Below are 57,671 nucleotides of genomic sequence, written 5' to 3'. Positions count from 1 at the left end.
GTACGGGACGTGCTCGACGGCTGGGCGGGCCTCTCCGGGCCCGTCGGGGATCTCGTCGGCGACCGGCTCGTCGAGGACGCCGTGGTCGTCGTCAGCGAACTCGTCACCAACGCGGTCGTGCACGCGGGCACGGACGTCGGCCTCGCCTGCCGCATGGAGCCCGTCGAAGCCGACGCGGGCGACACGGACCGGGACGACGGCGCCCTCGTCGTCGAGGTCTCGGACCAGCACCCGGGGCGTGGCCTGGACGGCGGTGCGCCGGCACCACCGCAGGGCACGGGCGAGTACGGGAGGGGCCTGCAGCTCGTCTCCGCGCTCGCCACCGCCTGGGGCGTCACCTACCGCGCCGGCACCAAGACCGTGTGGGCCCGCCTCCCGGCACGGGGCGCACGCCCCGAGCGCGAGCCGGGGGCGTACGGCGGCAGGGGCGAGCGCGTGGCGTACCCGGGGGCGGACGGCGGTGCGCCGGAGCGCGGGACCGCGCCGTCGGCCGACGGCGGGGCCGAGCCGTACGCCGGGGAGCGCCCCCCGGCCCGGACCCTGCGGGTCGCCGCCCCGGCATCCCGTCCCGCCCACGACCAGGACGCCGACGGCGACCTCGGCTGGGTCAGCCGCGGCGCCCTCTCCTTCCTCGCCGAGGCCTCCGACCTGCTCGCCGGACAGCTCGACGAGGACCTGGTCGCCGCCCTCACCGGCCAGCTCCTCGTGCCGCGGCTCGCGGACTGGTGCGCGGTGTGGCTGGGCGACGAGGCCGACCGCGCGGTGGCCGAGGCCGACGGGACCGGCGACCCCGGCGCCGGGGTCTCACCGGCCCGGGTGTGGCACCGCAACGAGCAGCTCATCGAGGAGCTGCGGCGCGCCCTGGAGAAGGAGCCGCCCCGGCTGCCCGACGTGCCGCGCACCGGCCCCGTGCCCGTCCCCTGGCCCGCCGCGGCCCTCAGCACGGACGGCACGGCCCTTGCATTCCGGCTGGTCGCGGGCGGCCGCCCGCTGGGCACCCTCGTCATCGGCCGCGCCGGCCTGACCCGGTTCCCCGACGAGGTCACCGGGCTGGTGGAGGACTTCAGCCGCCGGGTCGCGCTCGCCATCGGCGCGGCCCGCCAGTACGCACGCCAGGCCACCATCAGCCGGGTGCTCCAGCGCGGGCTCCTGCCGAGCGCGGTCGCCGAGATCCCCGGAGTGCAGCGCGCCCTGGTCTACGAGCCGCGCGAGAAGGGCGGGCCGGGCGGCGACTTCTACGACGTGTTCCCGGCGGCCGACGGACGCTGGTGCTTCGCGCTCGGCGACGTGCAGGGCAAGGGCCCCGAGGCGGCCGTCGTCATCGGGCTCGCCCGGCCCTGGCTGCGGCTGCTCGCCCGCGAGGGCTACGAGGTCGCCGAGGTCCTCGACCGGCTCAACCAGATGCTGCTCGACGACGCGACCGAGGCGGCGGACGCGGCGGCACGCGCGATCGCCGCCGTCGGAAGTCCCGAGCTCCCGCCCGAGGGCTCCCTGCCCCGCTTCCTTTCGCTGCTCTACGGAGAGCTGGTGCCCACCGAGGACGGCGTGCGCTGCACCCTGGCGTCCGCCGGGCACCCGCTGCCGCTGCTGCTGCGGCCCGACGGGGACGTGCTCACCGCCGCCGTGCCCCAGGTGCTGCTCGGGGTCGTCGAGGACGCGACGTACCGCAGCGAGACCTTTCACCTGCACGAGGGCGACACGCTGCTGTGCGTCACCGACGGGGTGACCGAGCGGCGCTGCGGACAGCGGCAGTTCGACGACGGCGACGGGCTCGCCGCGGCGCTCGCGGGCTGCACCGGGATGAGCGCGTCCCTGGTCGCGGAGCGGATCCGCCGGCTGGTGCACGAGTTCGCCCCGGGACCGCCGGAGGACGATCTTGCCCTCCTGGTGCTCCAGGCCCAGCACCGGGCACGCACGGAGCAGCCGGCCCCGTAGCCGCGCCGCTCCGCCTGCCCCTGTACGGGACGGGAACCCCCCGGACAGGCCCCGCCCGTGTTCCCCCGGACACCGCCCGCGCACCCCGGGCGAGCTCCGGGGAGCGGCCCCGCCGGCACGGGGACGGGGAAACCCCGCCGGTACGGGACAATGGAACGCATGCCTTCCGCACTTCCCGACGGCGAGCCCGTGCCCCAGGACGGGGCACTGCCCGCGCACGCCCTCGCCGGGGCGGCCGACCGGCCGCTCGGGTTCTATCTGCACGTCCCGTACTGCGCCACGCGCTGCGGCTACTGCGACTTCAACACCTACACGGCGACCGAGCTGCGCGGCACCGGCGGCGTCCTGGCCTCCCGCGACAACTACGCCGAGACGCTGACCGACGAGATCCGGCTCGCCCGGAAGACGCTGGGCGACGACCCGCGGACCGTGCGCACGGTGTTCGTGGGCGGCGGTACGCCCACGCTGCTGGCCGCCGACGACCTCGTACGGATGCTGGGGGCGATCCGCGACGAGTTCGGTCTCGCGGAGGACGCCGAGGTGACGACGGAGGCGAACCCGGAGTCTGTCGGCCCCGCCTATCTGGAGACCTTGCGCGCCGGCGGCTTCAACCGGATCTCCTTCGGTATGCAGAGCGCCCGCCGGCACGTGCTGAAGGTCCTCGACCGCACGCACACCCCCGGGCGGCCCGAGGCGTGCGTCGCGGAGGCCCGGGCGGCCGGCTTCGACCATGTGAACCTGGACCTGATCTACGGCACGCCCGGTGAGTCCGACGACGACTGGCGGGCCTCGCTCGACGCGGCCATCGGCGCCGGGCCCGACCATGTGTCGGCGTATGCGCTGATCGTCGAGGAGGGCACTCAGCTCGCCCGCCGCATCCGCCGCGGCGAGGTCCCCATGACCGACGACGACGTGCACGCGGACCGGTACCTCATCGCCGACGAGGTGCTGGGCGCCGCCGGCTTCGACTGGTACGAGGTCTCCAACTGGGCCACCACCGACGCCGGCCGCTGCCTGCACAACGAGCTCTACTGGCGCGGCGCCGACTGGTGGGGCGCCGGCCCCGGCGCCCACAGCCACGTCGGCGGCGTCCGCTGGTGGAACGTCAAGCACCCCGGTGCCTACGCGGCAGCCCTGGCCGAGGGCCGCTCCCCGGGCGCGGGCCGCGAGGTGCTGGCCGACGAGGACCGGCGCGTGGAGCGCATCCTGCTGGAGCTCCGGCTCCGCGAAGGCTGCCCGCTGTCCCTGCTCAAGCCGGACGGGCTGGCCGCGGCGGAGCGGGCCCGGGACGAGGGGCTCCTGGAAGCCGGCCCGTACGCCGACGGACGGGCCGTCCTCACCCTGCGCGGGCGGCTGCTGGCGGACGCGGTGGTCAGGGACCTGGTGGACTGATCACCCGGTGGGGTGAACCGGTGCGAAGGCGGTGTGGGCTGCCTACGCTGTCCGTAGCCTGCGGCCATGACACGGCGGCAGAAGTGGAGGGCAGGGAGATGACCGCTGTGGACGATCACCGCATGACCCGGCTCTTCGAGAACCTGGAGGTTCCTGAGGGAGTCAAGGTCGAGCTCCTCAGGGGGGAAATCGTGATGATGGCGGGGCCCGATCTCGTGCACAACGAGATCGTGGAAGCGGTCCAGGATCAGATCCCCCGCAAACGCTGGCAGCGCCTGCAGACGCAGGACATCGGGATCCCCCGCGAGATCAGCGAGCCCCAGCCCGACCTCGTGGTGCTGGAACGCGGCACCGGCCCCGATTCCGGGCGGCTGCTGCCGTCCGAGCTGGTCACGCTGGTGGTGGAAGTCGTCTCCAGGACCAGCATCGACCGTGACTACGGGGTCAAGCGGTCGATCTACGCGGCCGGCGGGGTTCCCGCCTACTTGATCATTGATCCCGTCGTGGCCCACTGCGTCCTGCTCACCGAGCCCGTGGGAACAGGCGAGGAAGCCGACTACCAGGCGCAGCGAATCAGCAAGTTCGGTGACTCCGTGCCGCTCGAGCTGCTCGACGTGGAACTGGACACCAGGGAATTCGGCATCCTTCCCGGTGTCAGGCGGCACAATCGGCCGTGACGAAGTCGATCAGCTCCTCGACCCGACCGAGGAGTTCCGGCTCCAGGTCCTTGTAGCTGTGCACCGAGCCGAGGATGCGCTGCCAGGCTGCGCCGGTGTTCTCCGGCCAGCGCAGTGCCCGGCACACGCCGGTCTTCCAGTCCTGCCCGCGGGGCACGGCCGGCCATCCGGCGATCCCCACCGACGACGGCTTCACCGCCTCCCAGACGTCGATGTACGGGTGGCCCACCACCAGTGCGTGCTCGCCGGTCACCGACTCGGCGATGCGCCACTCCTTCGTACCGGGCACGAGGTGGTCGACGAGCACGCCCAGCCGGGCGTCCGGGCCCGGGGCGAACGACGACACGATCGCGGGCAGGTCGTCGATGCCCTCCAGGTACTCCACGACCACGCCCTCGATCCGCAGGTCGTCGCCCCACACCTTCTCGACGAGTTCCGCGTCGTGGCGGCCCTCGACGTAGATGCGGCCGGCCCGGGCGACCCGGGCGCGGGCGCCGGGCACGGCGATCGAACCGGAGGCCGTACGGGAGGGCCGCACCGGTGCGGCCGCCGCGGGGCGCACCAGTGTGACCGTCCGCCCCTCCAGCAGGAAGCCGCGTGGTTCCAGCGGGAACACCCGGTGCTTGCCGAAGCGGTCCTCCAGGGTGACCGTCGGTCCCTGGGCCGTCTTCTCGCAGCGCACCACCGCACCGCAGAACCCCGTCGCCACCTCCTCGACCACGAGGCCCGGCTCCGCCGCCACCTCGGGCGCGGGCCGCTGCTTCTTCCAGGGCGGCGTCAGATCGGGCGAGTACAGCCGGCGCTGCGGGTCCGAGGGGCGCTCGTCGGAGGGACGGTGGCGGGAGGCGGGAGGGAGCATTCGCACGACGATAGGAGAAGCGGGGCCGCGTGAACTACGACACGCCGAACCGGGCCGCCAGCTCGGCGCGTTGCGCGCGGACGAACTCCGCATTCACGGCGCAACCGTGTCCCGGCACGTACACGGCGTCGTCCCCGCCCAGGGACAGCAGGCGGTCCAGGGCGGCCGGCCAGCGGGCCGGCATCGCGTCGGGGCCCGCCTGCGGCTCGCCGGACTCCTCGACCAGGTCCCCGCAGAACACGATCTCGGGGGATGTGGGCGTGGCGCGGACCAGGACCGCCAGATCGTGCCCCGTGTGCCCCGGGCCCGCGTTCGCCAGCAGCACCTGGACACCGCCCAGGTCGAGCGTCCACTCGCCACTGACCAGGTGGCGGGGGAGGACCAGCAGGTCGGCGGCCTCGGCAGCGGCCTGCGCATCGAGCCCGTGCCGCACCGCGTCCGCCCTCAGCTCGTCGTGGCCGCGCTCGAGGACCCCGTCGACGCCGACCGCCCCGAACACCTCGACGCCCGAGAACGCCGCGGCGCCCAGCACATGGTCGAAGTGCGGGTGGGTGAGCGCCAGGTGCGTGACCCGGCGGCCCGGGCCGAGCAGCCGCTCCGCCTCCGCCCGCAGCCCGACCCCCTCGCGCAGGTTCGACCCGGCGTCGACCATGAGCGCCCCGTCGTCCCCGACGATCAGCCCCACGGTGCAGTCCCACACCGGCAGCCGCCGTCGCCCGACCCGCCCCGTCAGCCGCTCCCAGCCCCCCTCGTCCCACGCCGGACCGTTCACCGGAGCGTTCACCCGCCCGCTCTCCCTTCCCAAGTCAGCCTCATACCGCGACGCTAGTCGCACCCACGGTCACCGGCACCACGTCGCAGGACCGGCCTTGCCCACGGCGCACCCACCGGCCGTACACTGGGCCGGGGAATGCTGGCACTCAACACCGGGGAGTGCCAGGACGAGAGCCGCAGGACGGACAAGCGGGACAGGCCAACTGGAGGTGTGCGCGTGCTCAGTGAACGCAGGCTCGAAGTATTGCGCGCCATCGTCCAGGACTACGTCGGCACCGAGGAGCCCGTCGGTTCCAAGGCGCTCACGGAGCGGCACCGCCTCGGCGTCTCGCCGGCCACCGTGCGCAACGACATGGCGGTCCTGGAGGAAGAGGGCTACATCGCCCAGCCGCACACCAGTGCCGGGCGCATCCCCACCGACAAGGGCTACCGGCTCTTCGTCGACAAGCTCGCGGGCGTCAAGCCGATGACCGCGCCGGAGCGGCGTGCGATCCAGAACTTCCTGGACGGCGCCGTCGACCTCGACGACGTGGTGGCCCGCACCGTCCGGCTGCTCGCCCAGCTGACCCGCCAGGTCGCGGTCGTGCAGTACCCCTCGCTCACCCGCTCGACGGTTCGCCATGTCGAGTTGCTTTCGATGGCTCCGGCCCGTCTGATGCTCGTCCTGATCACGGACACCGGGCGCGTCGAGCAGCGCATGGTGGACTGCCCGGCGCCGTTCGGCGAGACCTCGCTGGCGGATCTGCGGGCGCGGCTCAACAGCCGGGTGGCCGGGCGCCGGTTCACGGACGTGCCGCAGCTGGTGCAGGACCTGCCGGACTCGTTCGAGAGCGAGGACCGCGGTACGGTCTCGACGGTGCTCTCCACATTGCTGGAGACTCTTGTCGAGGAGACCGAGGAGCGGCTGATGATCGGCGGCACCGCCAATCTCACCCGCTTCGGACATGACTTTCCCCTCACCATCCGGCCGGTGCTGGAGGCGCTGGAGGAGCAGGTCGTGCTCCTCAAGCTGCTGGGTGAGGCCAAGGACTCGGGCATGACCGTACGGATCGGTCATGAGATCGCCCACGAAGGACTCAACTCCACGTCCGTGGTGTCGGTCGGCTACGGTTCGGGCGGCGAGGCTGTCGCCAAGCTCGGCGTGGTCGGCCCGACCCGCATGGACTATCCGGGAACGATGGGAGCAGTACGCGCAGTGGCACGTTACGTCGGACAGATCCTGGCGGAGTCGTAAGTGGCCACGGACTACTACGCCGTACTCGGCGTGCGCCGCGATGCGTCCCAGGACGAGATCAAGAAGGCGTTCCGGAGGCTCGCCCGCGAGCTGCACCCGGACGTCAACCCCGATCCGAAGACGCAGGAGCGCTTCAAGGAGATCAACGCCGCGTACGAGGTGTTGTCGGACCCGCAGAAGAAGCAGGTCTACGACCTCGGCGGCGACCCCCTGTCGCAGGCGGGCGGTGGCGGGGCCGGCGGCTTCGGTGCCGGTGGCTTCGGCAACTTCTCGGACATCATGGACGCCTTCTTCGGTACGGCGTCCCAGCGGGGCCCGCGCTCGCGCACGCGGCGCGGCCAGGACGCCATGATCCGGCTCGAGATCGAGCTCGACGAGGCGGCCTTCGGCACCACCAAGGACATCCAGGTGGACACCGCCGTGGTGTGCACCACCTGCAACGGCGAGGGCGCCGCACCGGGCACGTCCGCCCAGACGTGTGACATGTGCCGCGGCCGTGGTGAGGTCTCGCAGGTCACCCGGTCCTTCCTGGGCCAGGTCATGACCTCGCGGCCGTGCCCGCAGTGCCAGGGGTTCGGGACCGTGGTGCCCACGCCGTGCCCGGAGTGCGCCGGTGACGGGCGGGTGCGGTCGCGTCGGACGCTGACCGTGAAGATCCCGGCCGGTGTGGACAACGGCACGCGGATCCAGCTCGCCGGCGAGGGCGAGGTCGGGCCCGGCGGCGGTCCCGCCGGTGACCTGTACGTCGAGATCCACGAGCTGCCGCACGCCGTCTTCCAGCGGCGCGGCGACGATCTGCACTGCACGGTCACCATTCCGATGACGGCGGCCGCGCTCGGCACGAAGGTGCCGCTGGAGACGCTGGACGGGCTCGAAGAGGTCGACATCCGGCCCGGTACGCAGTCCGGGCAGTCGATCCCGCTGCACGGGCGCGGAGTGACCCATCTGCGCGGCGGCGGGCGCGGCGACCTCGTCGTGCACGTCGAGGTGCAGACGCCGGGCAAGCTCGATCCCGAACAGGAGCGGCTGCTGCGGGAGCTGGCGAAGCTGCGGGGCGAGGAGCGCCCGACGGGGCAGTTCCAGCCAGGTCAGCAGGGGCTGTTCTCGCGGCTCAAGGATGCGTTCAACGGGCGGTGACGCCTTGCGCGATCCCCGGTGCGGGGCGCCCTCACGGGTGCCGGCACCGGGGATCGCGCGTTCCGGGGTGCCCGCCACCGGGGCCGGCCCGCGCGCCACGGCTGCCCGGCACCGGGGCTGTGCCCACCCCCGGGCTCTCGACCGCGCAGAGGGCACTCCCGTCGCCCTGCGGGTACGGCTGCCCGCGGCAGGCTGGTGCGGTCGTCAGGTGAAGCGATCAGAACGCGTCATTGGACTATGCCACCTGGTCGGCCGGATTCGGTCTTGTGGGCGGGACGTGGCACCATGCGGGCATGTCCTCCGCGCTGACCGATCTTTTTCCGGTTCCGATCGTGCAGGCCCCGATGGCGGGTGGTGTTGCCACACCGGAGCTCGCCGCCGCCGTGTCCGAGGCCGGCGGGCTCGGGTTCCTGGCCGCGGGGTACAAGACCGCCGACGGCATGTACGCGGAGATCAAGCAGCTGCGCGGGCTGACGAACCGGCCGTTCGGCGTCAATCTCTTCCTGCCGCAGCCGGAGTACGCGGATCCGGCTGTCGTCGGCGTCTACGCCCATCAGCTGGCCGGCGAGGCCACCTGGTACGAGACCGAGTTGGGCGACCCGGACAGCGGCCGCGACGACGGGTACGAGGCCAAGCTGGCCATTCTCCGCGACGACCCGGTGCCGGTCGTCTCCTTCCACTTCGGATGCCCCACCCGTGAGGTCGTCGACGCGCTCGCCCGCCGCGGCACGCGCACCCTGGTCACGGCGACCACGCCCGAGGAGGCGCAGGCCGTCCAGTGGGCGGGCGCCGACGGCGTGATCGTGCAGGGCGTCGAGGCCGGCGGCCACCAGGGCACCCATCGCGACACCCCGGAGATCGACGGCGCGGGCATGGGCCTGCTGTCGCTGATCGCGCAGATCCGCGAGGCCGTGCAGATCCCCGTCGTCGCCGCGGGCGGCCTGATGCGCGGCGCGCAGATCGCCGGAGCGCTCGCCGCCGGCGCGTCGGCGGCGCAGCTCGGCACCGCGTTCGTGGTGACGCCCGAGTCGGGCGCCCACCCGCTGCACAAGCAGGCCATGACCGACCCGCTGTTCGTGCGGACCGAGCTGACACGGGCGTTCTCGGGACGGCCCGCGCGCGGGCTGGTGAACCGTTTCATGCGGGAGCACGGCCCGTACGCCCCCGCCGCCTACCCCGAGATCCACCACCTCACCTCCGGCCTGCGCAAGGCGGCGGCGAAGGCGGGCGACCCGCAGGGCATGGCGCTGTGGGCGGGCCAGGGCCACCGGCTCGCGCGGGAGCTGCCCGCCGGGCGGCTCGTCGAGGTGCTGTCCGCCGAAATCGACGCGGCGAAGTCGGCGTTGGGACTGCGGGGCGCCGCATGACCGCGCCGGTCTTCGTCGTCGACCACTTCCGGGCGGGGCCGGACGGGCGGTACGTCCTGGAGGGTCCCGAGGGGCGGCACGCCGTCTCCGTGAAGCGGCTGCGGCCCGGCGAGGAGGTCGTCCTCACCGACGGCGCGGGCCGCTGGGCCGACTGCTCGGTGGTGGCCACCGAGGGCAAGGACCGGCTGGTCGTCCACATGGCGTCGGTGTCGGAGGAGCCCGAGGAGGCGCCGCGCATCACCGTGGTCCAGGCCCTGCCCAAGGGCGACCGGGGCGAACTCGCCGTCGAGACGATGACGGAGACCGGCGTCGACGCGATCGTGCCGTGGTCGGCGTCCCGCTGCATCACCCAGTGGAGGGGCGATCGCGGGCTGAAGGCCCTCGGCAAGTGGCGGGCCACCGCCCGCGAGGCCGGCAAGCAGGCCCGGCGGGTGCGCTTCCCCGAGGTCACGGACGCCATGACGACCAAGCAGGTCGCCGCGCTGCTCGCGAAGGCCGACCTGGCGGCCGTCCTGCACGAGGACCGGGACTACGGCAGTGCGCCGCTGGCCACCGCCGAACTGCCCGCGTCCGGCGAGATCGTGCTGGTCGTGGGCCCCGAGGGCGGGGTCTCGCCCGACGAACTGGATCTTTTCGCCGAAGCGGGCGCCCGCGCCTACCGGCTGGGGCGTAGCGTGCTGCGTACGTCGACCGCGGGGACGGCGGCTGCCGCACTGCTCCTCGGGCGCACCGGCCGCTGGTCCTGACCCTCGCGGTCCAAGGACCCTCCCGAAGGAGACCAGCGGTGGAACTCGCCCAAGTGCGACTGCTCGTCACGGACTTCCGTGCCTGCTACCACTTCTACGCGGACGTACTCGGACTGAAGCCGCAGTCCGGCGCCGTCGACGGGCCGTACGAGAAGTTCAGCCCCACGACGGGTTCCGCGGGCATCGCGCTCCAGGACCGGGCGATGATGGCCGAGATCCTCGGCGAGCTCAAGGACACCGTCAACGGCCACCGTTCCCTGGTCGTCCTGCGCGTGGACGACCTCGACGCCTACTGCGCGGAGATCACCTCCCGGGGCGCCGTTCTGATCCACGGCCCCGCCGCCATGACGGACCGCATGCGCGTCGCCCACCTCAGGGACCCCGAGGGCAACCTCGTGGAGATCCAGGAGTGGCTGCTCCTGCGCGGCTGACGCGCGGCCCCGTCCGGGGCGGGCACCTCGTCCGCCCCGGCCCCGGCTCCGTGACCGGCACCCGGACGGTGGCCCGGATGTCACCGCCCGTTCAGGGGAAGTGATCGAAACCCCTGACCGGGACGGGTCGCGCTGCCTAGGGTGATCGTGTGACGCAGCCTGGGTATCTTCGGTTTCCGCATGTCCACGGTGAGTTGGTCGCCTTCACGGCGGAGGACGACGTCTGGGTCGCTCCGCTGACCGGAGGCCGGGCCTGGCGGGTGAGCGCCGACAACGTCCCGGTCGGCCATCCACGGATATCCCACGACGGCACGACCGTGGCATGGACGTCCACGCGTGACGGCGCACCCGAGGTGCACATCGCGCCCGTCGACGGCGGGCGGTCCACCCGGCTGACGTACTGGGGCAGTTGGCAGACCGGTGTCCGCGGCTGGCTGCCCGACGGGCGGGTCCTCGCCCTCAGCACCCAGGGGCAGGCATCCCTGCGGCGCTCCTGGGCCCACGCGGTGCCGCTGGACGCGGGCCCGGCCGAGGTCCTGCCGTACGGCCCCGTCGGGAACGTCGCCCACGGCCCGGAGTCCCGGGTGGTCCTGCTGTCCGCGCCGATGGGCCGCGAGGCGGCCTGGTGGAAGCGCTACCGGGGCGGCACCGCCGGCAAGCTGTGGATCGGCCGTGCCGCCGACGGGGACACGGACGGCGACGGCGGGTTCGTCCGGCTCCACGACGACCTGGACGGCAATATCGAGTACCCCGCGTGGGCGGGAGAGCGGATCGCCTTCCTCAGCGACCACGAAGGCGTGGGCGCGGTCTACTCGTCGCTCGCCGACGGCTCCGACCTGCGCCGCCACACCGCGGTCGACGGGGGAAGCTTCTACGCCCGGCACCTGGCCACCGACGGCACCCGCCTCGTGTACTCCAGCGCCGGAGCCCTCTGGATCCTCGACGACCTCGACGGAGCCGAACCGCGGCCCCTGGAGATCCGGCTCGGCGGGCAGCGCACCGACCTGCAGCCGCACCCCGTGAGCGCCGCCCGCTGGTTCGGCAACGGCGCGCCCGACCACACCGGACGCGGCAGCGCCCTGTCCGTGCGCGGCGCCGTCCACTGGATCACGCACCGCGAGGGCCCCGCCCGCTCGCTCTTCGCCGAACCCGGCGTACGCGCCCGACTGCCCCGCACCTTCCGCGCCGAGGGCGAGGAGCACGTGGTGTGGGTGACGGACGCGGAGGGCGACGACGCGCTGGAGTTCGCGCCCGCCACCGGACTCGCCCCGGGCGCGACGCCCCGCCGGATCGCCGCCGGCCGGCTCGGCCGGGTGCTCGGTCTTGCGATGGCGCCCGACGGCAGCCGCGCCGCCGTGGCCGCGCACGACGGGCGGGTGCTGCTCGTGGAGCGGGAGAGCGGGGAGGTGCGGGAGGTCGACCGGAGCGAGGACGGGGAGGCCACCGGGCTCGTCTTCTCACCCGACTCGGCGTGGCTCGCCTGGTCGCACGCGGGCCCTTCACCCCTGCGGCAGCTCAAACTCGCCAACACCGCGGACCTCTCCGTCAGCGAGGCGACACCGCTGCGCTTCCGCGACTACGCACCCGCGTTCACCCTCGACGGCAAGCACCTGGCCTTCCTGTCCGCCCGTGCCTTCGACCCCGTCTACGACGAGCACGTCTTCGACCTCGCCTTCGTCGGCGGCTCACGCCCGCACCTGATCACGCTGGCCGCGACCACACCGTCCCCCTTCGGGCCGCAGCGGCACGGCCGCCCCTTCGAGGCTCCCGACAAGGACGAGACACCCGAGAGCGAGGGCGCGCCCGTGACGCGCATCGACCTCGACGGGCTCGCGGACCGGATCGTGCCGTTCCCCGTCGAGGCGGCCCGCTACTCGACGCTGCGGGCGGCCAAGGACGGGCTGCTGTGGCTGCGGCACCCCGTGACCGGCGTGCTCGGCGCGTCCCGGGCCACACCGGACGACCCGGAGCCCAAGTCGGACCTGGAGCGGTACGACCTGGCGCAGCAGCGCGTGGAGCATCTCGCGTCGGACGCCGACCACTTCGCGGTCACCGGCGACGGCAAGCGGGTGCTGCTGTGGACCGGCGGCAAGCTGAAGGTCGTGCCCAGTGACCGGCGGGCCTCCGGCGACGAGGACAGCGACACCAACATCACCGTCGACCTGTCCCGGGTCCGGCAGACCGTCGACCCGGCCGCCGAGTGGCGCCAGATGTTCGACGAGGCGGGCCGCATCATGCGGGACAACTTCTGGCGGCCGGACATGGGCGGCGTCGACTGGGACGCCGTGCTCGACCGCTACCGGCCCGTGCTCGACCGTGTCGCCACCCATGACGACCTCGTCGACCTGCTGTGGGAGGTGCAGGGCGAACTCGGCACCTCGCACGCCTATGTGAGCTCGTCGGGCGGCTGGGGCGGGGCGGAGACCCGGCAGGGGCTGCTCGGCGCCGACCTGTCCCGGCACCCCGACGGGCTGTGGCGGGTCGACCGGGTGCTGCCGTCCGAGACGTCCGACCCGCGGGCGCACGCACCGCTCGCCGCACCGGGCGTCGCGGTGCGCGCGGGGGACGCGATCGTCGCGGTCGCGGGACGGCCCGTCGACCCGGTGACGGGACCCGGCCCGCTGCTGGTGGGCACGGCCGGGAAGCCCGTCGAACTCACCGTCTCGCCCGCGGGCGGAGGGGACCCCCGGCACGCCGTGGTCGTCCCCATCGACGACGAGGAGCCGCTGCGCTACCACGACTGGGTGGCGGGGCGGCGGGCGTATGTGCACGAGAAGTCCGGCGGACGCCTGGGCTATCTGCACGTCCCCGACATGCAGGCGCCGGGCTGGGCGCAGATCCACCGCGACCTGCGGTTCGAGGTCACCCGCGAGGGCCTGGTCGTGGACGTCCGTGAGAACCGCGGCGGCCACACCTCCCAACTGGTCGTCGAGAAGCTCGCCCGCCGTATCGTCGGCTGGGACCTGCCGCGCGGCATGCGGGCCTCCAGCTATCCGCAGGACGCGCCGCGCGGGCCCGTCGTCGCCATCGCTAACGAGTTCTCCGGCTCCGACGGCGACATCGTCAACGCCGCGATCAAGGCCCTCGGTATCGGCCCGGTGGTCGGCACTCGCACCTGGGGCGGCGTCGTCGGCATCGACAGCAGGTACCGGCTGGTCGACGGCACGCTCGTCACCCAGCCCAAGTACGCCTTCTGGCTGGAGGGCTACGGGTGGGGCGTCGAGAACCACGGCGTCGACCCGGACGTCGAGGTCGTCCAGACCCCCCAGGACCATGCGGCCGGCCGTGACGTACAGCTCGACGAGGCCATCCGCATCGCGCTGGCGGCGCTGTCCGAGAATCCGGCGAAGACGGCACCGGAGCTGCCGGAACTGCCCTGACAGGGCCGCGCCGGCCGCCCCCGTCGGACCGGGGCGGCAGGCGCGGTGCCGGCCGGCGCCGTCGGCATGCGTGCCGCCGAGGCGGTACGGCCGGACGTGCGGCGGCCTCGTGCCGATAGCATGCGGGTGCGTGATCACTGTGAGCGTCGCGGCGGCCCGGGGCCGCCGCCGTGGAGTCGAGGAGGCGTGACCGTGGCCGGAGAGCCGCAGGACGACTGCCTGTTCTGCAAGATCGTCGCGGGTGAGGTCCCGGCGACCGTCGTACGGGAGTCGGACACCACCGTCGCCTTCCGCGACATCAACCCGCAGGCACCGACGCATGTGCTGATCATCCCCCGGGTGCACTACCCGGACGCCGCGTCGCTCGCCGCCGCCGAGCCGCAGATCGTCGCGGACATAATGCGGGAGGCCCGCGAGGTCGCCATCGAGGACAAGATCGAGGACCGGGGCTACCGGGTCGTCTTCAACACCGGCTCCGGCGCCGGCCAGACCGTGTTCCACGCGCATCTGCACGTGCTCGGCGGCCGCGGCCTGCAGTGGCCCCCGGGATAGCCGGGGAGCGGTAACCGACCTTGTCCGTACGCGAATTGGTGGTGCTCGGCACCGCCAGCCAGGTCCCGACCCGGCACCGCAACCACAACGGCTACGTCCTGCGCTGGGACGGTGAGGGCATCCTCTTCGACCCCGGCGAGGGCACCCAGCGCCAGATGCTGCGGGCCGGGGTCGCCGCGCACGACCTGAACCGGATCTGCGTCACGCACTTCCACGGCGACCACTCGCTGGGCCTGGCCGGGGTGATCCAGCGGATCAACCTCGACCGGGTCCCGCACCCGGTCACGGCCCACTACCCGCGCTCCGGGCAGCGGTTCTTCGACCGGCTGCGGTACGCGACCGCGTACCGCGAGACCGTCGCGCTGACCGAGGCGCCGGTCTCGGCAGACGGCGCCCTCGGGACCGGCCCGTCGTACACCCTGGAGGCCCGCAAGCTGTCGCACCCCGTCGAGTCCTACGGCTACCGGCTCGTGGAACCCGACGGGCGGCGCATGGTGCCCGGGCTGCTCGCCGCACACGGCATCGGCGGCCCCGACGTGGGGCGGCTGCAACGCGACGGTGAACTCGACGGCGTGACGCTCGACCAGGTCAGCGAGGTGCGCCGAGGGCAGCGGTTCGCCTTCGTCATGGACACCCGGCTCTGCGACGGCGTGTACGCGCTCGCCGAGGGCTGCGACATGCTCGTCATCGAGTCGACGTTCCTCGACGCGGACGAGGAACTGGCCACCGAGCACGGCCACTTGACTGCGGCCCAGGCGGCCGGTGTCGCGCGGGACGCCGGGGTGCGGCATCTGGTGCTCACCCACTTCAGCCAGCGCTACACCGACCCGGAGGAGTTCGAGCGGCAGGCGCGTAGCGCGGGGTTCGCCGGAGAGCTGACCGTCGCGAAGGACCTCATGCGGGTGCCGGTGCCGAAACGCGCATGAAGCGGACGTACCATGCCGTAATGCCTCTGCCGAAAGCCGAACTGCACCTGCACATCGAGGGCACCCTCGAACCCGAGCTGGCCTTTGCGCTCGCCGCACGCAACGGTGTTGCCCTGCCGTACGCCGACACCGAGGAGCTGCGCAGGGCGTACCTGTTCCGCGACCTCCAGTCGTTCCTGGATCTGTACTACGAACTGATGGCCGTGCTCCGCACGGAAGCGGACTTCGAGGAGCTCGCCGACGCCTATCTCGCGCGCGCCGCGGCCCAGGGCGTCCGGCACGCCGAGATCTTCTTCGACCCCCAGGCGCACATGGCGCGCGGCGTCGGGATGGGCACCGTCGTCGAGGGCCTGTGCCGAGCGCTCGACCGGAGCGAGCAGCGGCACGGCGTGTCCACCCGCCTCATCATGTGCTTCCTGCGGGACCAGTCCGCCGAATCCGCGCGGGAGACGCTGGAGGCGGCGAAACCCCATCTGGACCGGATCACCGGCGTCGGCCTCGACTCGGCCGAGGTCGGCAACCCGCCGGCCAAGTTCCGCGAGGTGTACGAGGCCGCGGCCGCGCTGGGTCTGCGGCGCGTCGCCCACGCGGGTGAGGAGGGCCCGCCCTCCTACATCACCGAGGCCCTCGACGTGCTCGGCGTCGAGCGCATCGACCACGGGCTGCGCTGCCTGGAGGACGAGGATCTGGTGGCCCGGCTGGTACGCGACCGCATCCCCCTGACCGTGTGCCCCCTGTCGAACGTCCGGCTGCGCGCCGTGGAGATCCTGGAGCACCATCCCCTGCGGCGGATGCTCGACGCCGGGCTGATGTGCACGGTCAACTCCGACGACCCCGCGTACTTCGGGGGGTACGCCGGTGACAACTTCGGAGCGGTGCGCACGGCGCTGGAGCTCACGGACGAGCAGCTGCGGGTGCTGGCCCGGAACTCGTTCGAGGCGTCGTTCCTGGAGGACGACGAGGAGCGGCGGGCGCGGTACGTGGCGGAGGTCGAGGCGTACGACTTCGCCGCGGGCAGCGGAACATAGGGCGCCGTGGGGCGGGGTGCTGCCGCGGACTTCCCCGAACCCGCCCCCTCCCGGAACCGGGCGTTGCCCCGGTCCCGACGAGCGCGTGCGGTGAGGGCTCGCGGCGCGGCGGCCCCCGGCGGGGGCCGCCGCCCATGACCAGGAGAAGGGGCGGGGCAGGAGGTCAGACGGCCCGGGTGAGCGGAAGGGCCGCAGCCCCGTCCGCGGAGACGTGCCCCTGGACCACCGGGATCTCGACGACCGTCTGCTCCGGTGCCCCCACCCGGGGCACCGCCCCCGTGGAGCTGCCCGCCGTCGCGGCGACCACCGCCGCGGGCGCGCCGCCGCGCCGCCGCACGGCGCCGGGCACCAGCGGCCGCCCGGCCGCACGCAGTGCGACCCCGGTGAGCGGGGCCGCCAGGAGCAGCAGCCCGCAGCCCAGGACGAGCCCCATCACGGGGTATCCGGCAGCCGCCGAGAGCAGGCTTCCGGCCAGCGGCCCGCACGCGGTGCCGAGGGACGAGGCCGACCCTGCCAGCACCGCCCAGCGGCCGCGTGCGTCCAGCGAGGCGGCGAGGCCGATCAGGTAGGAGAGGACCACCGGGTAGGCGATGTTCCACGCGATCTCCCCGGTCGCGAACGACGTCAGGTCGTCGGCGGACGCACTGACCACGATGCAGCCCGCGATCACCGCGGTCCCCATCCCGATCGGCACCGCCCGGCCGAGCCGTGCGCCCAGCGCACCCGCCCCGATGACACCCAGCAGCCCCGCACCGAGCGCCGTCGCGAACACCGCGCCGACGGTGGCCTCGCCGAGCCCGGCCTGGTCGGTGCCGATCCGGCTGCTCACGCCCCACAGCGAGTTCTGGGCCAGCGACCAGCAGAGCATCGCGGCCGCGAGGATCCGCCCCGAGCGCCGGTACGGCAGCGGGCCGCGCGGGGTCCCGGCGTGGCCCGGCAGCGCGGCGCCGGTCAGGCTTCCGGTGGCCGGCCAGGCCAGCAGCGCGGTGAGGGCGAGAGCGGCGAAGGGCAGCCCGTGCCCCGAGCCCACGAAGGGGAGCGCCGGGATGTGAGGAATGGTCAGGTACACCGCCCCGGCCAGCGCCGAGACGCTCAGCAGACCGAGCGTCGAGGTGCGGTGCGGGTCGCGCTGCGCGGCGATGCCCGACGCGGCGACCGTCGTCGCGGTGCCCGATCCGAAGCCGCCCGCCATCGCGCCGGCCACCACGACCGGCACGGTGTCCGACAGCGCGGCGCAGCCGTACCCGACGGCCGCGATCAACAGTCCGGCGCGGGCCAGCCGGCGCGGCCCGAACCGCTCCACGCGTGCGGCGAGCGTGAACCCGGCCATGGCCGAACAGAGCAGCAGCGCACTGCCGACGAGCCCCGCCTGTGCGGGCCCGAGCCCCAGCCGGTCGCCCAGCCGTCCGACGACGGTGGGCAGGAGGTACGGGGCGAGATAACCGGCGGTGAAGAGGGCGACGAGAGGGAGGGCGGAGGTGCGGCGGGCGGACACGGGCGTTCCCAGGACAGGCGTGACGACAGGGGCGGGCGAAGCGGAGAAGGCAGGGGGAGCCCCGGAGGAGGCAGGGCGGAGCCCGGCAGGGGGCAGGGGGGAGCGAGGCAGGGCGGAGCGGGGGAGAGGGTGATGCGGGGGGAGGGGGAGCGGCTGTCGGCGGCGCACGCGCGACAGGAGCGCGGGGCAATTTGTATCAAGCGGGGGGAGCTGCACAGAAGTCGGGACGGTGTGATCTACGGCACTTGATGTTTGGGCCCGGAGGTCCCGGGTAGTGATGCGCGTCCTGTGAGGGCGCCGGCGGGGCGTCGGCGTGACTCCGGGCAGGCCGTCGCGGGGACTTCCGTGCGGCCCCGGGCCGGCCGCCGCGGGGTCTCCGGAGCCGTCCCTCGGTGGTCGCCATGAGGGCTCCGGTGCTGTCCCGGGCCGGCTGCGGCCGGGGCTTCGGCGCGATGCCGGGCCGGTCGCCATGGGGGCTGCGGCGCGGTCCCGGCGCGGCCGTCACGAGGGGCTCCGGTGTGGCGTCGGACCGGCCGTGGCGAGGGCCTGCGCCACCGGCCGCGCCTCGCCCCGGACGGCCTGCGGCTCGCGGCGGCGGTCACCGGCCTCGGCCTGGTCCCGGAGTCGACCCCGCGGTGCCCTCCGCCGTGTTCCCGAGTGCGTGTCGCCCCGCCGCGCCATTGACGCTCGATGTTCGCGTACCTAGTCTCCATTCCCGTGTATGGACAGCGGTTGCATGGGGAGACGGGCACGGGGTCCGGGGAGCTCGCGATCGCCGAGGTACGGCTGACGCCGGTCCTCGTCGCCGATCCGCCGCTGCTGAACACGCAGGGTGTCCACCAGCCTTACACCCCGCGCCTGATCGTCGAAGTGATCACCGCGGGCGGGGTCACCGGTGTCGGTGAGACCTACGGCGACACCAAGTACCTGGAGCTGGCCCGGCCCTTCGCCGCACGGCTCGCCGGGCGATCGGTCGCCGATCTGAACGGGTTGTTCACACTCATGGACAGCGTTGCCGTCGATGCCGACCGGGTCGAGAACGCCGTCGACGTCGGCGGACTGCGCGGCGTCCAGACCGCCGACAAGCTCCGGCTGTCCGTGGTCTCGGGCTTCGAGGTGGCCTGCCTCGACGCGCTCGGCCGGTCCCTCGGACTGCCCGTGCACGCACTGCTCGGCGGCAAGGTCCGGGACGCGGTCGAGTACAGCGCCTATCTCTTCTACAAGTGGGCGGCCCACCCCGGCGCCGAACCCGACGACTGGGGGGAGGCCCTCGATCCGGCCGGAGTCGTCGCGCAGGCACGGAAGTTGACCGAGCGGTACGGCTTCGGCTCCTTCAAGCTCAAGGGGGGCGTCTTCCCGCCCGCACAGGAGATCGCCGCGGTCCGCGCCCTCGCCGAGGCGTTCCCCGGCCGTCCGCTGCGGCTCGATCCCAACGGTGCCTGGTCCGTGGAGACGTCACTGAAGGTCGCCGCCGCGCTGGGCGACCTGCTCGAATACCTCGAGGACCCGGCGCTGGGCATCCCGGCGATGGCGGAGGTCGCCTCCCGTACGACCGTGCCGCTCGCCACCAACATGTGCGTGACGACGTTCGACGAGATCGAGGAGGCGTTCACGGCCGGAGCCGTGCAGGTGGTCCTGTCCGACCACCACTACTGGGGCGGACTGCGCAACACCCGTGAACTCGCCGCCGTCTGCCGTGCCTTCGGCGTCGGCCTGTCCATGCACTCCAACACGCACCTCGGCATCAGCCTCGCCGCGATGACGCAGGTCGCCGCCACCGTGCCGGACCTGCACCACGCGTGCGACGCGCACTATCCGTGGCAGACCGAGGACGTCCTCACCGAGCGCATCCCCTTCGACGGCGGCAGGGTCGCCGTGTCCGATGCGCCGGGCCTCGGTGTCACCCTCGACCGCGACCGCCTCGCGGCCCTGCACGAGCGCTGGCTCGACGACCGCTTCCGCACGCTGCGCGACCGGGACGACGCCGCCGCGATGCGGGCCGCCGACGCGGCCTGGACGACCCCGGCGGTGCCGCGCTGGTAGCGCCCCGGCCCGAGGGGACGCAGGGGCCGGGTCTCAGGCGCCGCCGGCCCCGGCGGCCCGCTCCAGGATGCGGGCCGCCACCGCCGGGGAGTCCACCAGGGGGTGCAGGGCGAGGGCCCGCAGGGCGGCGTCGCGGTCCTTGAACAGGGCCGCTTCGATCGCTGCCCGCTCCACCGCCTTGAGCTGGAGCATCAGCCCCAACTGGGCCTCGCCCAGCGGCGCGCACGGCAGCGGGTGGGCGCCGTCCGCGTCCACCTCGCAGACCGTCTCGATCACCGAGTCGGCGGGGAGCGCGGGGACGGTCGTGCCGTTGCGGACGTTCAGGATGAGCCGGGGCCGCCCGCCGCGGGGCCCGGGCCGGGCGATCGCCCGCATCAGCTCCAGCGCCACCCGGTCGTAGCCGCCGCCCTCCAGATCGCAGGTGTCGCGCTGCCAGCCGCCGCTCGCCGCGCGGCTGTCGGCCATGTAGGTCTCCTCGCGGCGCAGCCGTGTCGCCTCCCACAGCTCGTACGCCCGGACCGGCTCCTGCGCGGCCCGGGCGAAGAACGCGCCCTGCTGCCGGTCGAGGAACGCGCCGCGGGTCTCCTCGGCCTCCCGCACCGCGGCGAGCGTCTCCCGGCGGAAGTAGTAGTAGTGCAGGTACTCGTTGGGCAGCGCGCCCAGTGCCCGCAGCCACTCGGCGCCGAACAGCCGGCCCTCCTCGAAGCGGCCCAGTGCCCCGGTGTCCGCGAGGAGTCCGGGCAGCAGGTCCCGTCCCTCGCCGTCACGCAGGGCGCGCAGCCAGCCGAGATGGTTGAGTCCGACGTAGTCGTACGTCACCGACGCCGGGTCGGCGCCCGCGGCACGCGCCGCACGGCGCACCAGCCCGACCGGGGAGTCGCAGATCCCGATGACGCGCCCGCCGAGCACCGACGCCATCGCCTCGGTGACCATGCCTGCCGGGTTGGTGAAGTTGATGACCCAGGCGCCCGGGGCGAGCGCGGCGACGCGTTCGGCGATGTGCAGCGCCACCGGGATCGTGCGCAGGCCGTACAGGACGCCGCCGGCGCCGACGGTCTCCTGACCGAGCACGCCCTCCGCGAGCGGCACGTGCTCGTCGTGGACCCGGCCCGCCGTGCCGCCCACACGGATCGCCGAGAAGACGAAGTCGGCGTCGCGCAGCGCGTCGTCGAGGTCCCGCGCGATCCGGACCCGGGGGCCGCCGCCCTGCTGCTCGAGCACCGAGCGGATCACACCCAGCCGCAGCGGGTCGGTGTCGTGCAGGGTCAGCTCCGAGATCCCGCTGCCCCGGCCGCCCTCGGCATCGGCGGCGGCGAGGGCGCGGTGGACCAGCGGAACCCGGAATCCGCCGCCCCCCAGAATCGTCAGCCTCATGCGGCGGAACGTACCCCATGCAGGGCCTGAACAGGCAGACTGTCCTGATCCGCACCATTCAGGGAGCGCACCGTGACCACGTACGACTCGGGGCCGACGGTCGGCCCGAACCAGGTCGATCCGCTCGCCGGGGTGCGCCGCCCCGACGACCCCCCGTGCGATGTGCACCTGACCGGGACGGTGTTCCTCGACATCATCTTCACCGGGCTCGACAGCGCGCCCGTGCGGGGCACCGAGTCCTGGGCACGGGGCATGGGCTCCAGCCCCGGCGGGGTCGCCAACATGGCGACGGCGCTGGCCCGGCTCGGGCTGCGGACCTCGCTCGCGGCGGCGTTCGGGGACGACCACTACGGCGAGTACTGCTGGGACGCGCTCGAACAGGGCGAGGGCATCGACCTGTCCTCGTCACGGGTCGTACGTGGGTGGCACTCGCCGGTGACGGTGTCCATGGCCTACGAGGGCGAGCGGACCATGGTGTCGCACGGTCACGAGCCGCCGCCGGAGGAGCCGGAGCCGGTGTGCCCGCCGCGGGCGCGGGCAGCGGTGGCCTCGCTGTCGCCGGGGGCGGAGCCGGCGCCGTGGATCGCGGAGGCCGCGCGGCACGGTACGCGGATCTTCGCGGACGTCGGATGGGACGAGAGCGGGCGGTGGGAGCTGGACGGGCTCGCCGACCTGGAGCACTGCGAGGCCTTCCTGCCGAACGCGGGGGAGGCCATGCGGTACACGGGCACCGACTGCCCGCGGGCGGCGGCGCGCGCCCTCACCTCGCGGGTGCCGGTGGCGGTGGTGACCCTCGGTTCCGAGGGGGCGTACGCCGTGGACGCCCGTACCGGCGAGACGGCCGAGGTGCCCGCGATCGAGGTGGAGGCGCTGGACCCGACCGGCGCCGGGGACGTCTTCGTGGCCGGGTTCGTCACCGGCACGCTGGCCGGATGGCCGCTGGCGGACCGGGTGGCCTTCGCCGGCCTGACGGCCGCCCTGTCGGTCCAGGAGTTCGGCGGTTCGCTCTCGGCACCCGGCTGGGCGGAGATCGCCGCCTGGTGGCGGCGCGTCCAGCAGTACGACGACCAGGACCCGGCGGCGCTGCGGCGCTACGGCTTCCTCTCGCCCCTGCTCCCCGCCGCCACCCGCCCCTGGCCCCTGCGCCGCGCGGTCCCCACCATCGGCTTCCGCCCCACCCTCTGACGGCGGGACCTGCGCGGACCTCCGCCGGCCCCCTCTCGTCCGCGCCCGTCCTCCGGCGACCCGTCCCCGACACCCGCCCCCTGGGGCCGCCCCGGCCCCTGAGCCTTGAAAAAGCGGTCGGGGTTGTGGCGGGGGGCGTCGTAGGCTGGGAAGCGCAGAAACGGCGGCTGACGCCACGGACAGAGGAGGATGAGCAGGCCTTCAGAGCCGGCCCATGACTCAGACACCCACCAGCCCCAACCCCGCGCAGGGCGAGGCACGAGCGCACTTCACCGTCCCGGCGAAGCACCCGATGGTGACCGTGCTCGGTTCCGGCGACGCCCTGCTGCGCGTGATCGAGAGGGCCTTCCCGGGGGCCGACATCCACGTCCGGGGCAATGAGATCAGCGCGGTCGGCGACCCCCATGAGGTGGCCCTCGTCCAGCGCCTGTTCGACGAGATGATGCTGGTGCTCCGCACCGGGCAGCCGATGACGGAGGACGCAGTGGAGCGCTCGATCGCCATGCTCAGGGCGAGCGAGAACGGCGAGGGGGAGGGGCAGGAGACCCCCGCCGAGGTTCTCACCCAGAACATCCTCTCCTCGCGCGGGCGCACCATCCGCCCGAAGACCCTCAACCAGAAGCGCTACGTCGACGCCATCGACAAGCACACGATCGTCTTCGGCATCGGGCCCGCCGGTACCGGCAAGACCTACCTCGCCATGGCGAAGGCCGTGCAGGCGCTCCAGAGCAAGCAGGTCAACCGGATCATCCTCACCCGGCCCGCGGTCGAGGCCGGTGAGCGGCTCGGATTCCTGCCCGGCACGCTCTACGAGAAGATCGACCCGTATCTGCGTCCGCTCTACGACGCGCTGCACGACATGCTCGACCCGGACTCGATCCCGCGGCTGATGGCCGCGGGGACGATCGAGGTCGCCCCGCTCGCGTACATGCGCGGCCGCACGCTGAATGACGCCTTCATCATTCTCGACGAGGCCCAGAACACGAACCCCGAGCAGATGAAGATGTTCCTCACCCGCCTCGGCTTCGAATCGAAGATCGTGGTCACGGGCGACGTGACGCAGGTCGACCTGCCGAACGGCACGAAGAGCGGTCTGCGTCAGGTCCGGGACATCCTCGACGGCGTCGAGGACGTCCACTTCTCGATGCTCACGTCCCACGACGTCGTACGGCACAGGCTGGTCGGCCGTATCGTCGACGCGTACGACAGGTACGACAACGACCACGGCACCGAGAACGGCTCCCACCGGAGCCGCGGCCACAGAGGGAAGTAGACCAGCACGACCATGTCGATCGACGTCAACAACGAATCCGGAACCGAGGTCGACGAGCAGGCGATCCTCGACATCGCCCGCTACGCACTCGCACGGATGCGCATCCACCCGCTCTCCGAACTCTCGGTGATCGTCGTGGACGCCGATGCCATGGAGCAGCTCCACGTCCAGTGGATGGATCTGCCCGGTCCCACCGACGTGATGTCCTTCCCCATGGACGAACTGCGCCCGCCGTCGAAGGACGACGACGAGCCCCCGCAGGGCCTGCTCGGCGACATCGTGCTCTGCCCCGAGGTCGCCGAGCGGCAGGGCAAGGAGGCCCCGACGCAGCACTCCATGGACGAGGAGCTCCAGCTGCTCACCGTCCACGGTGTGCTGCACCTGCTCGGCTACGACCACGAGGAGCCCGACGAGAAGGCCGAGATGTTCGGCCTCCAGGCGGCCATCGTGGACGGCTGGCGCGCGGACAAGGGCCTGACCGGCCCGTCCCCCGCCCCGACGGTCAGCTGACCCGGGGGCCGGCTTGAGTCCCCAGCTGATCATCGGCGCGGTACTGCTGGTCGTCGTGGCCTGGCTCGCCGCCTGTGCGGAGGCGGGCCTCGCACGGGTCTCCAGCTTCCGCGCCGAGGAGGCGGTACGCAGCGGACGGCGCGGCAGCGCCAAGCTCGCCCAGGTGGCAGCCGACCCCACGCGCTACCTGAACGTGGCGCTGCTGGTCCGCGTCGCCTGCGAGATGGCGGCGGCCGCCCTCGTGACGTACGCGTGTCTGAACGAGTTCCGCGAGACCTGGCAGGCGCTGGCCGTGGCGATCGGCGTCATGGTCCTCGTCTCGTACGTCGCCGTCGGCGTCTCGCCCCGCACCATCGGGCGTCAGCACCCGCTGAACACGGCGACAGCCGCCGCGTACGTCCTCGTGCCGCTCGCCCGGATCATGGGCCCGATCCCGCCCCTGCTGATCCTCATCGGCAACGCGCTCACCCCCGGCAAGGGCTTCCGCCGCGGCCCCTTCGCCTCCGAGGCGGAACTGCGGGCCCTGGTCGACCTCGCCGAGAAGGAGTCCCTCATCGAGGACGAGGAGCGCCGCATGGTGCACTCCGTCTTCGAGCTCGGCGACACCCTGGTCCGCGAGGTGATGGTGCCGCGCACCGACCTGGTCGTCATCGAGCGGTACAAGACGATCCGCCAGGCGCTGACGCTGGCGCTGCGGTCCGGCTTCTCGCGGATCCCGGTGACCGGCGAGAGCGAGGACGACATCGTCGGGATCGTGTACCTGAAGGACCTGGCCCGCAAGACGCACATCAGCCGCGACGCGGAGTCCGAGCTGGTCTCCACGGCGATGCGGCCCGCGGTCTTCGTGCCCGACACCAAGAACGCCGGTGACCTGCTGCGCGAGATGCAGCAGGACCGCAACCACGTCGCCGTCGTCATCGACGAGTACGGCGGTACGGCGGGCATCGTCACCATCGAGGACATCCTCGAGGAGATCGTCGGCGAGATCACCGACGAGTACGACCGTGAACTGCCGCCCGTCGAGGAGCTGGGCGAGGGCTGCCACCGGGTGACGGCCCGCCTCGACATCGGCGACCTCGGCGAGCTGTACGGCCTCGAGGCGTACGACGACGAGGACGTCGAGACCGTCGGCGGGCTGCTCGCCAAGGCGCTGGGCCGGGTTCCCATCGCGGGCGCCTCGGCCGTCGTCGAGCTGCCCGACGGCCGCGCACTGCACCTGACCGCGGAGTCCGCCGCCGGACGGCGGAACAAGATCGTGACCGTGCTGGTGGAGCCCGTGGCGCCCGCGGAGGCCACGGAGGGGGCCGAGGGGGAGTGAGGGCGCGATGACCCCGCAGGAGCTGCGTGCGTTCTGCCTGTCCTTCAACGCGGCGGTCGAGGACTTCCCGTTCGGTCCCGAGACCTCCGTCTTCAAGGTGTGCGGGAAGATGTTCGCCCTCACCGGCCTGGACGGGCGGCCGCTCACCGTCAACCTGAAGTGCGATCCGGAGGACGCGGTGCGGCTCCGCGGGGAGCATCCGGGGGTGATCGTGCCGGGGTGGCACATGAACAAGCGGCACTGGAACACGGTGACGGTCGGGCGGTTGCCCGACCGCGCGGTACGGGAGCTCGTCGAGGACTCCTACGACCTGGTGGTGGCCGGCCTCCCCCGCGCCGAACGCCTCCGCCTCGACCGCCCTTAGCCCAGCCCCGCGGGGGACTCCCCGGTCGCTGTGGGCACGGCTCTGCGTCCGGGATCCCGGGCCCGGCCCACAGCCGGGGGAGGTCGGCGCGCCGGGCGCCCGAGGTCAGGGGCGGCGGAGGGCTGCGGTCAGGGCGGCGGCTGCGGCCAGGACCACGGCCGCGTCGATCGCGACCACCGTGTGCACCCCCGCCAGCAGATCGGTGGACGTGGTCGCGAGGACCCCGAGCAGCGGGATGCCGACGGTGATGCCGACCTGCTGGGTGGAGGTCACCAGACCCGTGGCCAGACCCTGTTCCTCGTCGGGAACGCCGGAGGTGACGGTGAGGCCGTAGGAGATGATGGCGCCCAGATGGCACATGCTGGCCAGGGACACCGCGGCCGTGGCGAGCCAGACCGACCAGTTCCCCGTGCCGAGTGCGAGCAGGGTGGAGATGAAGGCGCCCTGGCCGAACAGGGAGCCGACCAGCGTGCGGCGGGCACCGAAGCGGCCGATCACCCTGGGCGCGTACGTCCCGGCCACCGCCGAGAGCACGCCCTGGACCCCGAAGACCAGCCCGGTCTGCAGCGCGGACAGCTTCAGCGTCTCCTGCAGGTACAGCGTCAGCACGAAGATGACGGCCGACATCATCGAGAAGGTGACGAGACCGCCGATGTTGCCCCAGGCGACGGTGCGGCGGCGCAGCATCGGCAGCGACACGAGCGGCGCGTCGCTGCGCGACTCGACGAGGACGAAGGCGGTGAGCAGCGCGGCCCCGGCGGCCAGCGCCACGATCACGTCGGTGCCGCCGAATCCGCGCTCGGCGGCCGTCGACAGGGCGTAGATGAGGGAGAGCAGTCCGCCGGTGACGGTCACCGCGCCGGGCACGTCGAGGCGCGGCCGGTCGGGCACCCGGGAGGAGTCGAGAGCTCCGGGGAGGGACTCGGGCAGCAGGCCGGGCGCGAGGGGCAGCACGATCAGCGCGAACAGCGAGAGCAGGCCCATCGTGGAGCGCCAGCCGAACGCATCGGTCAGGACACCGCCGGCGACCATGCCGACGGTGAAGCCCAGGGACAGCAGGGTGCCGCTGATGCCGAGCGCCCGGTCGCGCTGCGGTCCCTCGGGGAAGGTGGTGGTCAGCAGCGACATGCCGGTCGGCACGATCGCAGCGGCGGCGAGGCCCTGGAGCGCCCGCCCGGCGAGGAACGCCGCCGGGTCCCATGCGAAGGTCGCGAGCAGCGACGCCGCACCGAACAGCGCCAGGCCCGCGAGGAACAGCCTGCGCCGCCCGAACAGGTCGCCGGTCCGCCCGAAGAGCAGCAGGAAGCCGCCCGACGGCAGTGCGAAGGCGGTGACCGCCCACTGGAGTGCGGACCGGCTCATGCCCAGGTCCGTGCCCAGCGCGGGCAGCGCCACGTTCAGTACGGAGAAGTCCAGCGCGACCATGAACTGGGCCGCGCAGAGCACGAACAGGACGAGTTTGTCCCGCGTGGACAGCCGCGTGTCCGGCGTGGCGTCCAGGGTGGGGGCCTCGGGGGCCGGTACGGGAGCGGAGGTTGGGGTGTCGATCGCCATGCCCCGAGCTTCGTGCGGCCCAAGCCGCAGTGGGGAGCGGCAACTTATGCTGGTGGCCGCACCACCAGGCAGAGGAACAGGGGGACTTCGTGGCGAGTGCGAGTGCGGGTCCGCGTGCGCGTGCGGGGGCCGACGAGGCCAGGGTGCGCCGGCTCGCGGAGCGACGTGAATTCCTGATGAGCCGCCGCGCCCGTGTCTCCCCGGCCGAGGCGGGCCTCCCGGACGGCGGGGCACGGCGGCGTACGCCGGGCCTGCGCCGCGAGGAGGTCGCCGTGCTCGCGGGCGTGGGCGCCTCCTGGTACCAGTGGCTGGAGCAGGGCCGCGACATCCAGGTGTCGCCGCAGGTCCTCGACGCGGTGGCCCGGGTGCTGCGGCTCAGCGACGCCGAACGCCGCCATCTGTACGTACTCGCCGGGCTCAATCCGCCCCTGGCCGAGGTGGCTCCCGCCGACCGGGACATGTGCGACGGGCTGCGGCGGCTGATCGACACCTGGATGCCGTATCCGGCGCACATCATGGACGCCTACTACAACTGCGTCATGTACAACGACGCGGCGGCGATGGTCCTCGGTATGCGGCCCGAGATCACCCAGAACTGCATCGTCGACTTCTTCACCGACCCGCTCTACCGCGGCCGCTCCCGGACCTGGGAGCGGAACGCGCGCACGGTGGTCGCCCAGTTCCGCTCGGCCTGCGCCGCCTTTCCCCACGACGAGGGCTTCCAGGAGGTACTGGAGCGGCTGAAGGCGGTCGGCCCGGAGTTCACCGAGCTGTGGGAGCGGCAGGACATCGAGGACGCCGGACAGATCCGCAAGGATCTGGACCATCCGCTGGTCGGACTGCTGTACGTCGAGTCGACGGCGATGAAGGTGCCGGCCCGGCCCGATCTCACGATCGTGCTGCACTCGCCGATGCCGGACGGGGAGACGGCGGAGAAGCTGGAGTGGCTGGCCTCGCCGGAGGGCCGCCGCGGCTCCCTGTACCCCGTGGCGGGGTAGGGAACATCCGGGGACGCCTCCGAGGGCCCGGGCCCGCCGTCGCCCGGCGTGTTCGTATGCTTCGGTCATGACCGACAGCACCGCGCTCGATCCCGAGGACCGCAAGATCGTCACGCTCGCCCGTTCCGCACGGGCCCGCAACGGGGTTCCCGAGGGGGCCGCGGTGCGCGACGAGACGGGCCGCACGTATGTGGCCGGGACCGTGGCCCTGGACTCCCTGAAGCTCACTGCGCTGCAGACCGCCGTGGCCATGGCCGTGGCGTCCGGTGCCAAGTCCCTGGAGGCGGCCGCCGTGGTGAGCGAGGCGGATGAGGTGGCCGAGGGTGATCTCGCCGCCGTGCGCGACCTGGGCGGAGCCGGCACCCCGGTCCTTCTGGCGGCCCCGGACGGGGCGCTGCGGGCGACCGTGGCGGCCGGCTGATCCTTACCCGGTGACCCGGTGACCCGGTGACCCGGTGACCCGGTGACCCGGTGACCCGGTGACCCGGTGACCCGGTGACCCGGTGACCCGGTGGCCCGGTGGCCCGGTGGCCCGGTGGCCCGGTGGCCCGGTGGCCCGGTGGCCCGGTGACCCGAGGCCCGGTGGTTGGTCGGCCCAGGGGTTCGTCGCTCCGCCGGCCCGGGCGTCCCGCGACCCGGAGGTCCGGCGCCCCGGCGACCGGGAGGTCCGGATCCGTTTGCGCATCCCCCTCCGTGGAGCGATCGGCTCCGCGCAGGGGGGATCTTGACGGGATCTGATGGCCCATCAGTTCGTGCGGACCGGCTCCATTGACTTCTCACACGACCCGCACATCAATGCCCCTGTCGGCGCAGAAGAGCCGCTGCGCCCAACCCATCAGAAGGGGGCAACCATGGGTTCCTCGACCCGAAGACGCCGCCTGGCCGCCTTACTCGGAGCGACCGCGCTCGCCCTGGCCGGGGGAGGGGCGCTCGCCCACCCGGCCGGTGCCCTGGCGGACGATTCCCACCAGGTCGACTTCGCGACGCACTGCGTCCCGCCGCCCATCGCGGGCATCCCGCCGATCGACGGCACGACGACCGCGCAGATCACCGTCGACAACGCCACGCCCAAGGTGGGCGACACCGTCACCGTGACCTACACGGTGGTCAAGCCGGCCGCGTCCAACCCGGTCGACATCGCGCTGCCGGCCGACATCATGACCCCGACCGGAAAGGTCGCCCTCGCCGGTGCCCAGTCCGGTGCCGTCACCGTCACGGGTCCGAAGAAGAACCCGCCGGTGCCGGGCAAGGGAGCCTTCCCGTCGTTCAGCATGACCGGCACCTTCACGGTCACCAAGGCCGGTGCGATCCAGCTGTCGCCGGGCGACTACAACATCCACACCAGCTACATCATGGAGCTGGACACCCCCTGCACGGTCAGCAGTCCGCCCGCGCCGGTCTCCGAGACGGTCAACGCCACCGACGGCGGCGGGCAGACCAACGAGCGGGCCCTCACGCTCGGTTCGGCCTCCGGCAAACCCGGGGCCGGCGTCACGGTCACCGGCAGCAAGTTCACGCCGGGCGCCTCGGTCACCCTCGCGGGCCGTGCCGGGACCGCCGAGACCGCGGACAGGGCGACCGTGACGGCCGACGCACAGGGCTCCTTCAGCGGCTCGCTCACGGTGAACGACAAGAACACCACCGGCGTCGTCGCGTACGAGGGAAGTTCCTGGAGCGACGACAAGGGCGCCGGACCGGCGGCCTACACCGTCGTCGACGACACCCCGCTGCCCGGCAACAGCCAGAAGCTCAGCACCTCCGTCAAGGCGGGCACCCTGTCGATGTCCCAGGCCGGGGACACCGTGAACATGTCGGCGGTCGACTTCGGCAAGGGCGGCGCCTCCACCGGCGCCCTGAACACGGTGACGGTGAAGGACTTCCGCGGCGGCCCCGCGGGCTGGTCCCTCACCGGCAAGGTCACCGACTTCAAGGGTCCCGGCGGCGCGACCGTGGACGCCGGCAAGCTCGGCTGGTCCCCGCACTGCACCACCAAGGCCGGCAGCCCGAGCACCTGCGCCGCCGGTTCCGCGGGAGCCGTCGGCACCTCGGGCGCGACCCTCGCCTCCACTCCGAACGGCACGGTCACCGGCGGTGAGTTCGCCGTGGACGCCGGGCTCTCGCTGGACGTTCCGGCGTTCACGGCCCCCGGCACCTACTCCGGTGTACTCACGCTCACGCTGACCTGAGCGCGTCCGTCCACCCGGTGGGCCGGGCGAGCACCCGGTCGGCCCACCCCGACCCGTGGGGGTCCGCACCCGTGCGCAAGCTGTACGCCCTCCTTCTGACGCTCCTCCCGGCGGCCCTGGCCGCCACCGTGTCGGCGGCCCCCGCGCGGGCCGCCGACAACGGCAGCTGGTCCGTCTTCCCCGCGTCGTCGAAGCTCGCCCAGCGCCCGTACTTCTATCTGTCCGCCGATCCCGGCACGACCCTGCGCGACAAGGTCGTCGTCGCCAACAGGACCGGTGAGCCCCTCACCTTCCGGCTGTTCGCTGCCGACGCCTACAACACCTCCCGGGACGGCGGCTTCGCCGTGCGCGGCGTGGAGGAGCGACAGCGGGGCGTCGGAGCGTGGGCGAAGCCCGCCCGGGACGAGGTCACCGTGGGCCCGCACCGCTCGCTCACCGTGCCGTTCACGCTGCGGGTGCCCGAGGACGCGGTGCCCGGCGACCACCCCGGCGCACTGGTCGCCCTCGACGAACGCGTCGACCGGGCCGGCGGCCCCGTCGCCGTCGGAGTGCGGCGTGCCGTCGGCGCCCGCGTCTATCTGCGGGTCGGCGGCCCCACCGTGCCCGCCGTCGCCGTCGAGGACGTGCGCTTCACCCACCACCAGCCGCTCGTGCCGGGCCTCGGCGACAGCACGGGATCGGTCTCGTTCACCCTGCACAACACGGGCAACGTCACCCTCGACCCGCGGGTGGAGCTCACCGCGAAGGGGCTGTTCGGGCGGACGCTGCTGCGCAGGGAGCTGACCCGGATCCCCGACGAGCTGCTGCCCGGTCAGCGGGTCCGGCTCAGTGAACCCTGGCGCGGTGCGCCCCAGCTGGACCGGGGCGAGGTGACCCTCACGGCGAGCGCGCACGGGACGCGGGACTCCGCCGGTACGTCCTTCCTGGCGCTGCCCTGGCTGCTCGCGGCCCTGGTCGTGGCCGCCGCCGCGGCGACGGCCGGGGTCGTCACAGTGCGTCGGGTCCGCGCTCGCCGGTCCTGACCCGGACCACCGTCTCGACGGGCACCGCCCACACCTTCCCGTCACCGATCTTCCCGGTGTGCGCGGCCCGCACGACCGCTTCGATCACCGCGTCCGCGTCGGCGTCGGACACGACGACCTCGATCCGTGCCTTGGGCACGAGGTCCACCCGGTACTCGGCGCCCCGGTACACCTCGGTGTGGCCGCGCTGACGCCCGTATCCGCTGGCCTCCGTGACCGTGAGGCCGTGGATGCCCAGCTCCTGGAGGGCGTTCTTGACCTCGTCGAGGCGGAACGGCTTGACGATCGCGGTGATCAGCTTCATGCGGAGGGCTTCCTGTCCTGGGAGAGGGGCGATGCGGACGACGCGGTGTGCAGCGGCGAGCCGCCGTGGCCGAGCACGCCGTGATCGTAGGCGGTCTCCGCGTGCGCGGTCTGGTCCAGGCCCGTCATCTCCTCCTCCGCGGAGGCACGCAGGCCCATCGTCCGGTCGAGCGCCTTGCCGATCCCGTAGGTGACGAGGAAGGTGTACGCGGCCACGACGGCCACCGCGGCGGCCTGCCGTCCGAGCTGGCCGAGCCCGCCGCCGTAGAGCAGTCCCTCCTTGCCGCCGGTCATCGCCGACGTCGCGAACAGGCCGATCAGCAGGGTGCCGACGACTCCGCCGACGAAGTGCACGCCGACGACGTCCAGCGAGTCGTCGTAGCCGAAGCGGAACTTCCAGGCGACCGCGTACGAGCAGATCACGCCCGCCGCGAGGCCCACCGCGGCCGCGCCCACCATGCCGACGACCCCGCACGCCGGGGTGATCGCGACGAGACCGGCGACCGCGCCGGACGCCGCGCCGAAGGTCGTCGGGTGGCCGTCGCGGCGCTGCTCGACGAAGAGCCAGCCGAGCAGACCGGTGCATCCGGCGACGAGCGTGTTGAGCAGGGACGCAGCGGCCATGCCGTTCGCACCGAACGCCGAGCCGCCGTTGAAGCCGAGCCAGCCGAACCAGAGCAGTCCGGCGCCGAGCAGCACCATCGGCAGGTTGTGCGGACGCATCGCGTCCTTCCTGAACCCGATCCGCGGCCCGAGCACCAGGCACAGCGCCAGGCCCGACGCGCCCGAGGCGATCTCGACGACCAGGCCGCCCGCGAAGTCCAGCGCGCCCAGCGAGTGCGCGATCCAGCCGCCGGGACCCCAGACCCAGTGCGCCACCGGGACGTATACGAGCAGGGTCCACACGGGGACGAAGACCAGCCAGCCCGCGAACTTCGTACGGTCCGCGACCGCACCGCTGATCAGCGCCGCCGTGATGATCGCGAAGGTGAGCTGGAAGGTGGCGAACAGAAGCGTGGGCGCCGTGCCGGTGAGGGCGTCCGGGCCGATGCCCGCCATGCCGAGGTGGCCGAGGCCGCCGATCAGCCCGCCGAACGCGTCGTCGCCGAAGGCGAGCGAGTAGCCGGCGACCAGCCACACCACCGTGACCAGGGCGATCGACACGAAACTCATCATCAGCATGTTGAGGACGCTCTTCGTGCGGACCATGCCGCCGTAGAACAGGGCCAGGCCCGGGGTCATCAGCAGGACGAGCGCGGTGGCGGCGAGCAGCCAGGCGGTGTCGCCGGTGTCGAGCCTGGGTGCGGCGGCGAGCGGGATCAACGGTCTCTCCTCCGGTGGGGGCTGCCGGAGAGCCTCCTGGCCCCGCGTTTCACGATGCGTACACCGACGTTTCCCCCGTGTTTCGTGTTGCGCGGGGGTTTCGGCAACCTCACGGCGCGGCGGTGCGCGGGACGGCTGCCGGCCGGGCGCGGGACCGGCCGCAGGCGTTCCACCGACCCGCGCGGCCCGGGCCGCGTGCGCCGCGGCGGGGGACGTCCGTCCCGCCGCCGTGCGCCGCCGCGGGCACGCGTGGCGGACCGGGCGGCGCCGCGTGTGACGACGGGCTCCGGCGATCAGGGAGAATGGGCGCCATGAGTGTTCGTACCCAGTCATCCGAGCCGTCCGAGGCCCTGCACCGGGCGGGCTTCGCCTGCTTCGTGGGCCGCCCCAACGCGGGCAAGTCCACCCTCACGAACGCTCTGGTCGGCCAGAAGGTGGCGATCACCTCCAACCGGCCGCAGACGACGCGGCACACGGTGCGCGGCATCGTGCACCGCCCCGACGCCCAGCTGATCCTGGTCGACACCCCCGGGCTCCACAAGCCGCGCACGCTGCTCGGCGAGCGGCTGAACGACGTCGTGCGCACGACGTGGGCCGAGGTCGACGTCATCGGCTTCTGCCTGCCCGCCGACCAGAAGATCGGCCCCGGCGACCGGTTCATCGCCAAGGAGCTCGCGGGCATCCGCAAGACCCCCAAGATCGCCATCGTCACCAAGACCGACCTGGTGGACCCGAAGACCCTCGCCGAGCAGCTGATCGCCATCGACCAGCTCGGCAAGGAGCTCGGCTTCGAGTGGGCCGAGATCGTGCCGGTGTCGGCTGTGGCAGCGGAGGAGGCGGGGCGAAGCCCCTCGAACAAGGGTGGTGGTGGGCGAGGGGCCGGCCAGGTCGACCTGCTCGCCGATCTGCTGATCCCGCTGCTCCCCGAGGGCCCGGCCCTCTACCCCGAGGGCGATCTGACGGACGAGCCCGAGCAGGTCATGGTCGCGGAGCTGATCCGCGAGGCGGCGCTGGAGGGCGTGCGGGACGAGCTCCCCCACTCCATCGCGGTCGTGGTGGAGGAGATGCTGCCGCGCGAGGACCGCCCCGCCGACAAGCCGCTGCTCGACATCCATGCCAACGTCTACATCGAACGGCCCAGCCAGAAGGGCATCATCATCGGCCCCAAGGGCAAGCGCCTCAAGGAAGTCGGCATCAAGTCCCGCAAGCACATCGAGGCCCTGCTCGGCACGCCCGTCTTCCTCGACCTCCATGTGAAGGTCGCCAAGGACTGGCAGCGCGACCCGAAGCAGCTGCGGCGCCTGGGCTTCTGACCCCGACGGGCTCCCGGCGGCGCCGCGGTGCGTGCCCGCCGGGCGTCCCGCGCGGCCCTGAGTGCGCGTCATGCGCCGCGGGACCCGCACTCAGGGCGGACGACGGGAGTTCGGCGGCCTGATCCACAAGCCGCCCTAGTCGACGCCCCGGATCCTCCGCACGAGCAGCGCCCCGCCGAGGCCGACGACCGCCGCCACCCCGTAGAGGACGCGGTACCCGCCCAGGTACGTCACGATCGGCGCCGCGAGGGCGGGTGCGGCGACCTGGGGCAGGGCGTTGGCGATGTTGATGACGCCGAGGTCCTTGCCGCGGTCGGCGGCGCTGGGGAGGACGTCCGTCATCAGGGCGAAGTCGACGGACGTGAAGACGCCGAAGCCGATGCCGAGGACGGCGGCGGCCGTGAGCGTGCCGGGCCAGGTCTGCCAGACCGCGAGCAGCCCGGTCGCCACCGCCATGAGGACGCCCGACCACACCACGAACGGCTTGCGGCGCCCCATCCGGTCCGACCAGACCCCGCCCACCACCACCGTGGCGAGCAGGGCGGCCCCGTTCACGGCGGTGAGGACGAGGACGCCCCGGCCGGGATCCGCGTACCGCAGCCGGTCGCGCAGGTAGTACAGCAGGTACAGCAGCACGATCGAGTTGCTGACGTTGATCAGGAACCGGGTCAGCCACGCCCACGCCAGATCCGGGTACGCCCGCGGGCTGATCCAGAAGCCCGCGAGGAAACCGGACCAGTGGAACGCCGGGCGGTCCGCGGCGGCGAGCCGCAGGTCCGGGTAGCGGACGACGTACGGCAGCACCCCCGCCACCGTGAAGACGGCGCAGGCCGCGTACCCGGCGGCCACGCCTCCGGCCGCCGTCGCGAGGCCCGTCCCCGCGACCACCCCGAGCAGCTGGGCCGCACCCAGCCAGCCACCCACGGAGCCCCGTTGGGCCCGGGGCACCCGGTCCGGCACCGCCGCCGTCACCGCGGCGAAGGCCGCATTCAGCGTGAGCTGCACCAGGCACCACCCGACCGCCATGCCCGCCAGGCCGCCCGCCCCGGCGAGCAGCAGCAGCGAGGCCGCGCCGCCGGCCGTCCCGGCCACGATCCACGGCGTACGGCGCCCGAGCCGCGATGTCGTACGGTCCGACAGCGCCCCGAAGACCGGGTTGGCGAGCAGTGACACCACCGCGCCCGCGCCGGTCACCCACGCCAGGACCGTCTCCTTGGGGGTGCCCGCGGGGGCCAGCCGCTCCGCCTGGAGCGCGAGGAGGATCTGCAGCGGGCCGTACCAGCCCACCCAGATCGCCCCGTTGGCGAGGCACAGCGCGGACGTCCACCCCCGCCCGACCGGGACGGCCGGCTCCGCCGGCACGGCCTGCCCGGTTGCCGCCGTCATCTCACCCCCGCGCCCGCAGCGACGTGCGCAGCGCGTCCCGCAGCCACCGGTACGAGGCCTTGGGCGTCCGCCGCTGCGTCGCGTAGTCCACGTGCACCAGACCGAACCGCTGTGTGTACCCCTCCGCCCACTCGAAGTTGTCGAGCAGCGACCAGACGAAGTAGCCGCGGACGTCGACGCCGGCCTCCAGGGCCCGGTGCAGTGCGCGCAGATGCCCGTCGAGATAGGCGATACGGGCCGGGTCGTCCACACCGTCGTACGAGCAGCCGTTCTCCGTGATGACGAGAGGCGGCAGCCGGTCGCCGTACCGCTCGCGGAAGGCCAGCAGCAGCTCCGTCAGGGCCGCCGGCACCACCGGCCAGTCGAAGCCGGTGACCGGGTACCCCTCGATCCTGCGCACCGAGAACGGCAGTTCCGCGGGCAGCGTCAGGCCCGAGAACTCGACGTCCTCGCCGCCCGGCGCCCCCACCTTCGTCGGCTGGTAGAAGTTGATCCCGTACCAGTCCAGCGGCTCGCCGATGATCTTCAGATCGGCGGCCACGTCCGTGCCGGGCATCAGCTCGGCGAAGCCCTCCGGGTACGCGCCCAGCAGCAGCGGGTCGGCGAACAGGCGGTTCAGCAGGACGTCGTAGAACCCGGCCGCCTCCACGTCCTCCCGGGCCTCGGAGGCCGGCCAGGTCGGTCCGTGGGAGTTGGCGATGCCCACGTCCGTCACGCCCGCGGCCCGCAGCGCCCGGGCGGCCAGGCCGTGGGCCAGCAGCTGGTGGTGGGCGGCGGGCAGCGCGTCGAAGAGCAGGGCGTGGCCCGGGGCGTGGGCGCCGAGCGCGTGGCCGAGCAGGGTGTGCTCGGCGGGTTCGTTGAGGGTGATCCACTGGGTGACGCGGTCGGCGAGGCGGTCGGCGACGACGGCCGTGTACTCCGCGAACCGCTCGGCGGTGTCCCGGCGCAGCCAGCCGCCCGCCCCCTCCTCCAGGGCGAGCGGGGTGTCCCAGTGGAAGAGCGTCGGCACCGGGCGGATCCCGGCGCCGCACAGTTCGTCGACCAGACGGTCGTAGAAGTCGAGGCCGCGGGGGTTCGGACGGCCGGCGCCCTCGGGGAGCACCCGCGACCAGGCGATCGAGAAGCGGTAGGCGTCGGCGCCCAGGTCGCGGACGAGCGCGACGTCCTCCGGATAACGGTGGTAGTGGTCACAGGCGACGGCCGCCGTCGTGCCGTCCTTGATACGGCCCGGCTGCGCGGTGAACGCGTCCCAGACGGACGGGCCCCGCCCGTCCTCGTCGGCCGCGCCCTCGATCTGGTGGGCCGAGGTCGATACGCCCCAGAGGAAGCCCTCGGGGAACGCCGGCAGGGGTGTCGCCTCGGGTTCGCCGCTGCGCAATGTCATGCGCGCGATAATCCGTACCCCCGGTAACAGAAGTCAACGGGTCGTACGCGACGGCTTGTTGCCCGCCGGCGGGACCGGAGCGCCGCGCACTCACTCCCCGTGGCTCTGCAGGACCTCCTGCACCTTGGCGATGGCGAACCCCCAGCCCTGGCCCACGGTCGGTTTGGCCGGCACCGCGATCTCCTCGGGATTGGTGAGGACGTCGAGGAGTACGGGGCCGTCGGTGGCGAAGGCCCGGGTGACGGCGTCCTGGAGCTCACCGGGATCCGTGACGCGGATGCCGGTGATGCCCAGGGCGGTGGCCACCGCCGCGAAGTCCGGGTTGTCCAGCTCGGTGCCGAACTCGGGAAGACCGGCCTGCTCCTGTTCGAGCTTGACCATGCCGAGCCGGCGGTTGTCGAAGACGACGAGCTTCACGGGGAGCCGGTGGCTGCGGATCGTCATCAGATCCCCGAGGAGCATGCTCAGCCCGCCGTCGCCGCAGAAGGCCACCACCTGCCGTCCGGGGTCCAGCAGCTGGGCGCCGAGGGCCTGCGGCATGGCGTTGGCCATCGAGCCCAGGTTGTAGGAGCCGAGCAGCTGCCGCCGCCCGCGCATCCGGACGAAGCGGGACAGCCAGACGGTCGACATACCGGTGTCGGAGGTGAAGATCGCGTCGTCCGCCGCGACCGCGTCCACGGCGGCCGCCAGAGCCTCAGGCCGTACGAGGTGCTCACGGTTGTCCAGGGCCGAACGCACCTTGCCGATCAGGGTGCTGTCGTGCCGCGGACTCGCCAACCGCTGCTGGCCCTTGCACCAGGTCGCGTACGTCTCCCGGGCCTTTTCGAGGTGGCCCCGGTCCCGCTCGCCGCCCAGCAGCCCCAGCAGCCCGCGCACCGTCGGGCCGACGTCGCCCACCAGACCGAGGTCGACCGGTACGCGGCGCCCGATGTGTTCGGCGGCCGCATCGACCTGGATGACCTTCTTTCCCCGCGGATACCAGTCGCGGTACGGGAAGTCGGTGCCCAGCAGCAACAGCGCGTCGGCGTCCTCCATGGCACCGGCGGCGGCGGGATTGCCGATCAGGCCGGTCTGTCCCACCTCGTAGGGGTTGTCGTCCTCGAAGCCCTCCTTGGCCTTGAGGGTGAGGACCATCGGGGCGGCGAGCCGGTCGGCGAGCGCCAGCACGTCCTCACGTGCCGAGCGTGCGCCGCGGCCCACCAGCAGAGTGACCTTCTCCGCACCGTCCAGCAGGTCGGCGGCGGCGCGCAGTTCCGGTTCGTCGGGACGGGTGGTGTGGTCGGCCAGGAAGAACCGGGGCGGGCGGTCCCCGGGCACCTCCTGCTCGCCGATGTCGCCGGGAACGGTCAGCACCGCGACGCCCCGGCGTGCGGTGGCCGCCCGCACGGCCGACTCCAGCAGCCCGGGCATCTGCGCCGCTGAGGTGACCGTGGCCCGGAAGGCGGCCACATCGCGGAAGAGGAGGTCGTTGTCGACCTCCTGGAAGTAGTCGGTGCCCACCTCCGACAGGGGGACCTGGCCGGCGATCGCGAGCACCGGCGCATGGCTCTTGGCCGCGTCGTACAGGCCGTTCAGCAGATGCACCGAGCCCGGTCCGACCGTGCCCATGCACACCCCGAGCGTGCCCGTCAGCTGGGCCTGCGCGCCCGCGGCGAAGGCGGCGGCCTCCTCGTGCCGGCAACCGACCCACTCGATGCCGTCGGTCCGCCTGATGGCGTCCGTCAGCGGGTTCAGTGCGTCACCGACCACGCCGAACACATGCCGGACCCCGAGCCCGGCCAGAGCGTCGACGACTACCTGTGCCACTGTGCGGGACATGCCGTGTGCCTCCTGTATCCGACGTCAGACGGTGAAGCGGTCGGGGTCGGCCGCGGCCCAGTCCGCGGCCCAGTCCCGGGGTGGTTCCGCCAGCAGCTCGCCCGGCCGCAGCGGGGCGTAGAGCTCGGCGCCGGAGAGCACGGTGGTCGCGTCCACCCGCCGGCGCAGCATGTGGGGGCGCAGTTCGGACGGGTCCGCGACGCCCATCGCCCCCATGATCTGCTGGGCGCTGCGTACCGTGGCCTCCTGGAAGCGGCGCACCCGCTCGGACTTGTCGGCCACGTCGAGCGCCCGGGCCCGGCGGGGATCCTGGGTGGCCACCCCGACCGGACAGGTGTTGGTGTGGCACCGCTGGGCCTGGATGCAGCCGACGGCGAACATCATCGCCCGGGCGGCGTTGGTGTAGTCCGCTCCCTGGATGAGGCGTTTGACGATGTCCGACCCCGTGGCGATCTTGCCGCTCGCCCCGATCCTGATCCTGTCCCGCAGCCCCGTCCCGACCAGCGCGTTGTGCACGGTGGTCAGCCCCTCGGTCAGCGGGGTTCCCAGGTGGTCGGCGAACTCGGGCGGTGCGGCGCCGGTTCCGCCCTCCGCCCCGTCCACGACGATGAAGTCGGGAGTGACGTCCTCCGCCAGCATCGCCTTGCACACGGCCAGGAACTGCTGACGGGACGTCAGGCAGAGCTTGAATCCGGTGGGCTTGCCGCCCGCCAGCTCGCGCATGCGGGCGATGAACAGCACCAGCTCCCGTGGGGTGGAGAACACCCGGTGGTAGGGCGGCGAGACGACCGTCCGCCCCTGGGGCACGTCGCGGACGCGGGCGATCTCGGCAGTGACCTTGCTGCCGGGCAGCACACCGCCGATCCCGGGCTTGGCGCCCTGGGAGAGCTTCAGCGACACGCACTTGACCTGCTCCGTGGCCGCTTTCCGCGCGAACTCCCCTTCGTCGAAGCCTCCGTCGTCCGTGCGGCAGCCGAAATATCCGGTGCCTATCTCCCAGATCAGGTCGCCGCCGTGCCGCAGGTGGTACTCCGACAGGCCGCCCTCACCGGTGTCATGGGCGAATCCACCTCGGGCCGCGCCCTGGTTGAGGGCCAGCAGGGCGTTGGTCGACAGTGCGCCGAAGCTCATCGCGGAGACGTTCAGCAGGGCCATCTCGTACGGGCGGGTGCAGCCGGGGCCGCCGACCCGCACCAGCGGAGGCTTGTCCGGGAGTGACAGCGGGGCCATCGACGGGACGAGGAACTCCTGGCCGTGGGCATCGACGTCGCGGTCGGTGCCGAAGGGCTCCTCCGCGTCCGTGCCCTTCGCCCGCTGGTACACCAGGGAGCGCACATCGCGGTCGTAGGGGCGGCCGTCGTAGTTCCGCTCTATGAAGTACTGCTGCAGCTCCGGCCGGACGGCCTCCATCAGGAACCGCAGGTGGCCGAGTACCGGGTAGTTGCGCAGCACCGAGTGGCGCCGCTGGAGGAGGTCCCGCACGCCCAGGGCACCGAGCGCCGTCAGCGGCACGGCGGCTGTCCACCACCAGGGTGTGACGAGGAGGGAGAGCACGACCGTCGCGAGGGCGGCACACAGCACCACCGTCATGAAAACGAACCTGGCTGTCCTGGCGGCCATGTCGCGCACCCCTCACTCCTCCCCGGGGCACCCGCGCCCCACCCCGTCCGATTCCGTGCCCCGCCCCGACCCCCTACGACTTCTCGGCGGGCCGGGGAATGCGCTCCAGCAGACCGCGCAGGTCGTCCGCGTGCTCCTCCTCCTGGGCCAGCAGCTCCTCGAAGACCCGCCGGGTGGTCGGGTCGTCGTCCCCCAGCCACTGGACGATCTCCGTGTAGGAGGCCACGGCGACCCGCTCGGCCACCAGGTCCTCCTTGAGCATCTCGACCAGGTCGGTACTTGCGTCGTACGTGGCGTGCGAGCGCTTGGTGAGCGTGTCCGGGTCGAAGTCCGGTTCGCCGCCCAGCTGGACGATCCGCTGTGCCAGCTTGTCCGCGTGCTGCTGCTCCTCCTGGGCGTGCTCCAGGAATTCCGCCGCGACCGGCTCCGAGTACAGCCCGGACGCGGTGTAGTGGTGGCGCTTGTAGCGGAGCGTGCACACGATCTCCGTCGCCAGCGCCTCGTTGAGCACCCGCAGCACACGGTCCAGATCGGCGCCGTAGGCGTCGGTCACGGGGCCCTTGTCGATCTCCTGGCGCGCCCGCTCCCGGATGGTCTCGATGTCGGTGAGGAACTCGGCCACGACGTGCAACCGCCTTTCGTTGTGCTCGCAGGGCGCGACGGATCAGCGCCCTGCGGGTCCGGAACATCCTTGCCTCGCCCGCTTGTACCCCTTGTGCCGCGGGACATGGCCGGCCCGATGGGCCGGTTAGAACTTCGGTGTACGGGCCGCCAGTTCCACGATGCGGGCCGCCTCCTGAGGCGTCTCCACGCACGGCGGGGAGCCCGCCAGCGGCTTGCGGGCCGTCTCCTTCATGCAGGCCACCGCGACGACGCCGACGAGCGCCGCGGCCATGGCGTAGTAGGCGGGCATCATGTCGCTGCCCGTCACGGAGATCAGCGCCGTGATCACCAGGGGGGTGGTGCCGCCGAAGAGCGAGGCGGAGAGGTTGTAGCCGACGGACAGGGACCCGTAGCGGATCTGGGTGGGGAACAGCGCGGGCAGCGCGGCGGACATGGTGCCGAGCAGGCACACCAGGGACAGCCCCAGCATCAGCATGCCGGCGCCGACCCCCGCGACACCGCCCTGCCGGACCAGCAGGAAGGCGGGCACCGACAGAACGAGGAAGCCCAGCATGCCCGCCATCAGCAGGGGCTTGCGCCCCAGGCGGTCGGAGAGCCTGCCGGCCTGATGGGTGAGGGGCATCAGCACCACCATCACGGCGATCAGGATCAGCAGGCCGTGCGCCTCGGAGTAGTGCAGGCGGTCCGACAGATAGGTCGGCATGTACGACAGGAGCATGTAGTCGGCGATGTTGTAGGCGCCGACGAGGCAGATGCAGAGGATCAGGCTCGGCCACTGTTCCCGGAAGATCTCGCGGAGGCCGCCCTGTGCGGTGCTCTCGGCCGCAGCCCCCGCACCCTGGTGCGCGGAGTCGTCGTCCAGCTTCCGGAACGCCGGCGTCTCGTCCAGTCGAAGCCGCAGATAGAGGCCGATCAGACCGATGGGCCCGGCCACCAGGAACGGCACCCGCCACCCCCAGGACTCCATGCCGGAATCACCCAGCACCGTCGTCAGCGCGGTGACCAGGCCGGAGGCGCCGACGTAGCCGGCGAGCGTGCCGACCTCCAGGTAGCTGCCGAAGAATCCGCGGCGCCGGTCCGGCGCGTACTCGGCGATGAAGGTGGAGGCACCGCCGTACTCGCCGCCGGTCGAGAAGCCCTGGACCAGCCGGAAGAGGATCAGCAGGGACGGCGCCCAGAACCCGATGGCCGCGTAGGAGGGGATCAGGCCGATGGCGAAGGTGCCGACGGCCATCATGATCATGGTGAGGGCGAGCACCTTCTTCCGGCCGATCCGGTCGCCCATGGGACCGAAGACCATGCCGCCGAGCGGGCGGACGAGGAACGACACCGCGAAGGTCGCGAAGGAGGAGAGCAGCTGGACGGTGGCGTTGCCGGACGGGAAGAAGACATGGCCGATGGTGACGGCGAGGTAGCTGTAGATGCCGAAGTCGAACCATTCCATGGCGTTGCCGAGCGAGGCCGCCTTGACCGCCCGCCCGACGGCCGCCTCGTCGCTGACGGTGATGTCGGTGCGCCGCAGCGGTGGGTTCCGGCGGCGGCTCAGCGCCCGGAAGAGGAGGCGGTGACGCCTGACCGCCTCCGGGTCGGCAGCGGCCTCGGCGGCGGGGGACTCGGTGGCCACCATGGATTCGTCCTCTCGTCCGGCACGTTCTCAGGTGATCGTCTGCTCGAGGACGTCACCTGCAAACGGCCGTCGGAGGGATTGGCCGCGGTGGCTGCGGGCGCGCACACCCGCGCCCCCTGCATGTCCGGCGCTGGAGGACGAGGCCGTTCGGGCCGGTACCGGGTCCGGGGACGGAGCCCCCGGTTTCGGGAAGGGGCGGGGCGGGGGAATGCCCGCGGCAGCGTCCCCACGGCCCTAGGCTCCCTCCTTCAGCACCCGTGAGATCAGCCTGCGTTGGGGCTCGGTGAGCCGCGGATCCGCGCAGTGGACGGTCCGCCCGTCCACGGTGATCCGGTAGCTGAACCCGTCCGGCACGCCGGCGGGCGGCGCATCCCGCGCCCCGTCGAGCGCCGCCTCGGCCAGCGCATGCCACTCGGGGGCGTCGGCGAGCTCCGAGGTGTCCACCTCGGCCTCCCGCTCGACGCCCGCGAATCCTCCTGTGCGCTTCACTCGGATACGCATGATCCCTGTCTAGTACGGCAGCGCGGCCGCCGCCAGGCGGCCTGCGCACCGGACTAGGCGGTCGGCACCCCGACCTGCTCCCAGGCCTTCGCGGCGGCCTGGGCCTCCGCACCCTCCCCGTACCGCGCCCGCGCCGCCGCCACGGTGAGCCGCGCGAAGTCCGCGAACCGCGCGTCGGAGGCCAGCTCGCCGCCGGTCAGGACGTCGTACCAGATCTGTCCGGCCCGCTCCCACGCCTGGCCGCCGAGCGCCTGGGCGACGAGGTAGAAGGCGTGGTTGGGGATGCCGGAGTTGATGTGGACGCCGCCGTTGTCACGGCTGGTGCGGACATAGCCGTCCATCGTGCCGGGCTGCGGGTCCTTGCCGAGGTCCGGGTCGTCGTAGGCGGTGCCGGGCGCCTTCATGGAGCGCAGCGCCTCGCCGTGCACGCTCGGCGCGAGGAGTCCGGCGCCGATCAGCCAGTCCGCCTGCTCCGCGGTCTGTCCGAGCGCGTACTGCTTGATGAGCGAGCCGAAGACGTCCGAGAGGGACTCGTTCAGCGCGCCGGACTGGCCGTAGTACTCCAGGTTCGCCGTGTACTGCGTGACGCCGTGGGTGAGTTCGTGACCGATGACGTCGACGGGGATCGTGAAGTCGAGGAAGAGGTCGCCGTCGCCGTCGCCGAACACCATCTGCTGCCCGTCCCAGAAGGCGTTGTCGTACTTCTCGCCGTAGTGGACGCTCGCGTTCAGCGGCAGGCCCGCGTCGTCGATCGAGTGCCGCCCGTACGCCTTCAGGTACAGCTCGAAGGTGGCGCCCAGCCCGGCGTGCGCACGGTTGACGGTCGCGTCGGAGGACGGCTGGTCGGCTTCGGAGTGCACCTTGTGGCCGGGCAGGGTCTCCTGGTGCCCGGCGTCGTAGATCGTGCGCGCGGGCTGGTCGGACGGGGTGCCCGTGGGCGCCGCGGCGCTCCGGAAGGCGGTGAGGCGGCGCCGGGTGCGGTGCTGGGCGTCGAGTTCCAGGGTGCGCTGCGCCGGCAGGTGCAGCGCCGGGTCCGCGTGCTGCGCGAGCCGGTCGAGGATGTGCGGCGGGACGACCGTGCAGAAGACGGGGTGGACGCCCCCGGTCGGGTGGTGGGCGGCCTCGTCGTGCGGGTGGCCGCCCGCGTGGGACGGGTTGACGGGCTCGTGGCCCGGGTGCTTCGTCATGCGCAAGAATGTGGCACTGGGTGTTCACGGTGTCACTAGCAGCGACAAAGGTTGATTAAATGGAGTGATACGTCACCTTTTGCCCGTTACTTCGCGGCCGTCCCGCATAGTGGAACAGGGTCTTCGTATCCGGCCGCACTCGGTTAAGCTGCGAAGCATCATGCGTTTCGGGCTGCTTCTCCTTAGCTGCCGCGGCGAGGGCCTGTAGTCGAAGGCCGACCCCCTCCCCGCGGAGTTCGGTGTTGCGCTACGACCCGTCGGCCGTCCCCCGTGGACCCCTGAGGAGCCCTCGCATCATGTCGAACCCCGCATCTTCCGTCGGTCGCCCCACGCCCCTCACCAACGGCGCGCACTTCCAGCGGCCGTCCGCGATGCCGATCCACAAGTACGGCCGGTACGAGCAGGTCGACATCCCCGACCGGACCTGGCCGGACAATCGGATCACCAAGGCCCCCCGTTGGCTGTCGACCGACCTGCGCGACGGCAACCAGGCGCTGATCGACCCGATGTCCCCGGCGCGCAAGCGCGAGATGTTCGATCTGCTGGTCCGCATGGGCTACAAGGAGATCGAGGTCGGCTTCCCCTCCTCCGGCCAGACCGACTTCGACTTCGTACGGTCGATCATCGAGGACGGCGCGATCCCCGAGGACGTGACCATCTCCGTCCTCACCCAGGCGCGTGAAGAGCTGATCGAGCGCACCGTCGAGTCCCTGAAGGGCGCCCGCCGCGCGACCGTCCACATGTACAACGCGACCGCTCCGGTCTGGCGCGAGGTCGTCTTCCGCGGCTCCAGGGACCAGGTCAGGCAGATCGCCGTCGACGGCACGCAGCTGGTCATGGAGTACGCCGAGAAGCTGCTGGGCCCCGAGACGGTCTTCGGCTACCAGTACAGCCCCGAGATCTTCACGGACACCGAGCTGGACTTCGCGCTGGAGGTCTGCGAGGGCGTCATGGACGTCTGGCAGCCCGAGGCCGGCCGCGAGATCATCCTGAACCTGCCGGCGACGGTCGAGCGCTCCACGCCCTCCACGCACGCGGACCGCTTCGAGTGGATGAGCCGCAACCTCTCCCGCCGCGAGTTCGTCTGCCTGTCCGTGCACCCGCACAACGACCGCGGCACCGCCGTCGCCGCCGCCGAGCTGGCGATCATGGCGGGCGCGGACCGGATCGAGGGCTGCCTGTTCGGCCAGGGCGAGCGCACCGGCAACGTCGACCTGGTCACCCTGGGCATGAACCTGTTCTCGCAGGGCGTCGACCCGCAGATCGACTTCTCGGACATCGACGAGATCCGTCGTGCCGCCGAGTACTGCAACCAGATGGAGGTCCACCCGCGCCACCCCTACGCGGGCGACCTGGTCTACACCGCCTTCTCCGGCTCCCACCAGGACGCCATCAAGAAGGGCTTCGAGTCGATGGAGGCCAGGGCCGAGGCCGCCGGCAAGACCGTCGACGACATCGAGTGGGCCGTTCCGTACCTGCCGATCGACCCGAAGGACGTCGGCCGTTCCTACGAGGCCGTCATCCGCGTCAACTCGCAGTCCGGCAAGGGCGGCGTGGCGTACGTCCTGAAGAACGACCACAAGCTGGATCTGCCGCGGCGCATGCAGATCGAGTTCTCGAAGATCATCCAGGCGAAGACGGACGCCGAGGGCGGCGAGGTCACGCCGAAGGCCATCTGGAGCGTCTTCCAGGACGAGTACCTGCCCAACCCCGACAACCCGTGGGGCCGCATCCAGGTCAGGGCCGGCCAGACCACGACCGACAAGGACGGCGTGGACACCCTGAACGTCGAGGCCACCGTCGACGGCGCCGACACGGTCCTGTCCGGCACCGGCAACGGCCCGATCTCGGCGTTCTTCGACGCCCTGCAGTCCATCGGCATCGACGTACGCCTGCTGGACTACCAGGAGCACACGATGAGCGAGGGCGCCTCCGCGCAGGCCGCCTCGTACATCGAGTGCGCGATCGACGGCAAGGTCCTGTGGGGCATCGGCATCGACGCGAATACGACACGCGCGTCGCTGAAGGCCGTTGTCTCCGCCGTGAACCGCGCGGCGCGCTGAGCGGTCTGACCCGCACTTTTCCGGCCCCGTCCGCCCTTTGTGGGCGGGCGGGGCCGCGTCGTATCCCGGCCATGTGGGAGGCCACCCCGCAACAGGGTGCTGACTACACCTCATACATGTGGCTAACATCACGCCAGCGCGGCGATGTTGCCGTGGGTTACGGAGGTGCGACGTGCTGCATGGACCGGGACGAATCGACCGTACTGGTACCACTCGAACCGCACATGCCCTCGGCATTCGCACCGCAGCCCTCCGTACTGCCCTCTTCGGTACCCGCACGGTGTGGACCACCGTCGGCGACGGCGAGTTCTTCTGCCCGGGCTGCGGGGGCGACCGCAACTACCAGCGCCGCGAGGGCCGCCGCCGGTTCGCCGTGGTCGGGGTGCCGCTGCTGTCGCGCGGCGCGACCGGCCCCGTCGTCGAATGCGTGGCCTGCCGGGAGCACTTCAGCACGGACGTCCTCGACCACCCCACCACGCACCGCTTCTCGGCGATGCTCCGCGACGCCGTGCACACCGTCGTCCTCGCGGTCCTCGCCGCCGGCGGCACCGGGTCCCGCGCGGTCCTGGAGACGGCGGCGTCCGCCGTGCGCACCGCCGGGTTCGACGACTGCGAGCCCCGGCACCTCGCCGCGCTCGTCGACGCCCTCGCCGCGGACACCGGGCGCCTGCCGGGCCAGTGCGGTACGGGCGGCCTGGCCGGCCTGGTGATAGAGCTCCACGAGGCCCTGGACCCGCTCGCCCCGCACCTGGCCCCCACGGGCCGCGCGTCGATCCTGCTCCAGGGTGCGCGGGTCGCCCTCGCCGACGGCCCCTACACGCCGGCGGAGCGCGATGTCCTCAGCACGATCGGCGGGGCGCTGACCATGTGCTCGGACGACGTAACCCGCCTCCTGGAGGCGGCGCGCACCCCGTCGTAGGAAGTCCTGCCGCCGGACCGCGTCCAACTGCGGTTCGCTGAGCGCCTGTTCGAACCATGCCGCAGAATTCCCCTGCGCCCGACGCGAACCGTTGGCCACGGCCAACCCTCTTGTCCTACGCCGTACTTGTAGGTCACAGAGGCCTCCCGAGTGTAGATGCATACCGCCACCCCGGGGACACGAAGAGTGAAATCGGGCAGGTGGGGGGAGGCCCCGTGAACGTGGAAGACGGAACGCGGCACGCGGCGGGACGCGTGGCTCGGGCGGAGGAAACCTTGACGGAATTGCGCGTGGCCCTGGCACGGGCCGGAATCACGTTGCCGTCTCTGCGGCTGGACCCGGTGGCCCCGGCCCTGGAGGCCCCGAGCCCCCTGGTGGAGCCGGGCCGGTGCACCGTGGAGACGGCGGAGCGGATCGCCGTCGCCCTGGTGGACGGGGCCGCGGACGGGGGAGACCGCCGATGAAGCCGCCCGTCGGCTCCTACGCCGTGGACGTGCGCACCGGGCAGGTGGGCCGGGTCATGGGCCACGAGGGCCCGTACGTCCAGCTGAGACCCCTCGGTGGCGGCCGTGAGTGGGACGTGGCGCCGGAGGAGGTCCGCACGGCCACCTCCCAGGAGCGTCTGAGCGCGGCGACGGCGTACGTCAACGCCCGGAGCCGCGGCGAGGTGCCGTAGGGAAGAATGGCCCCATGAGTCTGTTCCGCGACGACGGCATCGTGCTGCGCACCCAGAAGCTGGGCGAGGCGGACCGGATCATCACGATGCTCACACGCGGTCACGGGCGGGTACGCGCCGTCGCCCGCGGGGTGCGGCGGACCAAGTCGAAGTTCGGGGCACGGCTGGAGCCGTTCTCGCACGTGGACGTGCAGTTCTTCGCCCGGGGGAGCGAGCTGGTCGGCCGCGGACTGCCGCTGTGCACACAGAGCGAGACGATCGCCGCGTACGGCGGCACGATCGTCACGGACTACGCGCGCTACACCGCCGGGACGGCGATGCTGGAGACGGCGGAGCGCTTCACCGACCACGAGGGCGAGCCGGCCGTGCAGCAGTACCTGCTGCTCGTGGGCGGGCTGCGCACCCTCGCCCGGGGCGAGCACGCGCCGCATCTGGTCCTGGACGCGTTCCTGCTGCGCTCGCTCGCCGTCAACGGCTACGCGCCCAGCTTCTCCGACTGTGCGAAATGCGGGCTGCCCGGCCCGAACCGCTTCTTCTCGGTCTCGGCGGGAGGAAGCGTGTGCGCGGACTGCCGGGTGCCCGGCAGCGTCGTACCCTCGCCGCAGGCCCTCGGCCTGCTCGCCGCGCTGCTCACGGGAGACTGGGACACGGCGGACGCGTGCGAGGCGCGGTACGTCAGGGAAGGCAGCGGGCTGGTGTCGGCGTATCTGCACTGGCACCTGGAGCGGGGGCTGCGCTCGCTGCGGTACGTAGAACAATGACGGCACACGGCACGCCGGAACCATCGACCATCGGGAACCAGGGGAGACGAAGGCACATGGCAGTACGCGGGATTCTGGGGCGGCAGCGCCGCGAGTACAAGGCTCCCGAGCAGCACCCGTCGGGTGCGCGCCCGCCGAAGCTCCCCGGCGAGCTCATCCCCGAGCACGTGGCGATCGTCATGGACGGCAACGGGCGCTGGGCGAAGGAGCGCGGCCTGCCGCGCACCGAAGGACACAAGGTCGGCGCCGAGTGCGTGCTGGACGTGCTGCAGGGCGCGATCGAGATGGGCGTCAGGAACATCTCCCTGTACGCCTTCTCCACCGAGAACTGGAAGCGCTCGCCGGACGAGGTGCGCTTCCTCATGAACTTCAACCGCGACTTCATCCGCAGGACCCGCGACCAGCTCGACTCCCTCGGCATCCGGGTGCGCTGGGTGGGCCGGATGCCCAAGCTGTGGAAGTCGGTGGCCAAGGAACTCCAGATCGCCCAGGAGCAGACCAAGGGCAACGACCGGCTCACGCTGTACTTCTGCATGAACTACGGCGGCCGGGCCGAGATCGCGGACGCGGCGCAGGCCCTGGCGGAGGACGTGAAGGCGGGCAGGCTCGACCCGTCGAAGGTCACCGAGAAGACCCTCGCGAAGTACCTCTACTACCCGGACATGCCGGACGTGGACCTGTTCCTGCGGCCGAGCGGCGAGCAGCGCACCTCCAACTACCTGATCTGGCAGAGCGCTTACGCCGAGATGGTCTTCCAGGACGTGCTGTGGCCCGACTTCGACCGCCGCGACCTGTGGCGCGCCTGCCTGGAGTACGCCTCCCGCGACCGCCGCTTCGGCGGCGCCATCCCGAACGAGGAGCTGCTGGCGATGGAAGGCCGGCAGCAGTAGCCCGGTCCGCCCGGGGGCGAGCACCGAGTGCCCGCCCCCGGCCGTTGCGGGCACGGCGGGCCCGCGGCACGCGTCCGGCACCCGGGTACGACGAGGCCGGGCGCCCCAGCGGCGGCGCCCGGTCAGGTCGAGTCGTTGCTATGCCTCGGCGGAGGTCCGTGCGCACTCGACGCAGGTGCCGAAGATCTCCACCGTGTGCGCCACGTTCACGAACTCGTGCTCGGCGGCGATCGCGTCGGCCCACTTCTCGACCGCCGGGCCCTCGACCTCGACGGCCTTGCCGCAGACGCGGCACACCAGATGGTGATGGTGGTCCCCGGTCGAGCAGCGGCGGTAGACGGCCTCGCCGTCCGACGTGCGCAGGACGTCGACCTCACCGGCGTCGGCGAGGGACTGGAGCGTGCGGTAGACCGTGGTCAGTCCCACCGAGTCGCCCTTGTGCTTGAGCATGTCGTGCAGCTCCTGCGCGCTGCGGAACTCGTCCACCTCGTCGAGCGCGGCGGCCACGGCCGCACGCTGGCGGGTCGACCTGCCTCGAACCGGGGCTGTCACGATTGCCTCCTCGTGTCTCCTGCCAGGCCATTGTGCCAGTCCGGACCCGCCAGGAGTCAGACGCTGACCGGATATCGGCCCCACGCGGGGCGGTCCGTGCGGCCCGCGCCCGTGCCGTGCCGCGCCTAGGCGTCCACCCGCTCGCCCGCCGCCGGTGCCGGAATGACGCATTCTGCCGGGTCGCCGGCTCCGCGCGCCGTGGCCGCCGTCCGTGCCCTGCGCCGCGCGAGGGGCGCGGCCAGCGCGGTGAGCACGATGAACACGGCGATGGTCAGCAGGACGATCGTCGCGCCGGGCGGCACGTACTGGTAGTACGAGGTGACCGTGCCGCCGAGCGTCGCGGTGACGCCGATCGCCACGGCGATCGCGAACGTGGCGGCGAAGCTGCGCGTCAGCTGCTGCGCGGCGGCCACCGGCACCACCATCAGCGCGCTGACCAGCAGCAGGCCGACGACGCGCATCGCCACGGTGACCGTGATCGCTGCGGTGACGGCCGTGAGGAGGTTCAGCGCCCGCACCGGCAGGCCCGTCACCCGCGCGAACTCCTCGTCCTGGCTCACCGCGAACAGCTGTCGCCTCAGCCCGACCGCCACGGCCAGGACGAAGGCGGCGAGCAGACAGATCGCGAGCACGTCGCTGCGCGAGACCGTCGTGAGCGAGCCGAAGAGATAGGTGCTCAGATTGGCGGTGGAGCCGCCCGGGGCGAGGTTGATGAACATCACGCCGCCCGCCATGCCGCCGTAGAACAGCATCGCGAGCGCAATGTCGCCGCGCGTCCTGCCGTACCAGCGGATCAGCTCCATCAGGACCGAGCCGAGCACGGACACCGCCGTCGCCATCCACACGGGGGACGTCGAGAGCAGGAAGCCGAGCCCGACGCCGGTCATGGCCACGTGCCCGATGCCGTCGCCCATCAGGGCCTGGCGGCGCTGCACCAGGTAGATGCCGACGGCGGGCGCGGTGATGCCCACGAGGACGGCGGCGAGCAGGGCCCGCTGCATGAAGGGGTAATCGAGGAATTCCATCGCCAGGAGTCCTTCCGGGGCCTCTAACTCAGCAGGCCGGTACGGACCGGCTCGGCGTCGGCGGTGTGCGGGTGGACATGGTCGTGGCCGGGCAGCGCGTGCTGCCCGACGGCCTTCGGCGGCGGCCCGTCGTGCAGGACGCAGCCGTCGCGCAGCACGACCGCGCGGTCGATCAGCGGCTCCAGCGGCCCGAGTTCGTGCAGCACGAGGAGGACGGATGCGCCGCCCGCGACCTGTTCGCGCAGGGTCGCGGCCAGGACCTCCTGGCTCGCGAGGTCGACTCCGGCCATCGGCTCGTCCATGATCAGCAGCTCGGGCTGTGCGGCGAGCGCGCGGGCGATCAGCACCCGCTGGTGCTGGCCGCCCGACAGCGCGTTCACCGAGTCCTTGGCGCGGTCGGTGAGCCCGACCAGCTCCAGGGCCCGGCGCACCGCGGCGCGGTCCGCCTTGCGCAGCATGCCGAAGCGGGCCCGGGACAGCCGCCCCGAGGACACGACCTCGGTCACGGTCGCCGGGACACCGCCCGCGGCGGTGGTGCGCTGCGGTACGTACCCGACGCGCGCCCAGTCGCGGAAGCGGCGGCGCGGTGTGCCGAAGAGCTCGATGTCGCCGTCGGAGACGGGCACCTGGCCGATGATCGTGCGGATCGCCGTCGACTTGCCGGAGCCGTTCGCGCCGAGCAGCGCGACGACTTCGCCGCGCCGGACGGTGAGGTCGATGCCGCGCAGCACGGGGCGCGAGCCGAGCTCCGCCGTCACATTGCGCAGGGATATGACGGGTTCGCCGCCGTTGTCGCCCATGGGTTGCGCCTCCGATGCGGGTGTGGTGATGATCACGTCGCTCATTTCGTGCCGAGCGCCTTCCGGAGCGCCGAGAGGTTGGCGTCCATGACCTGGAGGTAGTCCCGGCCCCTGGATCTGGTGGTGACGCCCTCGATCGGGTCGAGGACGTCGGTCCTCAGATGCGCGTCCGACGCCAGGGTCCTCGCGGTCTTGCCGGAGACCAGCGTCTCGTAGAAGACGGTGCCCACGCCGTCGGCCTTCGCCATCGACTGCAGGTCCCGCACGCGGGCCGCGCTCGGCTCGCTCTCGGGGTCGAGGCCGGAGATGGCCTCCTCGGTGAGGCCGTAGCGCTCGGCGAGGTAGCCGAAGGCGGCGTGGGTGGTGATGAACACCTTGCCGCGGGTGTTCTTCAGCCCGTCCCGGTACCGGGTGTTCAGCGCGTCCAGCTTCCGCACCAGGGCCGCAGTGTTCTTCCGGTACGCGCCGGCGTGCTTCGGGTCGGCCTTCTCGAAGGCCTTGCCGACGCCGCGGGCGACCTCCGCGTACCGCACGGGGTCGAGCCAGATGTGCGGGTCCCGGGCGCCCGGCTCCTCGTCGCCGTGGCCTTCGCCGTGGCCGTGGTCGTGCTCCGCGGCGTGGCCGCCGACCTCGTCGCCGTGGGTCTCCAGCGTGGTCAGCGAGGCCGCGTCGACCCTGGTCCGCACGTCGGACTGGGCCACCGCGTCGTCGACGGCGGGCTGCAGGCCCTTGAGGTAGAGGACCGCGTCGGCCTTCTCCAGCCGGATCATCTGCCGGATGCTGACCTCCAGGTCGTGCGGTTCCTGGCCGGGCTGGGTCAGAGTGGTGACGTGGACGTGCTCCCCGCCGATCTGCTCGGCGAGGTACTCCAGGGGATAGAAGGAGGCGACGACGTCCAGCTCTCCGGAGCCCTTGCCGTCCGCGGCGGTGGAGCCCGAGCAGGCGGTGAGGGTGCCGAGGCCGAGCGCGAGGGCGCTCGCGGCAGCGGCTCCGGACAGGAGGCGTCGTCGTACGTTCATGACAGTCATTTTCAACAAAGATGGAAACGATTGTCAACAAGCCTTCGTCGGGACGGCCCGCCCGGCAGCCGTCGCGATCGGAGGCCGGGACCGATTTGATTGGAGGGGTGGACGCGCCGGTAATCTGAAGCATTCGCTCTGAAGCGCCCGCCCGTCACCACACCCCACCGAGCGCTTCGCGCCGCCCAGTAAAAAAATTCGTCGTCGTCGTAATGAAGAGAGCACCGTGGCCGCCGACAAGATCGACACCATCGTCAACCTGAGCAAGCGCCGTGGCTTCGTATTCCCGTGCAGCGAGATCTACGGCGGACAGCGTGCCGCCTGGGACTACGGGCCGCTGGGTGTCGAGCTCAAGGAGAACATCAAGCGCCAGTGGTGGCGCTACATGGTCACGTCCCGTGAGGACGTCGTCGGTATCGACTCGTCGGTGATCCTGGCGACCGAGGTCTGGGAGGCCTCCGGTCACGTCGCCACCTTCACCGACCCGCTCACCGAGTGCACCTCCTGCCACAAGCGCTTCCGCGCCGACCACCTGGAGGAGGCCTACGAGGCGAAGCACAACCGCCTCCCCGAGAACGGCCTCGCCGACATCAACTGCCCGAACTGCGGCACCAAGGGCCAGTTCACCGAGCCCAAGCAGTTCTCCGGCCTGCTCGCCACGCACCTCGGCCCCACCCAGGACAGCGGCTCCATCGCCTACCTGCGCCCCGAGACCGCCCAGGGCATCTTCACCAACTTCGGCCAGGTCCAGCAGACCTCGCGCCGCAAGCCCCCGTTCGGCATCGCCCAGATGGGCAAGTCCTTCCGCAACGAGATCACGCCGGGCAACTTCATCTTCCGCACCCGCGAGTTCGAGCAGATGGAGATGGAGTTCTTCGTCAAGCCGGGCGAGGACGAGAAGTGGCAGGAGTACTGGATGGAGCAGCGCTGGAACTGGTACACCGGCCTGGGTCTCCGCGAGGAGAACATGCGGTGGTACGAGCACCCGAAGGAGAAGCTCTCCCACTACTCCAAGCGCACCGCCGACATCGAGTACCGCTTCCAGTTCGGCGGCAATGAGTGGGGCGAGCTCGAGGGCGTCGCCAACCGCACCGACTACGACCTCGGCGCGCACTCCAAGGCCTCCGGTCAGGACCTGTCCTACTTCGACCAGGAGGCCGGCGAGCGCTGGACCCCGTTCGTCATCGAGCCCGCGGCCGGTGTCGGCCGCACCATGCTCGCCTTCCTCCTCGACGCGTACGTCGAGGACGAGGCCCCCAACGCCAAGGGCAAGATGGAGAAGCGCACCGTGCTGCGCCTCGACCACCGTCTGGCCCCGGTGAAGGTCGCGGTGCTCCCGCTGTCCCGCAACCCGGAGCTGTCGCCCAAGGCCAAGGGCCTGGCCCAGGCGCTGCGCCAGCACTGGAACATCGAGTTCGACGACGCCGGCGCCATCGGCCGCCGCTACCGTCGCCAGGACGAGATCGGTACGCCGTTCTGCGTGACCGTCGACTTCGACACGCTCGAGGACAACGCCGTGACGGTGCGTGAGCGCGACTCCATGAAGCAGGAGCGCGTGTCCCTCGACCAGATCGAGGGCTACCTGGCGGCGCGCCTCATCGGCTGCTGACCCGGGGATACGCCTGACGAGGCCCCGGTCCCGCGATGCGGGACCGGGGCCTTCGCGTGGCTGCTCGTGCGCGCGGGTGGGGTGCCCGACGGGGACGCCCGCCCCCGGCCCCCTTGCCCGTCAGCGCCGTACGGCCAGCAGCCCGCACACCACCGCGAGCGGCAGTTCCGCACAGACCGCCATCGCGACGGCCACCGCGAACTCCGGCCCGGCCGCCGCCGTCGTCATGTCGAACCATGCGTCGGCGACCAGCAGCGCCGCCGTCGCCCCGGCCGCGGCCGGGGCCCTCGGATCATGCCGTTGGACGAGCGCACCGGTGCCCAGCAGCCCCAGCGCGAGCAGCGCGTCGAAGCCGACCCAGGCCGTGCGCCAGTGGGCGGCCTGCGCGCTCGTCGGCAGCGTCCCGGCGAGCACCGCCATCCAGGGGAGCAGTGTCGCGCCGCACACCGTCAGCGCGGTCGCGGGACGGGTCAGGCGGCGGACCGCACGGGCCGTGCGGGAGGCACCGCCCCGGGACGTGGCCCGACGGGCGGCGACGGCGGCGGACACGGGGAAACCGGCGAAGGACACGGCGAGGACTCCTTCCGCGCCGGGTGCCCGGCACGCTCGGGGCCGGCCGCGGCGACGGCCGGCACACTGTCGCACCGGGCCTCGCCGGCCCGGCACGTCGTGGTGCCGGACTCTCCGGCACGTCCTCAACCCTGCTGCACACGGCGGTCACTGTCAGTCACGCTGCTGTCCGTTCCGGGGTGGCACTGGGTACACCCCGGAACCGGTACGTGCCTGCCTGGCCGCCCGTCCGCCGGATGATCTACCGTCGGCGGGTGAAGCTCCCCCTACCCCGTGCGCTGCGCCGCGGCCTGACCCGGATGCGGCGCGACGCGCCCTTCGAACTCGCCGGCGCGGCCGTGCAGTTCGTGGCCGTCGCGATACCCCTGTCGGTGCCCTGGATCCTCTTCCCGCAGATCGCCGCACTGTGGGCCGTGGTGGTGGCCACCCTCGCGCCGGCCGTCGTGCCCGCCGCCCTCTGCCGGCAGCTGACCGCCGTCCAACGGCACCGGTTCAAGGCCCTGTCGGACCTCGACATCCAGGGCCCGGCCCGCCGCTGGCATCCGCTGGCGTACCACCTGCTGGCCGGACCGGCCGTCGCCTTGGGCCAGTTCGTCGCGGTGTGCACCGTGCTCCTCGCCCTCCCGGCCGCGACCGCGTACCTGTGGATCTGGGCGCTGCCGCCGTCCGCCCGGCTCGCCCTCCCCGTCTACACCCAGGCCGAATACCTCACCGCGTACGGCGTCGTCCTGACCGCGCTCGGCGCCTGGAGCCTCGACGCCCTGGCCCGGCTCGACCGCAGGGCCGCGCTCGCCTTCCTGACGCCGGACCCGGCCCTGGCGCTGGAACGCCGCGTGGAGAACCTGACAGAGTCCCGCGCGGGCGTCGTCGACGCCGCCGACGCCGAACGCCGCCGCATCGAACGCGATCTGCACGACGGGGCGCAGCAGCGCCTGGTCTCCATGGCGATGAACCTGGGCCTCGCCAAGGCCACCCTCCCCGACATCCCGGACGACGCCCGCAAGGTCATCGAGGAGGCCCATCGCGAGGCCAAGGAGGCCATCGAGGAGCTCAGCAGCCTGGTGCGCGGACTGCACCCGGCCGTCCTCGACGACCGCGGACTCGACGCCGCCCTGTCCGGTATCGCCGCGCGCGCCCCGCTGCCCGTCAGGCTGCACGTGGACCTGACCCAGCGTGCCGCGCCCGCCGTCGAGGCGGTCGCCTACTTCGTCGTGTCGGAGGCCCTGGCCAACGTCGCCAAGCACGCCCGGGCGACCCGGGCCGATGTCGACGTCGTCCGTGTGCCCCGCCCCGACGGGGACGTACTGCGCCTGGTCGTCACCGACGACGGCGTCGGCGGCGCCGACCCCTCGCGGGGCAGCGGACTCGCCGGGCTCACCCGGCGTGCCGCCTCCGTCGACGGCACCTTCCGCTTCAGCAGCCCCCGCGGGGGTCCGACCGTTCTCACCGTGGAGTTGCCATGTCAGCAGTCAAGCGCGCCGTGATCGCCGAGGACTCGGTGCTGCTGCGGATCGGCCTGGTCAAGGTCCTGGAGGCCGCGGGCTTCGAGGTCGCCGCCGAGACCGCCGACGCGGAGGGCCTGCTGACCGCGGTCGAGGAGCACCGGCCGGACATCGCCGTCGTCGACGTCCGGATGCCGCCCGGCTTCACCGACGAGGGCGTACGGGCCGCCCTCGTGATCCGCCGGCAGTGGCCGGACACGGCGGTCCTGCTGCTCTCCCAGTACGTCGAGGAGCGCTACGCCGCCGATCTGCTCTCGGAGCACACCGACGGCGTGGGCTACCTCCTCAAGCAACGGGTCGCGGACGTCGAGGAGTTCATCGAGGCACTGCGGCGTGTGGCCTCCGGCGGCACCGCGCTGGACCCGCAGGTGGTGGCGCAGCTGCTCGTGCGGCGCGGCAGCGATCCGGTCGACCGGCTCACCCCGCGGGAGCAGGACGT

Annotated in this window: 52 protein-coding genes (2 of these 52 cut by a window edge); 32 read left to right on the top strand and 20 right to left on the bottom strand. The window is 72.6% G+C overall.

The window, feature by feature from the left end:
- The 3 genes from ACWCP6_RS02180 to ACWCP6_RS02170 form a co-directional block, all read left to right on the top strand.
- Positions 1-1,935 carry the 3' portion of a SpoIIE family protein phosphatase gene (locus ACWCP6_RS02180; protein ID WP_450930386.1) on the top strand. The gene continues 123 nt to the left of window position 1, outside the view, so 1,935 of the gene's 2,058 nt are visible here — the last part of the coding sequence; its start codon lies off the left edge, out of view; it ends in the stop codon at positions 1,933-1,935.
- 159 nt (positions 1,936-2,094) lie between these two features.
- Complete coding sequence (gene hemW, locus ACWCP6_RS02175; protein WP_450930385.1) at positions 2,095-3,327, top strand: radical SAM family heme chaperone HemW; 1,233 nt, start codon at positions 2,095-2,097, stop codon at positions 3,325-3,327.
- Positions 3,328-3,425: 98 nt separating this feature from the next.
- Entirely contained in the window at positions 3,426-4,004 is a 579-nt protein-coding gene (locus ACWCP6_RS02170; RefSeq protein ID WP_450930384.1) for a Uma2 family endonuclease, read from the top strand.
- Here ACWCP6_RS02170 and ACWCP6_RS02165 read toward each other — a convergent pair.
- Together ACWCP6_RS02165 and ACWCP6_RS02160 are read right to left on the bottom strand one after the other, a co-directional pair.
- Complete coding sequence (locus tag ACWCP6_RS02165) at positions 3,982-4,863, bottom strand: DUF3097 domain-containing protein (RefSeq protein WP_450930383.1); 882 nt, start codon at positions 4,861-4,863, stop codon at positions 3,982-3,984. The genes ACWCP6_RS02170 and ACWCP6_RS02165 overlap by 23 nt on opposite strands.
- A 34-nt stretch (positions 4,864-4,897) precedes the next feature.
- Positions 4,898-5,647 (bottom strand): MBL fold metallo-hydrolase, encoded by a 750-nt coding sequence (locus tag ACWCP6_RS02160; RefSeq protein ID WP_450930382.1) that lies wholly within the window; start codon positions 5,645-5,647, stop codon positions 4,898-4,900.
- A gap of 207 nt (positions 5,648-5,854) precedes the next feature.
- On the opposite strand from ACWCP6_RS02160, the gene hrcA reads away from it, so the two are divergent.
- From hrcA to ACWCP6_RS02115, 9 genes are all read left to right on the top strand, one after another.
- Positions 5,855-6,871, top strand: a complete 1,017-nt coding sequence (gene hrcA, locus ACWCP6_RS02155; RefSeq protein ID WP_450930556.1) for a heat-inducible transcriptional repressor HrcA — start codon at positions 5,855-5,857, stop codon at positions 6,869-6,871.
- Positions 6,872-8,008, top strand: coding sequence for a molecular chaperone DnaJ (gene dnaJ / locus ACWCP6_RS02150; protein ID WP_450930381.1), 1,137 nt, complete (start codon positions 6,872-6,874; stop codon positions 8,006-8,008). It abuts the gene before it with no gap.
- 293 nt (positions 8,009-8,301) lie between these two features.
- Positions 8,302-9,375, top strand: a complete 1,074-nt coding sequence (locus tag ACWCP6_RS02145; protein ID WP_450930380.1) for a nitronate monooxygenase — start codon at positions 8,302-8,304, stop codon at positions 9,373-9,375.
- Positions 9,372-10,121, top strand: coding sequence for a 16S rRNA (uracil(1498)-N(3))-methyltransferase (locus ACWCP6_RS02140; protein ID WP_450930379.1), 750 nt, complete (start codon positions 9,372-9,374; stop codon positions 10,119-10,121). The genes ACWCP6_RS02145 and ACWCP6_RS02140 overlap by 4 nt, the downstream gene beginning before the upstream one ends.
- A 38-nt stretch (positions 10,122-10,159) precedes the next feature.
- Positions 10,160-10,552: a VOC family protein gene (locus ACWCP6_RS02135; protein WP_450930378.1), complete on the top strand. Its 393-nt coding sequence runs from the start codon at positions 10,160-10,162 to the stop codon at positions 10,550-10,552.
- Between the two features lie 149 nt (positions 10,553-10,701).
- Positions 10,702-13,932, top strand: coding sequence for a S41 family peptidase (locus ACWCP6_RS02130; RefSeq protein ID WP_450930377.1), 3,231 nt, complete (start codon positions 10,702-10,704; stop codon positions 13,930-13,932).
- 192 nt (positions 13,933-14,124) lie between these two features.
- The gene (locus ACWCP6_RS02125) at positions 14,125-14,484 is read left to right on the top strand and encodes a histidine triad nucleotide-binding protein (RefSeq protein WP_450930555.1); all 360 of its coding nucleotides are present in this window, start codon (positions 14,125-14,127) and stop codon (positions 14,482-14,484) included.
- 20 nt (positions 14,485-14,504) lie between these two features.
- Positions 14,505-15,410, top strand: coding sequence for a ribonuclease Z (locus tag ACWCP6_RS02120; protein WP_450930376.1), 906 nt, complete (start codon positions 14,505-14,507; stop codon positions 15,408-15,410).
- Between the two features lie 20 nt (positions 15,411-15,430).
- Positions 15,431-16,438, top strand: coding sequence for an adenosine deaminase (locus ACWCP6_RS02115; protein ID WP_450930375.1), 1,008 nt, complete (start codon positions 15,431-15,433; stop codon positions 16,436-16,438).
- 163 nt (positions 16,439-16,601) lie between these two features.
- Here ACWCP6_RS02115 and ACWCP6_RS02110 read toward each other — a convergent pair whose 3' ends face one another.
- A complete protein-coding gene (locus tag ACWCP6_RS02110; RefSeq protein ID WP_450930374.1) occupies positions 16,602-17,933 on the bottom strand; it encodes an MFS transporter in 1,332 nt (443 codons plus the stop codon).
- A 732-nt stretch (positions 17,934-18,665) separates the two neighbouring features.
- Between ACWCP6_RS02110 and ACWCP6_RS02105 the strand changes: the two genes are divergently transcribed.
- The gene (locus ACWCP6_RS02105) at positions 18,666-19,976 is read left to right on the top strand and encodes a glucarate dehydratase family protein (protein WP_450930373.1); all 1,311 of its coding nucleotides are present in this window, start codon (positions 18,666-18,668) and stop codon (positions 19,974-19,976) included.
- Between the two features lie 33 nt (positions 19,977-20,009).
- Here ACWCP6_RS02105 and ACWCP6_RS02100 read toward each other — a convergent pair whose 3' ends face one another.
- Positions 20,010-21,350, bottom strand: coding sequence for a family 4 glycosyl hydrolase (locus tag ACWCP6_RS02100; RefSeq protein WP_450930372.1), 1,341 nt, complete (start codon positions 21,348-21,350; stop codon positions 20,010-20,012).
- A 72-nt stretch (positions 21,351-21,422) separates the two neighbouring features.
- Here ACWCP6_RS02100 and ACWCP6_RS02095 point away from each other — a divergent pair, with 72 nt between their 5' ends.
- The 5 genes from ACWCP6_RS02095 (at position 21,423) to ACWCP6_RS02075 (ending at position 26,000) form a co-directional block, all read left to right on the top strand.
- Positions 21,423-22,535, top strand: coding sequence for a carbohydrate kinase family protein (locus ACWCP6_RS02095; protein ID WP_450930371.1), 1,113 nt, complete (start codon positions 21,423-21,425; stop codon positions 22,533-22,535).
- A gap of 214 nt (positions 22,536-22,749) precedes the next feature.
- Positions 22,750-23,808: a PhoH family protein gene (locus ACWCP6_RS02090; protein WP_450930370.1), complete on the top strand. Its 1,059-nt coding sequence runs from the start codon at positions 22,750-22,752 to the stop codon at positions 23,806-23,808.
- 12 nt (positions 23,809-23,820) lie between these two features.
- Complete coding sequence (ybeY, locus tag ACWCP6_RS02085) at positions 23,821-24,318, top strand: rRNA maturation RNase YbeY (protein WP_450930369.1); 498 nt, start codon at positions 23,821-23,823, stop codon at positions 24,316-24,318.
- A 13-nt stretch (positions 24,319-24,331) separates the two neighbouring features.
- A complete protein-coding gene (locus tag ACWCP6_RS02080; RefSeq protein WP_450930368.1) occupies positions 24,332-25,636 on the top strand; it encodes a hemolysin family protein in 1,305 nt (434 codons plus the stop codon).
- A 7-nt stretch (positions 25,637-25,643) separates the two neighbouring features.
- Positions 25,644-26,000 (top strand): MmcQ/YjbR family DNA-binding protein, encoded by a 357-nt coding sequence (locus ACWCP6_RS02075; RefSeq protein WP_450930367.1) that lies wholly within the window; start codon positions 25,644-25,646, stop codon positions 25,998-26,000.
- Between the two features lie 105 nt (positions 26,001-26,105).
- Here the strand turns inward: ACWCP6_RS02075 and ACWCP6_RS02070 are convergent, their stop codons facing one another.
- Positions 26,106-27,554: an MFS transporter gene (locus ACWCP6_RS02070; RefSeq protein WP_450930366.1), complete on the bottom strand. Its 1,449-nt coding sequence runs from the start codon at positions 27,552-27,554 to the stop codon at positions 26,106-26,108.
- Between the two features lie 143 nt (positions 27,555-27,697).
- Here ACWCP6_RS02070 and ACWCP6_RS02065 point away from each other — a divergent pair, with 143 nt between their 5' ends.
- The 4 genes from ACWCP6_RS02065 (at position 27,698) to ACWCP6_RS02050 (ending at position 31,760) form a co-directional block, all read left to right on the top strand.
- Positions 27,698-28,552 (top strand): helix-turn-helix transcriptional regulator, encoded by an 855-nt coding sequence (locus ACWCP6_RS02065; RefSeq protein ID WP_450930554.1) that lies wholly within the window; start codon positions 27,698-27,700, stop codon positions 28,550-28,552.
- A 67-nt stretch (positions 28,553-28,619) separates the two neighbouring features.
- Entirely contained in the window at positions 28,620-28,973 is a 354-nt protein-coding gene (locus tag ACWCP6_RS02060; RefSeq protein WP_450930365.1) for a cytidine deaminase, read from the top strand.
- A 430-nt stretch (positions 28,974-29,403) separates the two neighbouring features.
- Positions 29,404-30,738, top strand: a complete 1,335-nt coding sequence (locus ACWCP6_RS02055) for a beta-xylosidase (protein ID WP_450930364.1) — start codon at positions 29,404-29,406, stop codon at positions 30,736-30,738.
- 71 nt (positions 30,739-30,809) lie between these two features.
- Positions 30,810-31,760, top strand: coding sequence for a WxL protein peptidoglycan domain-containing protein (locus ACWCP6_RS02050; RefSeq protein ID WP_450930363.1), 951 nt, complete (start codon positions 30,810-30,812; stop codon positions 31,758-31,760).
- On the opposite strand, the gene ACWCP6_RS02045 is transcribed toward ACWCP6_RS02050, so the two are convergent.
- The gene (locus tag ACWCP6_RS02045) at positions 31,726-32,064 is read right to left on the bottom strand and encodes a P-II family nitrogen regulator (RefSeq protein ID WP_450930362.1); all 339 of its coding nucleotides are present in this window, start codon (positions 32,062-32,064) and stop codon (positions 31,726-31,728) included. The genes ACWCP6_RS02050 and ACWCP6_RS02045 overlap by 35 nt on opposite strands.
- Positions 32,061-33,383, bottom strand: coding sequence for an ammonium transporter (locus ACWCP6_RS02040; protein ID WP_450930553.1), 1,323 nt, complete (start codon positions 33,381-33,383; stop codon positions 32,061-32,063). Before ACWCP6_RS02040 ends, ACWCP6_RS02045 begins: the two co-directional genes overlap by 4 nt.
- A 314-nt stretch (positions 33,384-33,697) precedes the next feature.
- On the opposite strand from ACWCP6_RS02040, the gene ACWCP6_RS02035 reads away from it, so the two are divergent.
- The gene (locus ACWCP6_RS02035; RefSeq protein WP_450930361.1) at positions 33,698-34,699 is read left to right on the top strand and encodes a GTPase Era; all 1,002 of its coding nucleotides are present in this window, start codon (positions 33,698-33,700) and stop codon (positions 34,697-34,699) included.
- Between the two features lie 135 nt (positions 34,700-34,834).
- Here ACWCP6_RS02035 and ACWCP6_RS02030 read toward each other — a convergent pair whose 3' ends face one another.
- From ACWCP6_RS02030 to ACWCP6_RS01995, 8 genes are all read right to left on the bottom strand, one after another.
- The gene (locus tag ACWCP6_RS02030; RefSeq protein ID WP_450930360.1) at positions 34,835-36,085 is read right to left on the bottom strand and encodes an MFS transporter; all 1,251 of its coding nucleotides are present in this window, start codon (positions 36,083-36,085) and stop codon (positions 34,835-34,837) included.
- 1 nt (position 36,086) lies between these two features.
- Positions 36,087-37,469, bottom strand: a complete 1,383-nt coding sequence (locus ACWCP6_RS02025; RefSeq protein WP_450930359.1) for a GH1 family beta-glucosidase — start codon at positions 37,467-37,469, stop codon at positions 36,087-36,089.
- Between the two features lie 90 nt (positions 37,470-37,559).
- Positions 37,560-39,287: a thiamine pyrophosphate-dependent enzyme gene (locus ACWCP6_RS02020; protein ID WP_450930358.1), complete on the bottom strand. Its 1,728-nt coding sequence runs from the start codon at positions 39,285-39,287 to the stop codon at positions 37,560-37,562.
- A gap of 24 nt (positions 39,288-39,311) precedes the next feature.
- Positions 39,312-40,877, bottom strand: a complete 1,566-nt coding sequence (locus tag ACWCP6_RS02015) for an FMN-binding glutamate synthase family protein (RefSeq protein WP_450930552.1) — start codon at positions 40,875-40,877, stop codon at positions 39,312-39,314.
- Between the two features lie 103 nt (positions 40,878-40,980).
- Complete coding sequence (locus ACWCP6_RS02010) at positions 40,981-41,529, bottom strand: ferritin-like domain-containing protein (RefSeq protein ID WP_450930357.1); 549 nt, start codon at positions 41,527-41,529, stop codon at positions 40,981-40,983.
- Between the two features lie 126 nt (positions 41,530-41,655).
- On the bottom strand, positions 41,656-43,158 hold the full coding sequence (gene proP, locus ACWCP6_RS02005) for a glycine betaine/L-proline transporter ProP (RefSeq protein ID WP_450930356.1): 1,503 nt from the start codon (positions 43,156-43,158) through the stop codon (positions 41,656-41,658).
- Positions 43,159-43,392: 234 nt separating this feature from the next.
- The gene (locus ACWCP6_RS02000) at positions 43,393-43,659 is read right to left on the bottom strand and encodes a protealysin inhibitor emfourin (protein WP_450930355.1); all 267 of its coding nucleotides are present in this window, start codon (positions 43,657-43,659) and stop codon (positions 43,393-43,395) included.
- Positions 43,660-43,712: 53 nt separating this feature from the next.
- On the bottom strand, positions 43,713-44,846 hold the full coding sequence (locus tag ACWCP6_RS01995) for a M4 family metallopeptidase (RefSeq protein WP_450930354.1): 1,134 nt from the start codon (positions 44,844-44,846) through the stop codon (positions 43,713-43,715).
- A 296-nt stretch (positions 44,847-45,142) separates the two neighbouring features.
- On the opposite strand from ACWCP6_RS01995, the gene leuA reads away from it, so the two are divergent.
- The 6 genes from leuA to ACWCP6_RS01965 all read left to right on the top strand — a co-directional run bounded on the left by leuA (position 45,143) and on the right by ACWCP6_RS01965 (position 50,155).
- Complete coding sequence (gene leuA, locus ACWCP6_RS01990) at positions 45,143-46,909, top strand: 2-isopropylmalate synthase (protein WP_450930353.1); 1,767 nt, start codon at positions 45,143-45,145, stop codon at positions 46,907-46,909.
- A 235-nt stretch (positions 46,910-47,144) separates the two neighbouring features.
- Positions 47,145-47,828, top strand: a complete 684-nt coding sequence (locus ACWCP6_RS01985) for a TerB family tellurite resistance protein (RefSeq protein ID WP_450930551.1) — start codon at positions 47,145-47,147, stop codon at positions 47,826-47,828.
- Between the two features lie 275 nt (positions 47,829-48,103).
- On the top strand, positions 48,104-48,292 hold the full coding sequence (locus ACWCP6_RS01980; RefSeq protein ID WP_450930352.1) for a hypothetical protein: 189 nt from the start codon (positions 48,104-48,106) through the stop codon (positions 48,290-48,292).
- Positions 48,289-48,504, top strand: a complete 216-nt coding sequence (locus ACWCP6_RS01975; RefSeq protein WP_450930351.1) for a hypothetical protein — start codon at positions 48,289-48,291, stop codon at positions 48,502-48,504. Before ACWCP6_RS01980 ends, ACWCP6_RS01975 begins: the two co-directional genes overlap by 4 nt.
- A 14-nt stretch (positions 48,505-48,518) precedes the next feature.
- Positions 48,519-49,265 carry a DNA repair protein RecO gene (gene recO, locus ACWCP6_RS01970; protein WP_450930350.1) on the top strand — a complete coding sequence of 249 codons (747 nt, stop codon included), beginning with the start codon at positions 48,519-48,521 and terminating at the stop codon, positions 49,263-49,265.
- Positions 49,266-49,321: 56 nt separating this feature from the next.
- Positions 49,322-50,155: an isoprenyl transferase gene (locus ACWCP6_RS01965; protein WP_450930349.1), complete on the top strand. Its 834-nt coding sequence runs from the start codon at positions 49,322-49,324 to the stop codon at positions 50,153-50,155.
- A 138-nt stretch (positions 50,156-50,293) separates the two neighbouring features.
- On the opposite strand, the gene ACWCP6_RS01960 is transcribed toward ACWCP6_RS01965, so the two are convergent.
- The 4 genes from ACWCP6_RS01960 to ACWCP6_RS01945 form a co-directional block, all read right to left on the bottom strand.
- Positions 50,294-50,710 carry a Fur family transcriptional regulator gene (locus ACWCP6_RS01960; RefSeq protein ID WP_450930550.1) on the bottom strand — a complete coding sequence of 139 codons (417 nt, stop codon included), beginning with the start codon at positions 50,708-50,710 and terminating at the stop codon, positions 50,294-50,296.
- A 122-nt stretch (positions 50,711-50,832) separates the two neighbouring features.
- Positions 50,833-51,732, bottom strand: coding sequence for a metal ABC transporter permease (locus ACWCP6_RS01955; RefSeq protein WP_450930348.1), 900 nt, complete (start codon positions 51,730-51,732; stop codon positions 50,833-50,835).
- A 23-nt stretch (positions 51,733-51,755) separates the two neighbouring features.
- Entirely contained in the window at positions 51,756-52,532 is a 777-nt protein-coding gene (locus ACWCP6_RS01950; protein WP_450930549.1) for a metal ABC transporter ATP-binding protein, read from the bottom strand.
- 41 nt (positions 52,533-52,573) lie between these two features.
- Positions 52,574-53,551 carry a metal ABC transporter substrate-binding protein gene (locus ACWCP6_RS01945; protein ID WP_450930347.1) on the bottom strand — a complete coding sequence of 326 codons (978 nt, stop codon included), beginning with the start codon at positions 53,549-53,551 and terminating at the stop codon, positions 52,574-52,576.
- 226 nt (positions 53,552-53,777) lie between these two features.
- Between ACWCP6_RS01945 and ACWCP6_RS01940 the strand changes: the two genes are divergently transcribed.
- Complete coding sequence (locus tag ACWCP6_RS01940; protein WP_450930346.1) at positions 53,778-55,160, top strand: glycine--tRNA ligase; 1,383 nt, start codon at positions 53,778-53,780, stop codon at positions 55,158-55,160.
- Positions 55,161-55,280: 120 nt separating this feature from the next.
- On the opposite strand, the gene ACWCP6_RS01935 is transcribed toward ACWCP6_RS01940, so the two are convergent.
- The gene (locus ACWCP6_RS01935; RefSeq protein WP_450930345.1) at positions 55,281-55,730 is read right to left on the bottom strand and encodes a hypothetical protein; all 450 of its coding nucleotides are present in this window, start codon (positions 55,728-55,730) and stop codon (positions 55,281-55,283) included.
- Between the two features lie 299 nt (positions 55,731-56,029).
- Here ACWCP6_RS01935 and ACWCP6_RS01930 point away from each other — a divergent pair, with 299 nt between their 5' ends.
- Positions 56,030-57,214: a histidine kinase gene (locus ACWCP6_RS01930; RefSeq protein WP_450930548.1), complete on the top strand. Its 1,185-nt coding sequence runs from the start codon at positions 56,030-56,032 to the stop codon at positions 57,212-57,214.
- Positions 57,190-57,671, top strand: partial view of a response regulator transcription factor gene (locus tag ACWCP6_RS01925; protein WP_450930344.1) — the 5' portion only. Its footprint extends 175 nt past the window's final position; the window shows 482 of its 657 coding nt (coding positions 1-482); its start codon is at positions 57,190-57,192; the stop codon falls past the right edge of the window. The genes ACWCP6_RS01930 and ACWCP6_RS01925 overlap by 25 nt, the downstream gene beginning before the upstream one ends.

The organism is Streptomyces sp. NPDC002004, from assembly GCF_053593975.1.
This window is presented reverse-complemented; position numbering and strand designations above follow the sequence as displayed.

Bases quoted from the DNA above. Each gene is read 5' to 3' on its own strand.
- hemW (WP_450930385.1), top strand. From the start codon at position 2,095: ATGCCTTCCGCACTTCCCGACGGCGAGCCCGTGCCCCAGGACGGGGCA.
- ACWCP6_RS02170 (WP_450930384.1), top strand. From the start codon at position 3,426: ATGACCGCTGTGGACGATCACCGCATGACCCGGCTCTTCGAGAACCTG.
- ACWCP6_RS02165 (WP_450930383.1), bottom strand. From the start codon at position 4,863: ATGCTCCCTCCCGCCTCCCGCCACCGTCCCTCCGACGAGCGCCCCTCG.
- ACWCP6_RS02145 (WP_450930380.1), top strand. From the start codon at position 8,302: ATGTCCTCCGCGCTGACCGATCTTTTTCCGGTTCCGATCGTGCAGGCC.
- ACWCP6_RS02140 (WP_450930379.1), top strand. From the start codon at position 9,372: ATGACCGCGCCGGTCTTCGTCGTCGACCACTTCCGGGCGGGGCCGGAC.
- ACWCP6_RS02115 (WP_450930375.1), top strand. From the start codon at position 15,431: ATGCCTCTGCCGAAAGCCGAACTGCACCTGCACATCGAGGGCACCCTC.
- ACWCP6_RS02100 (WP_450930372.1), bottom strand. From the start codon at position 21,350: ATGAGGCTGACGATTCTGGGGGGCGGCGGATTCCGGGTTCCGCTGGTC.
- ACWCP6_RS02090 (WP_450930370.1), top strand. From the start codon at position 22,750: ATGACTCAGACACCCACCAGCCCCAACCCCGCGCAGGGCGAGGCACGA.
- ybeY (WP_450930369.1), top strand. From the start codon at position 23,821: ATGTCGATCGACGTCAACAACGAATCCGGAACCGAGGTCGACGAGCAG.
- ACWCP6_RS02075 (WP_450930367.1), top strand. From the start codon at position 25,644: ATGACCCCGCAGGAGCTGCGTGCGTTCTGCCTGTCCTTCAACGCGGCG.
- ACWCP6_RS02070 (WP_450930366.1), bottom strand. From the start codon at position 27,554: ATGGCGATCGACACCCCAACCTCCGCTCCCGTACCGGCCCCCGAGGCC.
- ACWCP6_RS02060 (WP_450930365.1), top strand. From the start codon at position 28,620: ATGACCGACAGCACCGCGCTCGATCCCGAGGACCGCAAGATCGTCACG.
- ACWCP6_RS02055 (WP_450930364.1), top strand. From the start codon at position 29,404: ATGGGTTCCTCGACCCGAAGACGCCGCCTGGCCGCCTTACTCGGAGCG.
- ACWCP6_RS02045 (WP_450930362.1), bottom strand. From the start codon at position 32,064: ATGAAGCTGATCACCGCGATCGTCAAGCCGTTCCGCCTCGACGAGGTC.
- ACWCP6_RS02035 (WP_450930361.1), top strand. From the start codon at position 33,698: ATGAGTGTTCGTACCCAGTCATCCGAGCCGTCCGAGGCCCTGCACCGG.
- ACWCP6_RS02030 (WP_450930360.1), bottom strand. From the start codon at position 36,085: ATGACGGCGGCAACCGGGCAGGCCGTGCCGGCGGAGCCGGCCGTCCCG.
- ACWCP6_RS02025 (WP_450930359.1), bottom strand. From the start codon at position 37,469: ATGACATTGCGCAGCGGCGAACCCGAGGCGACACCCCTGCCGGCGTTC.
- ACWCP6_RS02020 (WP_450930358.1), bottom strand. From the start codon at position 39,287: ATGTCCCGCACAGTGGCACAGGTAGTCGTCGACGCTCTGGCCGGGCTC.
- ACWCP6_RS02015 (WP_450930552.1), bottom strand. From the start codon at position 40,877: ATGACGGTGGTGCTGTGTGCCGCCCTCGCGACGGTCGTGCTCTCCCTC.
- proP (WP_450930356.1), bottom strand. From the start codon at position 43,158: ATGGTGGCCACCGAGTCCCCCGCCGCCGAGGCCGCTGCCGACCCGGAG.
- ACWCP6_RS02000 (WP_450930355.1), bottom strand. From the start codon at position 43,659: ATGCGTATCCGAGTGAAGCGCACAGGAGGATTCGCGGGCGTCGAGCGG.
- ACWCP6_RS01995 (WP_450930354.1), bottom strand. From the start codon at position 44,846: ATGACGAAGCACCCGGGCCACGAGCCCGTCAACCCGTCCCACGCGGGC.
- leuA (WP_450930353.1), top strand. From the start codon at position 45,143: ATGTCGAACCCCGCATCTTCCGTCGGTCGCCCCACGCCCCTCACCAAC.
- ACWCP6_RS01975 (WP_450930351.1), top strand. From the start codon at position 48,289: ATGAAGCCGCCCGTCGGCTCCTACGCCGTGGACGTGCGCACCGGGCAG.
- recO (WP_450930350.1), top strand. From the start codon at position 48,519: ATGAGTCTGTTCCGCGACGACGGCATCGTGCTGCGCACCCAGAAGCTG.
- ACWCP6_RS01965 (WP_450930349.1), top strand. From the start codon at position 49,322: ATGGCAGTACGCGGGATTCTGGGGCGGCAGCGCCGCGAGTACAAGGCT.
- ACWCP6_RS01955 (WP_450930348.1), bottom strand. From the start codon at position 51,732: ATGGAATTCCTCGATTACCCCTTCATGCAGCGGGCCCTGCTCGCCGCC.
- ACWCP6_RS01950 (WP_450930549.1), bottom strand. From the start codon at position 52,532: ATGGGCGACAACGGCGGCGAACCCGTCATATCCCTGCGCAATGTGACG.
- ACWCP6_RS01945 (WP_450930347.1), bottom strand. From the start codon at position 53,551: ATGAACGTACGACGACGCCTCCTGTCCGGAGCCGCTGCCGCGAGCGCC.
- ACWCP6_RS01930 (WP_450930548.1), top strand. From the start codon at position 56,030: ATGCGGCGCGACGCGCCCTTCGAACTCGCCGGCGCGGCCGTGCAGTTC.